General features: G+C 64.3%; 56 protein-coding genes and 1 pseudogene (1 of these 57 cut by a window edge). 33 read left to right on the top strand and 24 right to left on the bottom strand.

Annotation, left to right across the window (positions count from 1 at the left end; translation table 11 throughout):
* The 5 genes from AC1DYM_RS08695 to AC1DYM_RS08715 all read right to left on the bottom strand — a co-directional run.
* Positions 1–153: endonuclease/exonuclease/phosphatase family protein (locus tag AC1DYM_RS08695; RefSeq protein WP_477337684.1), on the bottom strand; the 153-nt coding region annotated here is incomplete at its 3' end.
* A 49-nt stretch (positions 154–202) separates the two neighbouring features.
* The gene (locus tag AC1DYM_RS08700; protein ID WP_477337580.1) at positions 203–2251 is read right to left on the bottom strand and encodes a M3 family metallopeptidase; all 2049 of its coding nucleotides are present in this window, start codon (positions 2249–2251) and stop codon (positions 203–205) included.
* Positions 2252–2299: 48 nt separating this feature from the next.
* Complete coding sequence (locus AC1DYM_RS08705) at positions 2300–2833, bottom strand: gamma carbonic anhydrase family protein (RefSeq protein WP_046968083.1); 534 nt, start codon at positions 2831–2833, stop codon at positions 2300–2302.
* Positions 2834–2873: 40 nt separating this feature from the next.
* Positions 2874–3191, bottom strand: coding sequence for a hypothetical protein (locus tag AC1DYM_RS08710; RefSeq protein WP_477337581.1), 318 nt, complete (start codon positions 3189–3191; stop codon positions 2874–2876).
* Between the two features lie 78 nt (positions 3192–3269).
* Positions 3270–3803 carry an energy transducer TonB gene (locus AC1DYM_RS08715; RefSeq protein WP_477337582.1) on the bottom strand — a complete coding sequence of 178 codons (534 nt, stop codon included), beginning with the start codon at positions 3801–3803 and terminating at the stop codon, positions 3270–3272.
* Positions 3804–4099: 296 nt separating this feature from the next.
* Here AC1DYM_RS08715 and AC1DYM_RS08720 point away from each other — a divergent pair, with 296 nt between their 5' ends.
* Positions 4100–7339 carry a protease pro-enzyme activation domain-containing protein gene (locus tag AC1DYM_RS08720; protein WP_477337583.1) on the top strand — a complete coding sequence of 1080 codons (3240 nt, stop codon included), beginning with the start codon at positions 4100–4102 and terminating at the stop codon, positions 7337–7339.
* A 176-nt stretch (positions 7340–7515) separates the two neighbouring features.
* Positions 7516–7974, top strand: a complete 459-nt coding sequence (locus tag AC1DYM_RS08725; protein WP_477337584.1) for a DUF4126 domain-containing protein — start codon at positions 7516–7518, stop codon at positions 7972–7974.
* Between the two features lie 20 nt (positions 7975–7994).
* Here AC1DYM_RS08725 and AC1DYM_RS08730 read toward each other — a convergent pair whose 3' ends face one another.
* Positions 7995–10298 carry a TonB-dependent receptor gene (locus AC1DYM_RS08730; RefSeq protein WP_477337585.1) on the bottom strand — a complete coding sequence of 768 codons (2304 nt, stop codon included), beginning with the start codon at positions 10296–10298 and terminating at the stop codon, positions 7995–7997.
* 243 nt (positions 10299–10541) lie between these two features.
* On the opposite strand from AC1DYM_RS08730, the gene AC1DYM_RS08735 reads away from it, so the two are divergent.
* Positions 10542–11156 carry a LysE family translocator gene (locus AC1DYM_RS08735; RefSeq protein WP_477337586.1) on the top strand — a complete coding sequence of 205 codons (615 nt, stop codon included), beginning with the start codon at positions 10542–10544 and terminating at the stop codon, positions 11154–11156.
* A gap of 50 nt (positions 11157–11206) precedes the next feature.
* Complete coding sequence (locus AC1DYM_RS08740; protein ID WP_477337587.1) at positions 11207–11518, top strand: hypothetical protein; 312 nt, start codon at positions 11207–11209, stop codon at positions 11516–11518.
* A 10-nt stretch (positions 11519–11528) separates the two neighbouring features.
* Here AC1DYM_RS08740 and AC1DYM_RS08745 read toward each other — a convergent pair whose 3' ends face one another.
* From AC1DYM_RS08745 to AC1DYM_RS08755, 3 genes are read right to left on the bottom strand one after another with little or no spacing between them, the layout of a single operon-like run.
* Positions 11529–11798 (bottom strand): YkgJ family cysteine cluster protein, encoded by a 270-nt coding sequence (locus tag AC1DYM_RS08745; protein WP_477337588.1) that lies wholly within the window; start codon positions 11796–11798, stop codon positions 11529–11531.
* A gap of 14 nt (positions 11799–11812) precedes the next feature.
* Positions 11813–12661 carry a shikimate dehydrogenase gene (gene aroE / locus AC1DYM_RS08750; RefSeq protein ID WP_477337589.1) on the bottom strand — a complete coding sequence of 283 codons (849 nt, stop codon included), beginning with the start codon at positions 12659–12661 and terminating at the stop codon, positions 11813–11815.
* A gap of 58 nt (positions 12662–12719) precedes the next feature.
* Positions 12720–13268 carry a lipocalin family protein gene (locus AC1DYM_RS08755; RefSeq protein WP_477337590.1) on the bottom strand — a complete coding sequence of 183 codons (549 nt, stop codon included), beginning with the start codon at positions 13266–13268 and terminating at the stop codon, positions 12720–12722.
* Between the two features lie 108 nt (positions 13269–13376).
* On the opposite strand from AC1DYM_RS08755, the gene AC1DYM_RS08760 reads away from it, so the two are divergent.
* Entirely contained in the window at positions 13377–13595 is a 219-nt protein-coding gene (locus tag AC1DYM_RS08760) for a hypothetical protein (RefSeq protein WP_477337591.1), read from the top strand.
* A 46-nt stretch (positions 13596–13641) separates the two neighbouring features.
* Here AC1DYM_RS08760 and AC1DYM_RS08765 read toward each other — a convergent pair whose 3' ends face one another.
* Positions 13642–15126: a RimK family protein gene (locus AC1DYM_RS08765; RefSeq protein WP_477337592.1), complete on the bottom strand. Its 1485-nt coding sequence runs from the start codon at positions 15124–15126 to the stop codon at positions 13642–13644.
* 243 nt (positions 15127–15369) lie between these two features.
* Between AC1DYM_RS08765 and AC1DYM_RS08770 the strand changes: the two genes are divergently transcribed.
* From AC1DYM_RS08770 to rbsB, 14 genes are all read left to right on the top strand, one after another.
* Positions 15370–15840 (top strand): GNAT family N-acetyltransferase, encoded by a 471-nt coding sequence (locus AC1DYM_RS08770; RefSeq protein ID WP_477337593.1) that lies wholly within the window; start codon positions 15370–15372, stop codon positions 15838–15840.
* A 43-nt stretch (positions 15841–15883) separates the two neighbouring features.
* A complete protein-coding gene (lptM, locus tag AC1DYM_RS08775; RefSeq protein WP_477337594.1) occupies positions 15884–16099 on the top strand; it encodes an LPS translocon maturation chaperone LptM in 216 nt (71 codons plus the stop codon).
* A 5-nt stretch (positions 16100–16104) separates the two neighbouring features.
* Entirely contained in the window at positions 16105–16935 is an 831-nt protein-coding gene (dapF, locus tag AC1DYM_RS08780) for a diaminopimelate epimerase (RefSeq protein WP_477337595.1), read from the top strand.
* Positions 16936–16984: 49 nt separating this feature from the next.
* A complete protein-coding gene (locus tag AC1DYM_RS08785) occupies positions 16985–17671 on the top strand; it encodes a DUF484 family protein (RefSeq protein WP_477337596.1) in 687 nt (228 codons plus the stop codon).
* On the top strand, positions 17668–18546 hold the full coding sequence (locus AC1DYM_RS08790; protein ID WP_477337597.1) for a tyrosine recombinase XerC: 879 nt from the start codon (positions 17668–17670) through the stop codon (positions 18544–18546). The genes AC1DYM_RS08785 and AC1DYM_RS08790 overlap by 4 nt, the downstream gene beginning before the upstream one ends.
* A 212-nt stretch (positions 18547–18758) precedes the next feature.
* Positions 18759–19292: an ATP-dependent protease subunit HslV gene (gene hslV / locus AC1DYM_RS08795; RefSeq protein WP_477337598.1), complete on the top strand. Its 534-nt coding sequence runs from the start codon at positions 18759–18761 to the stop codon at positions 19290–19292.
* A gap of 4 nt (positions 19293–19296) precedes the next feature.
* Positions 19297–20634, top strand: a complete 1338-nt coding sequence (gene hslU, locus AC1DYM_RS08800; protein ID WP_477337599.1) for an ATP-dependent protease ATPase subunit HslU — start codon at positions 19297–19299, stop codon at positions 20632–20634.
* Between the two features lie 39 nt (positions 20635–20673).
* Positions 20674–21294, top strand: a complete 621-nt coding sequence (locus AC1DYM_RS08805) for a hypothetical protein (RefSeq protein WP_046968102.1) — start codon at positions 20674–20676, stop codon at positions 21292–21294.
* A 94-nt stretch (positions 21295–21388) separates the two neighbouring features.
* Positions 21389–21742 carry a gamma-butyrobetaine hydroxylase family protein gene (locus AC1DYM_RS08810; RefSeq protein WP_477337600.1) on the top strand — a complete coding sequence of 118 codons (354 nt, stop codon included), beginning with the start codon at positions 21389–21391 and terminating at the stop codon, positions 21740–21742.
* Between the two features lie 115 nt (positions 21743–21857).
* Positions 21858–22754 carry a ribokinase gene (rbsK, locus tag AC1DYM_RS08815; RefSeq protein ID WP_477337601.1) on the top strand — a complete coding sequence of 299 codons (897 nt, stop codon included), beginning with the start codon at positions 21858–21860 and terminating at the stop codon, positions 22752–22754.
* Complete coding sequence (gene rbsD, locus AC1DYM_RS08820) at positions 22751–23149, top strand: D-ribose pyranase (protein ID WP_477337602.1); 399 nt, start codon at positions 22751–22753, stop codon at positions 23147–23149. The genes rbsK and rbsD overlap by 4 nt, the downstream gene beginning before the upstream one ends.
* A complete protein-coding gene (locus AC1DYM_RS08825) occupies positions 23149–24630 on the top strand; it encodes a sugar ABC transporter ATP-binding protein (RefSeq protein ID WP_477337603.1) in 1482 nt (493 codons plus the stop codon). The genes rbsD and AC1DYM_RS08825 overlap by 1 nt, the downstream gene beginning before the upstream one ends.
* 1 nt (position 24631) lies before the next feature.
* Positions 24632–25576 carry an ABC transporter permease gene (locus tag AC1DYM_RS08830; protein ID WP_046968106.1) on the top strand — a complete coding sequence of 315 codons (945 nt, stop codon included), beginning with the start codon at positions 24632–24634 and terminating at the stop codon, positions 25574–25576.
* Between the two features lie 24 nt (positions 25577–25600).
* Positions 25601–26536 (top strand): ribose ABC transporter substrate-binding protein RbsB, encoded by a 936-nt coding sequence (gene rbsB, locus AC1DYM_RS08835; protein ID WP_477337604.1) that lies wholly within the window; start codon positions 25601–25603, stop codon positions 26534–26536.
* 155 nt (positions 26537–26691) lie between these two features.
* On the opposite strand, the gene AC1DYM_RS08840 is transcribed toward rbsB, so the two are convergent.
* Both AC1DYM_RS08840 and AC1DYM_RS08845 read right to left on the bottom strand, forming a co-directional pair.
* A complete protein-coding gene (locus AC1DYM_RS08840) occupies positions 26692–29241 on the bottom strand; it encodes an FtsK/SpoIIIE family DNA translocase (protein WP_477337605.1) in 2550 nt (849 codons plus the stop codon).
* A 152-nt stretch (positions 29242–29393) separates the two neighbouring features.
* Positions 29394–30188: an SDR family NAD(P)-dependent oxidoreductase gene (locus tag AC1DYM_RS08845; RefSeq protein WP_477337606.1), complete on the bottom strand. Its 795-nt coding sequence runs from the start codon at positions 30186–30188 to the stop codon at positions 29394–29396.
* Positions 30189–30267: 79 nt separating this feature from the next.
* On the opposite strand from AC1DYM_RS08845, the gene AC1DYM_RS08850 reads away from it, so the two are divergent.
* Positions 30268–30708 carry a winged helix-turn-helix transcriptional regulator gene (locus AC1DYM_RS08850; protein ID WP_477337607.1) on the top strand — a complete coding sequence of 147 codons (441 nt, stop codon included), beginning with the start codon at positions 30268–30270 and terminating at the stop codon, positions 30706–30708.
* A 13-nt stretch (positions 30709–30721) separates the two neighbouring features.
* Here AC1DYM_RS08850 and rtcA read toward each other — a convergent pair whose 3' ends face one another.
* The 3 genes from rtcA to AC1DYM_RS08865 form a co-directional block, all read right to left on the bottom strand.
* Positions 30722–31735, bottom strand: a complete 1014-nt coding sequence (gene rtcA / locus AC1DYM_RS08855; RefSeq protein WP_477337608.1) for an RNA 3'-terminal phosphate cyclase — start codon at positions 31733–31735, stop codon at positions 30722–30724.
* Between the two features lie 45 nt (positions 31736–31780).
* Positions 31781–33001 carry an RtcB family protein gene (locus AC1DYM_RS08860; protein ID WP_477337609.1) on the bottom strand — a complete coding sequence of 407 codons (1221 nt, stop codon included), beginning with the start codon at positions 32999–33001 and terminating at the stop codon, positions 31781–31783.
* A gap of 385 nt (positions 33002–33386) precedes the next feature.
* Entirely contained in the window at positions 33387–34943 is a 1557-nt protein-coding gene (locus tag AC1DYM_RS08865; protein ID WP_477337610.1) for a vWA domain-containing protein, read from the bottom strand.
* Between the two features lie 173 nt (positions 34944–35116).
* On the opposite strand from AC1DYM_RS08865, the gene rtcR reads away from it, so the two are divergent.
* On the top strand, positions 35117–36706 hold the full coding sequence (gene rtcR / locus AC1DYM_RS08870; protein ID WP_477337611.1) for an RNA repair transcriptional activator RtcR: 1590 nt from the start codon (positions 35117–35119) through the stop codon (positions 36704–36706).
* A gap of 5 nt (positions 36707–36711) precedes the next feature.
* Here rtcR and AC1DYM_RS08875 read toward each other — a convergent pair whose 3' ends face one another.
* Together AC1DYM_RS08875 and AC1DYM_RS08880 are read right to left on the bottom strand one after the other, a co-directional pair.
* Entirely contained in the window at positions 36712–37893 is a 1182-nt protein-coding gene (locus tag AC1DYM_RS08875) for an MBL fold metallo-hydrolase (RefSeq protein WP_477337612.1), read from the bottom strand.
* 94 nt (positions 37894–37987) lie between these two features.
* Positions 37988–39037, bottom strand: coding sequence for an NAD(P)-dependent alcohol dehydrogenase (locus AC1DYM_RS08880; RefSeq protein WP_477337613.1), 1050 nt, complete (start codon positions 39035–39037; stop codon positions 37988–37990).
* A gap of 113 nt (positions 39038–39150) precedes the next feature.
* On the opposite strand from AC1DYM_RS08880, the gene AC1DYM_RS08885 reads away from it, so the two are divergent.
* The 4 genes from AC1DYM_RS08885 to AC1DYM_RS08900 all read left to right on the top strand — a co-directional run bounded on the left by AC1DYM_RS08885 (position 39151) and on the right by AC1DYM_RS08900 (position 42927).
* Positions 39151–40047 (top strand): LysR family transcriptional regulator, encoded by an 897-nt coding sequence (locus AC1DYM_RS08885; protein ID WP_477337614.1) that lies wholly within the window; start codon positions 39151–39153, stop codon positions 40045–40047.
* Between the two features lie 98 nt (positions 40048–40145).
* Positions 40146–41372, top strand: coding sequence for an MFS transporter (locus AC1DYM_RS08890; protein ID WP_477337615.1), 1227 nt, complete (start codon positions 40146–40148; stop codon positions 41370–41372).
* 31 nt (positions 41373–41403) lie between these two features.
* On the top strand, positions 41404–41943 hold the full coding sequence (locus AC1DYM_RS08895; protein ID WP_477337616.1) for a GNAT family N-acetyltransferase: 540 nt from the start codon (positions 41404–41406) through the stop codon (positions 41941–41943).
* Between the two features lie 72 nt (positions 41944–42015).
* On the top strand, positions 42016–42927 hold the full coding sequence (locus tag AC1DYM_RS08900; RefSeq protein ID WP_477337617.1) for a LysR family transcriptional regulator: 912 nt from the start codon (positions 42016–42018) through the stop codon (positions 42925–42927).
* An 18-nt stretch (positions 42928–42945) separates the two neighbouring features.
* Here the strand turns inward: AC1DYM_RS08900 and AC1DYM_RS08905 are convergent, their stop codons facing one another.
* The 3 genes from AC1DYM_RS08905 to AC1DYM_RS08915 all read right to left on the bottom strand — a co-directional run bounded on the left by AC1DYM_RS08905 (position 42946) and on the right by AC1DYM_RS08915 (position 45370).
* Positions 42946–43704, bottom strand: a complete 759-nt coding sequence (locus tag AC1DYM_RS08905; protein WP_477337618.1) for an SDR family oxidoreductase — start codon at positions 43702–43704, stop codon at positions 42946–42948.
* Between the two features lie 228 nt (positions 43705–43932).
* On the bottom strand, positions 43933–44580 hold the full coding sequence (locus AC1DYM_RS08910) for a glutathione S-transferase (protein WP_477337619.1): 648 nt from the start codon (positions 44578–44580) through the stop codon (positions 43933–43935).
* Between the two features lie 31 nt (positions 44581–44611).
* The gene (locus tag AC1DYM_RS08915; protein WP_477337620.1) at positions 44612–45370 is read right to left on the bottom strand and encodes an SDR family NAD(P)-dependent oxidoreductase; all 759 of its coding nucleotides are present in this window, start codon (positions 45368–45370) and stop codon (positions 44612–44614) included.
* Positions 45371–45525: 155 nt separating this feature from the next.
* Between AC1DYM_RS08915 and AC1DYM_RS08920 the strand changes: the two are divergent.
* The 4 genes and pseudogenes from AC1DYM_RS08920 to AC1DYM_RS08935 all read left to right on the top strand — a co-directional run.
* Positions 45526–45654, top strand: a pseudogene (locus AC1DYM_RS08920) (LysR family transcriptional regulator); the annotation flags it as partial.
* 96 nt (positions 45655–45750) lie between these two features.
* Complete coding sequence (locus AC1DYM_RS08925; protein ID WP_477337685.1) at positions 45751–46407, top strand: LysR substrate-binding domain-containing protein; 657 nt, start codon at positions 45751–45753, stop codon at positions 46405–46407.
* Between the two features lie 103 nt (positions 46408–46510).
* Positions 46511–46759, top strand: a complete 249-nt coding sequence (locus AC1DYM_RS08930; protein WP_477337621.1) for a FitA-like ribbon-helix-helix domain-containing protein — start codon at positions 46511–46513, stop codon at positions 46757–46759.
* On the top strand, positions 46756–47175 hold the full coding sequence (locus tag AC1DYM_RS08935; protein ID WP_477337622.1) for a PIN domain-containing protein: 420 nt from the start codon (positions 46756–46758) through the stop codon (positions 47173–47175). Before AC1DYM_RS08930 ends, AC1DYM_RS08935 begins: the two co-directional genes overlap by 4 nt.
* Positions 47176–47188: 13 nt before the next feature.
* Here the strand turns inward: AC1DYM_RS08935 and mnmE are convergent, their stop codons facing one another.
* From mnmE to rpmH, 4 genes are all read right to left on the bottom strand, one after another.
* Positions 47189–48532, bottom strand: coding sequence for a tRNA uridine-5-carboxymethylaminomethyl(34) synthesis GTPase MnmE (mnmE, locus tag AC1DYM_RS08940; protein ID WP_477337623.1), 1344 nt, complete (start codon positions 48530–48532; stop codon positions 47189–47191).
* Positions 48533–48582: 50 nt separating this feature from the next.
* Positions 48583–50277 (bottom strand): membrane protein insertase YidC, encoded by a 1695-nt coding sequence (gene yidC, locus AC1DYM_RS08945; RefSeq protein WP_477337624.1) that lies wholly within the window; start codon positions 50275–50277, stop codon positions 48583–48585.
* A gap of 70 nt (positions 50278–50347) precedes the next feature.
* Positions 50348–50728, bottom strand: a complete 381-nt coding sequence (gene rnpA / locus AC1DYM_RS08950; RefSeq protein ID WP_052767231.1) for a ribonuclease P protein component — start codon at positions 50726–50728, stop codon at positions 50348–50350.
* Between the two features lie 14 nt (positions 50729–50742).
* Entirely contained in the window at positions 50743–50877 is a 135-nt protein-coding gene (rpmH, locus tag AC1DYM_RS08955) for a 50S ribosomal protein L34 (protein WP_008211413.1), read from the bottom strand.
* 189 nt (positions 50878–51066) lie between these two features.
* Between rpmH and dnaA the strand changes: the two genes are divergently transcribed.
* The 4 genes from dnaA to gyrB form a co-directional block, all read left to right on the top strand.
* On the top strand, positions 51067–52416 hold the full coding sequence (gene dnaA, locus AC1DYM_RS08960; RefSeq protein ID WP_477337625.1) for a chromosomal replication initiator protein DnaA: 1350 nt from the start codon (positions 51067–51069) through the stop codon (positions 52414–52416).
* A gap of 211 nt (positions 52417–52627) precedes the next feature.
* Positions 52628–53728: a DNA polymerase III subunit beta gene (dnaN, locus tag AC1DYM_RS08965; protein ID WP_477337626.1), complete on the top strand. Its 1101-nt coding sequence runs from the start codon at positions 52628–52630 to the stop codon at positions 53726–53728.
* An 88-nt stretch (positions 53729–53816) separates the two neighbouring features.
* The gene (gene recF, locus AC1DYM_RS08970; protein WP_477337627.1) at positions 53817–54899 is read left to right on the top strand and encodes a DNA replication/repair protein RecF; all 1083 of its coding nucleotides are present in this window, start codon (positions 53817–53819) and stop codon (positions 54897–54899) included.
* A 67-nt stretch (positions 54900–54966) separates the two neighbouring features.
* Positions 54967–56083 carry the 5' end (the start) of a DNA topoisomerase (ATP-hydrolyzing) subunit B gene (gene gyrB / locus AC1DYM_RS08975; RefSeq protein ID WP_477337628.1) on the top strand. Its footprint extends 1325 nt past the window's final position, so only the first 1117 of its 2442 coding nucleotides appear in the window; the start codon lies at positions 54967–54969; the stop codon falls past the right edge of the window.

Below are 56083 nucleotides of genomic sequence, written 5' to 3' on the forward strand. Positions count from 1 at the left end.
GCCCATGGCCGCGATCTCGTCCACGGGGAACTTGTCGTCGGTGAGCTTGGTTTCCTGTAGCGCGATGATGTCCGGCTGCGCCTCGCCCAGCCACTGCTGGAGATGGGGCAGACGGACCTTCAGCGAATTGACGTTCCACGACGCGATCTTCATGGCGCCATTGTAAAGGAACGGCCGCGCGACGACCCGCGCGGCCCGTACCTCAGACGACCAGGCCGTAGCTCTTCAACAGGGCGTCCGGCTGCGGCTCACGGCCGCGGAAGGCCTTGAAGGACGCCAGTGCCGGGCGTGTCGCGCCCACGGCGAGAATCTCCTCGCGGAAGCGCTGCCCCGTGGTGCGGTCCAGCACGCCGGCTTGCTCGAAGGGCTCGAACGCGTCAGCCGACAGGACCTCGGCCCACAAATAGCTGTAGTAGCCCGCCGAGTAGCCACCCGCGAAAATGTGGGTGAACGCGTGCGGGAATCGCTGCCAGGCCGGCGGGTGCATGACAGCTACGTCGTGCCGCACCTGCTCGAGCACGTCGAGCGGACGCGCACCCTTGGCTGGGTCGTACTCCAGGTGCAGGCGGAAGTCGAAAAGGGCGAACTCCAGCTGGCGGACGAGGAAAAGCCCGGCGTGAAAATGCCGCGCGTCCAGCATTCGCTGGTACAGGTCGTCGGGCAACGGTTCGCCCGTCTCGTAGTGCTTGGCGAAGAGCCGAAGCGCCTCGCGATCCCAGGCGAAGTTCTCCATGAACTGGCTGGGCAATTCCACCGCGTCCCATTCCACGCCGTCGATGCCGCCGACCGACGGAATATCGACCTCGGTCAACATGTGATGCAGGCCGTGGCCGAATTCGTGGAACAGGGTGAGGACGTCGTCGTGGGTCAGGAGCGCGGGAGCGCCGTCCGTCGGCGGCGGGAAGTTGCAGGTCAGGAAAGCGATGGGCAGCTGCAGGTGTTCGCCGTCGCGGAAGCGCGACTCGCAGGTATCCATCCAGGCACCGCCACGCTTGCCCGAGCGCGCGTAGAGATCCAGGTAGGCACCGGCGAAAATCGAACCGTCCGCGTTCATGACATCGTAGTAGCGAACATCTTTGTGCCAGGTATCGACATCGTCGCGAGCAGCGAAACGGACGCCGTAAAGGCGTTCGACCACGGCGAAAAGGCCATCGATGGCGCCAGACGCGGGGAAGTACGGCTTGATCTGTTCCTCGTCCAGCGCGTAACGCTGCTGGCGAAGGCGCTCGGAGGCGAAGCCGACATCCCAGGGCTCGAGGTTGTCCAGCTTCAGTTCGTCCGAGGCGAAGCGGCGTAGTTCGTCCAGTTCCTTCTTCGCCACCGGTTTGGCCCGGGCCGCCAGGTCGCGGAGAAAAGCGAGCACGACGTCGGGCGAGGTGGCCATCTTGGTCGCCAGGGATTCCTCGGCGGCATTGGCGAAACCCAGCAGCTGGGCGGCCTCGTGGCGCAAGGCCACGATTTTCTCGATGCGCTCGGAGTTATCGAACTTGCCCTTGTCCGGACCCTGGTCCGAAGCGCGTGTCTGGTAGGCGTAATACACGGCCTCGCGCAGATCGCGATTCTCCGCGTAGGTCAGCACGGCCTGGACGCTGGGCTGCTTCAGGGTCACCAGGTAACCGTCCAGCGATTCCTCGCGGGCGTATTCGCGCAGCACGGCGCGGCCGGAAGCCGGAATCCCGGCAAGGTCGCGCTCGTCGGTGATGTGCTTGCGCCAGGCCTCGCTGGCGTCGAGTACCGCATTGGAGAACTCGGTGGTCAGCTTGGACAGTTCGACGCCGATCTCGCGAAAGCGGCTGCGGGCGGGTTCTTCCAACGCGACACCGGACAGGCGGAAGTCGCGCAGGGCATGTTCGACGGCTGCCCGGGCTGCGACCGGCAGGTCGGCGAAGTCGCTTCGATCCGCCACAGCCTGTACCGCGGCGTAGAGATCGCGGTTCTGACCGACTTCAATCCCATGATCGGTAAGCTTTTCTTCCGCCGCGCCATGCGCCTTGCGCAGGGCTTCGGAGTCGGCTACCGAATGCAGGTGGCTGACCGGCGACCAGGCCCGTGCGAGCACCTGGTCCAGACGCTCCTGGGTCAGCATGACGTGGTCGAAATCGCGCACCGCGTCGACGGCGGCGATCCGGTCGATGGCGATGCGCTGCTCGGCGATCAGGCTGTCGATCGCCGGCTCGATGTGTTCCGGGCGGATCGCCGAGAAGGCCGGCAGGCCGTTCGGGTCCAGAAGGGGATTGGTGCTGCTGTCCATCGGTGATCTCCTGTCAGGCGTCCAGCGTGGTGTTGCGGGCCAGCCAAATCAAGCCAGATAGTCGTCTTTCAGGCGCACATAGTTGGCCGCCGAGTAATACAGCTGGGCCACCTGAGCCTCGCTGAGCACCCTGACCATCTTCGCCGGGTTGCCTAGCCAGAGCTCCCGCTCGCCGACGATCTTTCCGGGCGGAACCACCGCCCCCGCGCCGACGAAGCCATTTTTCCGGATGACCGCGCCATCCAGCACCGTGGCATGCATGCCGATGAGGCAGCCGTCCTCGATGGTGCAGGCGTGGATCACCGCGCCGTGACCGATGGTCACGTCCTCGCCGATGATCGTCGGGAAGCCGCCGGGCGAGTACGGCCCGTCGTGGGTGACGTGGATGATCGCGCCATCCTGCAGGTTGCTGCGGGCGCCGATTCGGATGTGGTGGACATCGCCCCGGGCGACGGCGCCAGGCCAGATGGAAGCGTCGTCGCCCAGTTCCACGTCGCCGATGACGGTGGCCGCGGGGTCGACATAGACCCGCGCGCCGAGGCGGGGGTGGATGCCCTTGAAGGGCCGGATCGAGGTAGGCATGGCGCCATTCTAATCGGTCGCGCCATGCCCACCGTGGGCGTTACATGAACGAGCCACCCACGATACGGCCGTCGGCATCCAGCTTCGGGAAGTAGCGGCTGTTGTTCTGGCGCATTTCCCGGGTGGTCATCATGTCCGGCGTGACCAGCACGACATCCGGATAGGCGGCGTGGAACTGGGCGGGCGTGGGTTTCGTGGCGATAAAGGCGTCGAAAGCCTTCCGATCGGTCACGAACCCGGCAACCGGACGGGGCTGCGCGGCCTGGGCGGCTGGCACGGTCTGCGGCGCGGACTGGCAGGCCACGAGGGCGGCGCCGCCGAGCACGGCGGTGAAAAAGAGGACGGCGAGACGATGCATGGGAGGCTCCTTGCCTGGTGGAGCCTCGATTATGCCGTGGCCTCCGGGGCCGGATCATGAACGGGGTCGCGACTTCGCCTAGCCGTTTCGCCGACGAATCGCCTCGGCTTTCGCCTCGTCTTCCGCGGTGACGACGCGCTGCTGGGCGTCGAGCTTCGCGCCCAGGATGATCAGCGTGTAGTTCGTGGGATCGTAATCGCGCAACAACGCGATCTCACGACGCGCCTCCTCGAGTTCGCGCCGGTTGATCTGCCGCTCGATCTCCTGGGAGGCGAAGGGCAGCGTTTCACGCAAGGCATCTTGCGCCGTGGCGTTCTTCGGATCGAGCTGGCTGACGCTGAGGTAATACTCGTAGGCGTTGTTGCCCTGCGGCGCCACGAGCCGGCCTTCCCTCGTGGCATCGCGCGCCAGGCCGAGAAGGATGTCGATTTCGGGCGCGGCACCCGACGACGCACTGGCATCGCTGCTCACGGCATCCGAGGCGTCTGTGGAAGACGTGGCCTGATGGCTGCGAAACGCGACGAAGCCGCCAATGGCCGCCAGCGCGAGCACACCAACGGCAATAGCGAAAACCGTGCGTCGGGGAAACGCCGCGGTAAGTGTCTGGGACATGGGGGTGGTTCCGTGGCGCACCCGCAACCAGGCCGTCCCCCTGTTGGACGACCCCAGCGGGCTTGTCATCTTGGCGGCGGATTGTTGCATTCACGTTGCGGTCGGTCCGATCGCAAGAACTTGCCATTAACGCATTCCCGTCATTTAGACGGCCAAATGTGATTGCGATCATGGTTCGTCGCGATGCACAGGACTACGGTTGCCCGACTGATCGCCCTGATGACGTGCCGTGAGGGGGAAGGCCTGGTGCAGGGAGCTCGGTGGGGATACAGCACTCACGCAAGGGAGTAACCACAATGTCACGCAGGCTCACACCCTGGCTCGCATTCGCGGGCCTGACGGCAGGCTATGTCCTGTCGTTACCCTCCACGGCGACCGAACTGCAGCAGGCGGCACGCGCACTGCAGCCCACGTCCGCAGCGCGCGTCACCACCCAGGTCGAGAGCACGTCGACCTTCGCATTACCCGGTACCGCACCACGCAAGGCCATGGCCCAGTTCGACGCCGGAGCGATGTCGGCGAGCGACACGGTAAGCGACATCACCCTGGTGTTGAAGCGCGACGACGACCACGAGAATGCATTTCGCTCGTACCTCTCGCGCCTCAACAATCCCGCATCGCCCGATTTCCACCATTGGCTGACCGCCGCCCAGATCGGCGAGCGCTTCGGGCCATCGCTACAGGATGTCAAGACCGTGCAGCAGTGGCTGCGGTCGCAGCGCATGACGGTGTCGAGTGTTTCCGGCGACCGCATGCGCATCACCTTCTCCGGTCCTGCGAGCGCGGTGTCGAAGGCCTTCGGTACGCAACTGCACCGTTATACGGTGGACGGCGAGAGGCATTTCGCCAACAGCACCGAAACACGCATTCCTGCGTCGCTCTCGCCGGTGATCCGCAGCGTCGCCCTGCATAACTTCTTTCCGAAGCCGCAGCACACCGCGCTGATGCACAGCACGTTCGACCGCAAGCATGGCAAGTGGAGCACGGCCGATGCGGCGAAGCCGGCATTCACCGTGCCGCCCGGTACGAGCGATCCGAACACCACCTACGACATGGTGCCGGCCGACTTCAACCAGGTCTACAACGTGAAGCCCTTATGGGATCGTCGCAATGCCGTGCGCGGTGGCGGCCAGACGGTCGTCGTTCTCGAGCGCACCGACGTCCTCGCGGACGACGTGGCGCGCTTCCGCAGCGCGTTCCTGCCTGCCGACGCGAAGGGGACTTTCAGCACCCTGCATCCGCTGGATGGCGGCGTCGCCTGCGCGGACCCGGGCATGAACGGCGACGAAGGCGAAGCCGCCCTCGATGCCGAGTGGGCCGGTGCGGCCGCGCCAGATGCGAACATCGTGCTGGCGTCGTGTGCCGATAGCGGTGCCACATTTGGTCCCTTCATGGCTGCCGCGCGCCTTCTCGAAGGCGGTCCCGACGGTAGCCTTCCGCCCTCCGTGTGGAGCCTGAGCTACGGCGCGTGCGAGTCGGGCGATCCCAGCGATGCCTTTACCGCGGATGCGATCTGGTCGTCGGCGGCCGCGGAAGGCGTGACGGTGTTCGTCTCGACCGGTGACGGTGGTTCGACGCAATGCGATCAGGGTGCGTTGTTCTGGTCTACGTCGGGCGCTGCCGTGAACGGCCTCGCGTCGTCACCCTCGTCGGTGGCGGTGGGCGGTACGGACTTCAACGATCGTGGCCAGCAGTCCACGTACTGGACGTCGACCAACCTGCCTTACTACCAGTCCGCGATCAGCTATATCCCGGAAATGACCTGGAACAACAGCTGCGCCAGCAGCCACTTGTATACCTTGCTCGGCTACAAGGACGGCATCACCGCCTGCAACGACAGTGCCGGGCGGGGACAGGATTTCCTGCAGGTGGGCGGCGGTGGCGGTGGACCCAGCGGCGTTCATGGGCAGCCGGAGGAACAGATCGGCATCAGCGGCTCGACCAACCACACCTCACGCCTGTTGCCGGATGTGTCGTTGTTCTCGGCCAACGGGATCTTCGGGCACGCCCTGGTGTTCTGCATGTCCGATGCGGATAACGGTGGCACGGCCTGCGACTTCAGCAATCCCGATAACGTGTTCGCCAACTCCGCAGGTGGTACGTCGTTTGCCGCGCCAGCCATGGCCGGCGTTCAGACGCTGATCAACCAAGCCGCCGGCGGTCGCAGCGGCAATGTGTTGCCGGCCTTCTACGGCATTGCCGCACGCCAGTTCGGCACCGTCGGCTCGCCGAATACCAAGACACTCACCGCATGCAACGCCAGCAACGGCGTGACGATCGGCGCGGACTGCGTGTTCAACAACGTCACCGAAGGCGACATTGTGCAGCCCTGTGGGTCTGGCTCGCCCAATTGCGACACCGGGCACAAGCTCAACAACATCGTCGGCATCGTGGAGGGTGGCGATCCCACCACCAACGCGCTGGTTCCGGCCTGGAAGACGAACGTCGGTTACAGCATGGCGACGGGTTTGGGCACGATCAACGCGGCGAACCTCGTCGATGCCTACCTCGGTTGGGGCGCACCAGCCAGCCGCGGTTATGTCGCCTCGGCGGATTTCCTCTCGCTCAACAACCTGTTCACCAACGACGGCTACAGCGACTTCGCCTATGTCGATCCCACCCAGGGCGTCTTGCACTCGGTAGCGATGAAGGGTGCAGTGAGCCTGTATGACGAAACGCAGGCCATCGATCCGAGCCTTACGGTAACGGCCTTCGGCGACCTGGTGCCCGGGCTCGACGCGTTGTCGCTCAAGTCCGGCGAAATCGTCCTGCTCGGCGCCGATAACCAGGTGAACGTCTGGGTGTCCACCGGGACCGGTGGCTACTTCACCTTCGTGGTCAATCATGCGGTGCCCGCCACCTGGAAGCTGCTGGGCACCGGCGTCAACGATGCCAGCGGCACGCAGAAGCTGGTCTGGTTCGACACGGCGACCTCGCAGATCGTCTGGTGGTCGCTGGATCTCGATCCGGTCACGCAGAACGACATCATCGTCACCGCGGAATCCGCGCCGATCGACGGCGTCGCCGGCGCCACGCCGACGCTCGCCGATGCCAACGGCGACGGCTACACGGACCTGGTCTGGACTCGCACCGACAACACCTCGCTCGCCCTGTGGATCGCCGACCAGCAAGGTCATTTCGTGGCCCATGCGCTGCCGGACCGCCCGGCGGGTGCCACGCTCTATGGCGTCGGTGACATCGACGGCAACGGCACGACGGACCTGATCTGGACCGACACGGCCAATGCCCAGGTGAGCTGGTGGACGCTGGATGGTTTTCGCGTCATCGCGAAGAAGAGCCGTGCCATCCCGGCCGGATACAGCTTGGCCAGCATCGGCGACTACGACGGCGACGGCCTGGCCGACCTGCTCTGGCGCAACGCCAACAACCGCGTGTTCGAATGGCAGGGCACCGGCTCGGGCTTCACCTCGTTCAAGGTGGCCGATGCCTGGGGCACCGCCCTCGTGCTGGCCAAGCAGGACACCGTACCGGCCAACCGCTTCCAGGGTAGCCGCCGGGTAACTTCCGCACCGTAAGGCCTGACGACGGGCCGGCCCCTGGTCGCCGGCCCGTCGTTTTACCGAGAAGAGCCGTGAACGGCTACCTGAGCGGCTGACGTCCCCGGCGGCTGTGTCGCCGCGCTAGATTTGGGCAAGCCACAGGGGTCCGGCCACGTTTAGATGTGGCCACTGCCCAGGAAAGGAACGCCTTCATGATCTTCGTCCTTGCTCTGCTCATCGGCATCGTTGCCGGTCTCCGCGCGATGATGGCTCCGGCCGCCGTCGCCTTCGCCGCCCGTTTCGGCGGCCTCGCGCTCACGGGTACGCCGCTCGCCTTCATGGGCTACGCATGGACACCGTGGATCTTCGGCATCGCCGCGCTGGGCGAACTGATCACCGACCAGCTGCCGTCCACGCCGAGCCGCAAGATTCCCGTCCAGTTCGGTACCCGCATCGTGACGGGTGCCTTGTCGGGCGCCTGCATCGGCGCCGCCCACGATGCCCTGGTGATCGGCCTGGTCGCTGGCGCCATCGGTGCCGTCCTTGGCACCTATGGTGGCTCGGCGGCCCGTACGAAGATGGCCGCTGCCTTCCGCAGCGACCGTCCCGCCGCCATCGTCGAGGACATCGTAGCGATCGCCCTCGCGGCCCTGGTCGTCTTCTTCGCCTGATTACCGCGGTCGCGTCGCGGTCAGAACTTCGCGTTGAGGTTCACGAAGTACTGGCGCGGCGCACCGGCCATCAGGGTCTGGTTGTAGCCATCCGGATCGGAGGCGACGTAGCCGTTCGTGCCGGTCGAGGCGAAATAGCGCTTGTCGAGCAGGTTGGTCACGTTGAAGCCGATGCTCATCTCCTTGAGCACCGACAGGTTGCCGATGTCGTAGGCGAGACCGGCATCGACCACCCAGTACGACGGCACGGACGAATCGTCGGTGTAGGTGATGTAGCGGCGACCGGTGTACTTGCCTTCGACGTTCGCGCGCCAGCCGGCGATCTCGTAGCTCACCGAGCTGGAGAACATGGTCTTCGGCACGCCGACCACGTACTTGCCAGCCGTGTGGACGGTGCCCGAGTTCTGGTAGTCGTCCTGGTACTTGGAGTTGTTGTACGAGAACGAGTTGAGCCAGCTCAGGCCCTGCACCGGCTTCCAGAGGAAGGCGACGTCGGCGCCGCGACTCTTCACGTCACCCACGTTGTTGAGCGATGCGGCGCAGGTAACCACCGCCGGGCACGGCGTCGTCGCCAACAGGCGGTTCTCGAAACGCGTGTAGAACAGGCCCAGCGACGCCTCGAAGGTTTCGCCATGGGCGCGATAGCCCGTCTGCCAGGTCTGTGATTCTTCCGGCTTGAGGTGGTCCTTCGCCGCATCGAACGCCGCCTGCGACGTGCTGAACGGTGTGATGCCGAAGGCAGAGATGTTCTTCGCGTAGGAGGCGTAGATATCCTGGTTCGCGTCGAGTTTGTAATCGACGCCGGCCTGCGGCAGGAAACCCTTCTTCGCGCGCATCTGGCCCTGCGCGAAGGCCGTCGTCGGCACCAGCGAGGTCGCGTCCGTGGTGACGCGCAGCGACTTCGCACCGAAGTTGATCGTCAGCTGGTCGTCGAGGAGATGGATGGTGTCCTCGGCGTAGCCCATCCGCGTCTTGGTTTCATAATGCTGCAGGAAGGCGCGCAGGAACGGATCCTGGTCGTTGTAGACGGTGTACAGCGCCGTGTACTGACCGCTCAGCGTGAAGTAGTTGCGCTCCTGGTTGGTGTTGGAGTCCTCACCCCAGATGCCCACCTCGATATCGTTGTTGCCCACGCTGAACTTGAGCGCCGAGGTGATGCCATAGCGATCCAGGCCGTAGTCCGTGGTGCGCATCGAAATCGGAACGGTCGGCGAGGAGGCCTGGTACGGCGTAGCCCACTGACCTTCACCGCGATCCGCGTGGTAATAACCGGTCGTGTCGAGCGTCGCGCCGCCGAGGTTGAACGAGCCGGACAGGCCGGTCAGGGTGTCACGACGAATACCGCCGCCCGCGTAGTACGTCGCGTCGCCCTTGTCGTAATCGGCCGGCAGGCCGTTGAGCGAGGCCGGGTACTGTCCCTTGCCATTGAGGGCGTTGGCGATCTGCACCGCCGAGTTCCAGTCCGGCTGCAGATAGTCCCAGTTCCAGCCCAGCGCGCGCTGGCTGGTCAGGGACAGGTCCATGTAGTCGTATTCCTTGCGCTTGCTGCTGTCGACAAACAGGCTGATGCGGTTGCCGTCGCCCCACTGATACAAGGCTTTCAGGTTCGCCTGGTTCGACTTCTGGTCGCCGTAGCCCTTCCACTTGTCGGTATCCGCGTTGGCGAACGACACATACATGGAGAAGCCGTGGTAATCGCCGGAATCGACGCGTGCAAACGTGCGATGGGTCGAATCCGAGCCGATCACCTGATTCAGGCGCACACCCGGTTTCATATCCGGATCGGCCGAGTAGAACTGCACGGTGCCGCCGAGGTTGGTGTTCGAAGCCGTACCGAGCGCACCGGCGCCCTGGGCGAGTTCGACCGTCGCAAGGTTTTCGGTGGTGATGGCGCGCGTCACCTGCAGGCCGTCGGTCACGCCATAGCCCATCGTGCCGAGGGGAATGCCATCCAGTGTGAAACCCAGGCGCGACTGGTCGAAGCCATGCAGCGTGATCTGGGTCGACCACTCGTAGGCGCCCCAGGGATCGGCGGACTGGAACTGCACGCCGGGCAACTTGTCGAGCGCTTTCAAGGCGCTGGTGCCGGGCGTCTGCTGTTTGGTGATCTCCTCGACACCGATGCTCTGGATCTGCCGCGTTTCACCCGGCGCGATCACGGAAACGGCATCGAGCTGCTTCGCGTCCTTGGTGGTCGCGGCGACGCCGTCCGCTGCGGGGGCGGCCTTGTCGTCGTCGGCGGCGTGGACGAAACCGGCATGCAGCGACAGTGCAAGTGCGGTGGCGAGGGCGGTGCGACGGAGCGAAGCACGTGCGAACGTCATCGGGTCGATCCCCTGGAGGTGTAAAACCAGAGAGAGTCGCGGCTGCGCATGTATCGCCGTTTACTTGCAGATGACGGCTGGTTGACGGTGGATCAAAGCGTGATCCCGTTATCTTTGCGCTGGTTTTGTCCAAGGCGCGGGTTTCATCCAAGTTGATTTCGGACTTCTGGACGTCCGTAAGCTGTGACGCTTCCCGAAACGCGCTACAGTCGAGCGTCACTCGCCAGAGCGCACCGGGCCCTCATGATCGACTGGACCGCCGTTACCACCGTCCTCTCCGTCTACGTCGTCGGCGTGATCATCCCCGGCCCGAATTTCGTGGCCGTAGCGCACAAGGCCGCCTCGACCACCACCCGCGAGGCGCTGGCCCTGGTCGCCGGCGTCGTAGTGGTGAACCTGTTCTGGGCGAGCTGCTCCATCCTGGGGGTCGGCATTGTCTTCGCGACATTCCCGTGGATCGCACTGGCCGTAAAGATCACCGGCGCGGCGTACCTGATCTGGTTCGGCGGCCGTTTGATCGTCAAGGCGGGGAGTGCGGGTGCGAGCCTGCCCCCGGCCAGTGGCCGCAGCCTTGGGCAGGCTTTCCGCACGGGCGTCGCCACGAATATCGCCAACCCGAAGTCGATAGCCTTTTTTGCGGCCGTGTTCGCGGCAGCCGCACCCAGGCATGTCTCGATGCCCACCTTTCTCGGCATGCTCGCCACCGTGGCGATCGTGGCGTCGGCCTGGTACGGCATCGTGGCCATCGTGTTCGCCACGCCGAGCGTGGCCCTGCGATACCGGCGTGGAAAGGCCTGGATCGATCGCTTCTGTGGTGGCGTGATCGTCGCCCTGGGAATTCGCCAACTGGTTCGCTGAAAACACCGGTCATACGGCCAGCTTGAGCTCGGCAAGAGCAGGAGGTTCCGATGCGTCTCACAATCCATCTCATGGGGCCCGCCGCGGCGGTCCTGGCGCTGGCGGGATGCGTCACCGCGCCCCCGGAAGTCGCCGTCATCCCGACGGTCGCCCCGATCGCCGTGTCCTGCCAGACGGATGCGATCACCGACCAGCCCTGCATCGCCATGGCTCGCAAGCGGTGCAGCGCGCCGACCGTGGACACGATTCGACTGGTCCTCGCGAAGCAGGTTCCTGCCGATGCGCAGACCACGCCAAAAACCGTCTATGAGTACCAGGCGGCCTACGCCTGTCCGGAACAGCCCGTCGCCACGCTGCCCTGAAGCGTGGACGTCAGTGCGCTGCCGTGGCCTGTTCCAGCCTGGCGATGAAGTGCATCGCGTAATCGCGATCCGGGCCGCACATCTCTTCGTCGGGCTTTAGTCCACCGCAGACCTTCGGCCGTTCAGGCCGGCCGAAGATCGCGCAGCGGTTGTCGTCGGTCAGCTGCACACAACGCACACCGGCCGGCTTGCCGTGAGGCATGCCGGGGATCGGCGAGCTGATGGAGGGCGCGATGCAGCAGGCACCGCAGCCCATGCGGCAGGACAACGACGTGCTCATGTTCCGGGGCGGGTTCAGTATCTCTGGCGAAGCAGGTTGTAGACCGGATCCGTATCCGGCCGCTGTCCGTGCCAGCGCTCGAACGCATCCGCGGCCTGCTCGACCAGCATGCCGAGGCCGTCGCGGAAGTAGCGCGTCCCAGCGGCCGTGGCCCATCCCTTGAAGTCCGCGGCGGCGGCGCCGTAACAGAGGTCGTAGCAGGTGCTGTGATCCTGCAGGATCGACATCGGCAGGTCGAACGCGCCGCCGATGACGCCGATCGAGGTGGCGTTGACGACGAGGTCGAAGCACTTGCCTTCCAGGTCGTCCCAGTAGCGCGTATGGCACCGGGCCGGCTCGCCGATGGCGTCGGCCAGCTCGTCGGCGCGCTCGGGGCTGCGGTTGACGATGGTCAGGGTCTGGACGCCGGCGTCCATCAGCGCCCAGGCAACGGCACGTGCCGCGCCGCCGGCGCCGAGCAGGAGGGCGTCGTGACCGCGCAGGTCGAGTGAATGACGTTCGGTGATATCGCGAACGAAGCCGCTGCCGTCGGTGTTGTGCGCCTGGAGCTTGCCGCCAGCCTGGAGCTTGCCGCCAACCAGCGGCGTGAGGGTATTAGCCGCACCCGCGCGGATCGCGGCTTCCGAGCGCTCGGAGGCGACGTTCAGCGCGGCGATCTTGTGCGGCATGGTCACGTTGGCACCGAGGCCGCCTTCGGCGAAGAAACGGCGCACGGCCGGCTCGAACTGATCCGGCGCGACATCGATGGTCTCGTAGCTCAGGCGGATGCCGAGCTGGTCGGCAAAGGCCTGGTGGATCTGCGGGGACAGCGAATGCGCGATCGGGTGACCGAACACGGCAAAACGGTGCGCTTCAGCGCTCATGGACTCTCCTGGATCGACGCCGGACCGAACCCGCCCGGTAGGCCAATTCTAACGCCGCCTACTGGTAACCGGGCTTGCCGACATCGTCCGGTGATTGGGGTACGCGACGCATCTGCTCGACCGGGAAGCCCTGTTGACGGGCTACCTCGAGCAGCCGCTGGTACACGGCATCGTCCATGCGACGGTCCTTCGACATGATCCAGAGCAGCTTGCGCGAGGGCAGGCCGACCATGCTGACGCGGTAGTCGTCGGACAGGGCGAGGATCATATAGTCGGAGCGGAAGGGCCAGAGCAGCTGCACTTTCCAACGGCTGGCGTCCTTGGGGTCGGGAAGCCACGCCTTGCCATGCCACGTTTTCGCTGGCTGATCGAAGCCCTTGCGGTAGTGATAGACGTTGTCTATCTGGCCGTCAGGCCGCAACGTGTATTCATCGGCCGTGGCCACCTTCCCGCGTTCGGCGAAGTTGGGAATGTTCCCCATGACGTACCACATGCCCATGTAGCGCGGCAGGTCCACCTGGTCCACCGTCTTCAGTGGCGCATTGATGGCGCAGCCGGCGGTCGCCATGCCGGCGGCGAGGAGGAGGGCCAGCGGGATTCGGGTCATGGCCTAGCGTGGGCCGCGCCGCGTCACGACGGGGTCAACGCGTCGCGATCCCTGAGACAGGGGGTGACTAGCCTGAGCGCTACCGACCCGCCGTCCCGGAGTTACGCCATGAACGACACGCTCTCGCCCCGTCGCCTCCGCGCCCTGATCGCCCTCGGCTGGCTCGCGGTGGGAACCCTGGTCCTGCTGGTGACCCCGCTTTCGGCGCATAGCGAATCGCTGGGCTGGACGCCCGCGTTCTGGCTGATGCTGGCGCCGGCCAGTGTGCTGGTGGCCATGAAGCCGGGCCTGCCGCTTTCCCTGTTGGCTGCGCTGTTCCGGCGTTGAGGGTAAGAGCTCGCCGATGAATCGGCTCCTACAAAGAGCCTCGGCGTCAGGTGGTGATGCCTAGGCGCTTGAGCTCCAGGCGGCGGAGGAACTCCTGCATGATCCGCAGGTAGAGGTCTTCGCCGAGGTAGCCGTCTTCGACGCCGGCATCGATCGACGGGTTGTCGTTGACCTCGATCACCACCGGCTTGTCGCCGACCTGCTTGAGGTCGACGCCGTAAAGGCCGTCGCCGATGGTCTGTGTCGCCTTCAACGCCAGCTTGACGACCTCGGCGGGCGCCTCGCGCACGGGCACCGTGCGGAAACCACCGGATTTGGCCGTGCCTTTGGCGCCATGGTTGTAGATCTGCCAGTGCCCACGCGACATGTAGTACTGGCAGGCATATAGCGGCTCGTGGTTGAGCACGCCGATGCGCCAGTCGAACTCCGTGTAGAGGTATTCCTGCGCGATCAGCAGCGCGCTGTGCGAGAACAGCTCGGCAGCTGCCTTTTCCAGCGCTTCGCGTGTTTCCACCTTGACCACGCCGCGCGAGAACGAGCCGTCGGGAATCTTCAGGACGATGGGCAGGCCCAGACGATCGGGCAGGTCGCGTACGCGCCTGGGGTCGTCGCGGTAGATGATCTCGGTGATCGGCGTGGCGAGCTTGCGCGCGACCATCAGGTCGTTAAGGAAGATCTTGTTCGTGCAGCGCAGGATCGACGTCGGGTCGTCCATCACCACCATGCCTTCCTTTTCCGCGCGATGCGCGAAGCGGTAGGTATGGTTGTCGCTGGCCGTGGTTTCGCGAATGAAAAGGCCGTCGTACTCGGCGAGCCGCTGGTAGTCGTTCTTACCGATCGGGTCGACCTCGATCCCCAGGTGCTTGCCCGCTTCGATGAAATGCTTCAGTGCCTTCTTGTTCGACGGCGGCATGCTTTCGTTTGGATCGACCAGCATGGCGATGTCGTAACGGAAACGACGGCGCGCCTTGGGCTTGCGCCAGAGTTTGCGAGAAAACTTGTCCAGTGCCTGGGCAAAGGCATCTTCCTGAGCGTCATCCAGCGTGTGCAGGCCGACGGGCTTGATCGACGAGACCTGCCACACGCGATCGCGCTCGAATTCGATACGCATCAGGGGGCAGGGGAACATCTCGAAGATCTGTCTCGCAAGATCCTGCAGATCCTCGTAGGCCGTTTCGCCGAAGTAGACCAGCACGCCGAAATCGGTGGTGTCCCGGCCCCCCGCCGGCAGGAAGTTGGCCAGCTTCTGGTTGAGGTCGTCGATGTCCAGGCCGTAGAGCGAGCGGCGACGCAGGTCGTTCACCGTGCGCACCGACGGAATCACCTTGTGTCCGCGCGCTTCGGCGAGCAGGGACACGTAGTAACCGGTGCCCAGGTACTTGTAGCTGCGGCAGAGATTGATGACGTGAGTGCGCTCGTCGTCGCTCCCGACGGGCTCACGGAGGTAGTCCATGGCGCTGACGACATCGGCGGATGGGTAGTAGGAGCCCCAGTCCGAGGCTTTTTCCACGACGATGACGAGCCGGCTCATGAGACCTCGACAGACGACGAATACCGTTGTGTCGACCCCGCGTGGAGCCGTTCGTTTCGTCGGTGGCGCAGTGTGGTCCTCCGGTGCCGCGGCGCACAAGCGCCAGCGCTGAAGCCCGTTTAAACGAGTTCATGAAAAAGTCATTGATCAGCCCGGGCACGAGGTCTACAGTGCCGCGCTTGCCGATTCTCCCCGTCCGGCTCCGCAGCCGTCATCCCCCTCGCGCCGGAGTTTCCATAGCGCATGCGTCCACCCCCGGTAACCGCCGCGGTTCGCGTTCGTCGCGCCGAGGTCAGCGATCTCGACGATCTGGTCGCCCTCGAGGAATCGAGCTTCGCGCAGGACCGACTGAGCCGTGCCCAGTACCGCAAGCACCTCGACAGCGAGAGCGCCCTCGTGCTCGTCGCCAGTGCGAACCATCGCCGCTTCCTCGGCACCGCGGTCGTCTTCTTCCGCAAGGGCAGTACCGTCGCCCGCCTGTATTCGATTGCCGCCAAGCCGCAGGCCCAGGGCAAGGGCGTGGGCTCGGCGCTGATCGAAGCCTCGGAAGAGACGGCGCGCTCGCGCGGCTGCCGTGCGCTCCGGCTCGAGGTCCGCAAGGACAACGCCGTGGCCATTCGCCTGTATGAGCACCGTGGCTACCGGATCATCGGCGAGTACGCGCACTACTACGCCGACGGCGCCGATGCCCTGCGTTTCGAAAAGCCGCTCTGAGCACGGCAGGGCTATACTGGCGGCCGTTTACGGGGAATCGCCCATGCGCCGACTGATCCTGCCGTTCGCCATCGCCGCTACCGCTGCCGCCGTGCTTTCCGCGTGCGGCCAGAAGGGCGACCTGTTCATGCCTCCGCCGCCGGCACCCGGCACGACAGCCAGCCCGCAGGCGGCGCATCCGGCCGCGGCATCGACCGTCGAGGGCCCGGCCAAGGCCAGCAGCACCATCACCCCGTTCAACTCCGTCATTCACCAGTAACGACGATGCCCAATCGCTTTACCAAGATGCATGGGATCGGCAACGACTTCGTCATCGTGGACTGGCGCGAGGATGCCGGGCGCATTCCGAACGCCGCCCGCATCGCCGCCCTGGCCGATCGCCACACCGGGATCGGCTTCGACCAGCTGATCAGCATCGAGCCTGCGCGCGATCCGTCCTGCGAGTTTTACTACGGCATCTGGAACGCGGACGGTACGCCGTCGGGCCAGTGCGGTAATGGCGTTCGCTGCGTCGCTGCCTGGCTGTTCCGCGACGGCGTGATCGAGCGCGATACCGACGTTCGCCTGGAAAGCCCGTCCGGGCCAGTCACGGTGCGGGTCCTCGACGAGGGCCGCGTGGTGGTCGACATGGGCGAACCGGATTTCGATCCGGCCTCGCTGCCCTTCACCGCCCCGGGGCTGGCTGCCACCTATACGCTCGATGTGGTCGGCGAACGGATCACCTTCGGCGCCGTGTCGATGGGTAATCCGCATGCTGTCGTGTTCGACGACGACCTCGCCGATCCACGCATCGACCTGCTCGGCCCCGCGCTCACGGTGGACCCGGCGTTCCCAGAAGGCGTGAATGTCGGCTTCGCCCAACGGCTGGGGCCTGACCGGATCCGCCTGCGCGTGCATGAACGCGGCAGCGGCTGGACCCGCGCCTGCGGCACCGGCGCCTGCGCCGCGGCCGCCGTGGCCCAGTCCCTCGGCATGGCCACCCCGGTGGTGAACGTGGAACTCCCGGGCGGCATCTTGACTATCGAATGGCACGGCCCCGGCCACACGCTGTGGATGACCGGCCCGGCCGCCTTTGTTTTCGAAGGCGAAGTGTGACGTTCGCATGCGAACGGGGCACACTGACGACAAACAGGAAGCAGACCCCATGACCGACTCCGCGATCGACGGCGACATCAAGCCAGCCACCGTGGCGTCCTACCTGCGGCGACACCCGGATTTCCTCGCCGACTACCCCGAGCTCGCCAACGCGCTCACCCTGCCGAGCAGCAATGGCCCGGCGGCATCGCTCGCCGTGCATCAGTTGCGGGGCCTGCGCGAGAAGAACGCCGAGCTCGAGACGCGGCTGAAGGAACTCGCCTCGATCGCCGGGGACAACGAGAAGCTGATGCGCCGCGTCCACGGGCTGATGCTCGCCTTGCTCAGCGCGAAAGACATCGAGGAAACCGTGCGCAGCGTGGTCCGCCGCCTGACCGAGGACTTCCAGTCCGAGCGGATTCGCCTGGTCTTCTTCGGCGACCTCGCCGGCCTGCCGGACGAGCCGTGGCTGCTTCGCGAGCCGCGCGGCAGCTCGGGCCTGCCCGAATTCACCTCGTTCCTCGAGCACGCCGACCCGGTTGCCGGGCGCCTGGCGCCGGACAAGCTGCATCGCCTGTTCGGCAATGAAGCTCCCGAAGTCCGTTCGGCGGCCCTGATGCGCGTGGGTCCGGACGCCTTGCTGGCGATCGGCAGCGCCGATGCCGACCGTTTCCATCCGGGCATGGGCACCCTGTTCCTGGACATGATTTCGACCACCGTCGGCTCGGCGATCGAACGGGCACGGAACGCGGCGTGAGCCCACGCGAGGCCGTCGAGGCCTTCCTTCGGCACTTCGCTGCCGAACGCGCGCCGTCGGTTCACACACTGGCGGCGTATCGCCGCGACCTGGAGAAGCTGCTCCGCTTCATGGAAGCCGACGGACTGGCGAGCTTCGATGCGCTCAGCCCCGATCGTCTGCGCGGGATGATCGCCCGCGAACATCGCGGCGGCCTGCAGCCCAACAGCATCCAGCGCCTGCTTTCGGCCTGTCGGACGCTGTTTCGCTACCTCACGCGGGAAGGCCAGCTGGCTCACGACCCGGCGGCGGCCGTGCGCGGACCGAAGGTGCGCCGCAAGCTGCCGCAGGTGCTGGACGCCGATGAAGCGAAGGAGCTGGTCGAGACCACGCTCGGCGGAACGCTCGCCCCGCGGGACTCCGCCATGATGGAGCTGTTCTATTCAAGCGGCCTGCGCCTGTCCGAACTCACCGGCCTGCACTGGGGCGACCTCGACCTGGAAGACGGCCAGGTGCGCGTGCTCGGGAAAGGCAGCAAGACGCGCATCCTGCCGGTCGGCCGCTTCGCCATCACGGCCCTGAAGGCCCTCGCCGCCCTGGGCGGTGCCGGGCCGGAGCAGCCCGTGTTCAAGGGCCGCGGCGGGGCGCCGATCAGCGCCCGTGCCGTGCAGATGCGACTGGCCAAACTATCGAGCGGCCAGGCCAAGCGGGTGCATCCCCACATGCTCCGGCACACCTTCGCCAGCCACATGCTGGAGTCCTCCGGCGACCTGCGCTCCGTGCAGGAGCTGCTCGGCCACGCCGACATCGCGACGACACAGATCTACACCCACCTCGATTTCCAGCACCTGGCCAAGGTCTACGACGCGGCGCATCCCCGCGCCAAGCGCAAATAAGACAGGTAGGAGCCGATTCATCGGCGAATAATGAATAAACCCGCTGCGCAGCAGCGCTCCTCTCAGGTTCCTGGCCTCAGCCCTACCGAAGGAAGAGCTCGCCGATGAATCGGCTCCTACCAAGGAGGTTCCCGAAGCGGGTCGTGGCCCATCAGGCTTGCGACACCACGCCCTGGCCCCCACCTCTAGCCGACTCCCCAAAGGAACCCGCTATGGAACCGATGCACGCTACGACCATCGTCTGCGTCCGCCGCGACGGCAAGGTCGTCATCGGCAGCGACGGCCAGGTCACCCTTGGCAACACCGTCATGAAGGCCAACGCCCGCAAGGTGCGCCGCCTCGGCAAGGGCGACGTCCTGGCCGGGTTTGCGGGCGCCACCGCAGACGCGTTCACCCTGTTCGAGCTGTTCGAAGAAAAGCTGGTCAAGCACGGCGGGAACCTCACGCGTGCCGCCGTGGAAATGGCCAAGGAATGGCGTACCGATCGCCGCCTCGGCCGCCTCGAAGCCATGCTGGCCGTGGCCGATAAGGAAGCCTCCCTCCTGATTTCGGGCAATGGCGACGTCCTCGAGCCCGATCACGGCTTGATTGCGATCGGCTCGGGCGGACCTTATGCCCAGTCCGCAGCGCTCGCGCTGATGGAGAATACCGAGCTCGATGCGCGCACGATCGTAGAAAAAGCCCTCAAGATCGCAGGCGATATCTGCATCTACACCAACCACAACACGTCCATCGAGGAGCTCTGAGCCGATGTCCGAACTCACGCCCCGCGAGATCGTCAACGAACTCGACCGTTACATCATCGGCCAGCAAGACGCCAAGCGCGCCGTGGCCATTGCGCTGCGTAATCGCTGGCGCCGCATGCAGTTGGAACCAGGCATGCGCGAAGAGGTCACCCCGAAAAACATCCTCATGATCGGCCCGACCGGCGTCGGCAAAACCGAGATCGCCCGTCGTCTGGCCACCCTGGCCAATGCCCCCTTCGTGAAGGTCGAAGCGACCAAGTTCACCGAAGTGGGCTATGTGGGCAAGGATGTGGAGTCGATCATCCGGGATCTCGCCGATGTGTCGTACAAGCTGGTCCGAGACCAGGCCAAGGGACGCGTGCGCAGCCAGGCCGAGGATGCCGCCGAAGATCGCCTGCTCGATGCGCTGATTCCGCGCCGGCAGGCCACCGGCTGGGACGACACCGGCACGCAGACGCCGGCCATCGACAGCGATACCCGGCAGAAGCTGCGCAAGCAGCTGCGCGAAGGCGGCCTGGACGACCGCGAGATCGAGCTGGATTTCGCCACCAACGTCGGCGTCGAGATCATGACCCCACCGGGCATGGAGGAAATGAGCCAGCAGTTGGGCAAGATGTTCCAGAACCTCGGCGGCTCGAAGTCGCAGAAGCGCAAGATGACGATCCGTCAGGCGCGCCCGCTGCTGATCGAAGAGGAGGCCGGCAAACTGCTCAACGACGACGACCTGCGTACCCGCGCCGTCGATATCGCCGAGCAGAACGGCATCGTCTTCATCGACGAGATCGACAAGGTCGCCCAGCGCTCTGAGTGGGGCGGTGCGGGCGTGAGCCGCGAAGGCGTGCAGCGCGACCTGCTGCCGCTGGTGGAAGGCTCGACCGTGTCCACCAAGTACGGGGCGATCAAGACCGACCACATCCTGTTCATCGCGTCGGGCGCGTTTTCGCTGGCCAAGCCGTCGGACCTGATCCCCGAGTTGCAGGGTCGCCTGCCGATCCGCGTGGAACTCAACGCGCTATCGGTCGACGACTTCAAGCGCATTTTGCGCGAACCGCACAATGCCCTGACCAAGCAATATGTTGCGCTGCTCAATACCGAAGGCGTCACCCTGGAGTTCACTGATTCCGGGATCGACCGGCTGGCCGAAGTGGCGTTTCAGGTCAACGAACGTACCGAGAACATCGGCGCGCGCCGCCTGCATACGGTCATGGAGCGCCTCCTGGAACGCATCTCCTTCGAAGCAGCCGACAAATCCGGCGAAAAACATGCCATCGACGCCGAATATGTCGACAAAACGCTGTCGTCACTCGTCAAGGACGAGGATTTGAGCCGTTACATCCTCTGAACAATGAGGGGTCCCCCCTCTGGTAAACTATTGACGTATATGGGCAAGGTTATTCAACTCAAAACCAACGGCCAGCGTGCGAGCCTGCGTGAAGCGCAGGACAGCCAGCAGCTGGTACGTTTGTGGCGCGACGAACTCGAACACGGCAGCTTCTGCGGCTACGTGGGCGGAGTCGGTCGCGAATTTTTCCTGCTGTGGGTGATCGGCGACGGTGTCAGCTATGACGGCATGTACATCATGCGGCATCGCGACATCTCCGAATTCGAAGCACCCGACAAGCACAGCACCTTCCTCGAGAAGGCCCTCGCGCTGAAGGGCATCCGCCCGACGCCGCCGGCCGACTTCCCGCTCGACGACATCCAGCAAGTGGTCCAGGCGGCCGCTGCGCACGCGCCTGTCATTGGCGTGCATGTGGATAGCGAAGACGAAGCGGAGGTCTGCTACATCGGCCGCCTCGTCAGCGTGGAGGAAGAAGGCTTCAACATGCAGGAGATCACTCCCGACGCGGAATGGCTGCGTGAGCCGTCGTTTTTCTCGTGGGACGAGATCTCCACCATCAGCATGGAAGACGCCTACGCCACGTCGCTCCTCGCCGTGGCCGGCGACCCGCCGCCGCTCGAACAGGGCGACACCGGCGGCGGCTTCGGCAGCGCGCACTAAGGCGAGTCTTTTCTGTGGGAGCCGATGAATCGGCTCCTACGAGGAGCGGCATTCTCCGGAAGCATTCCCGCAGCACCACCAAGGCCACCGGCCCATGTCCCGCCCGCGTCCCCTCGATATCGTCCTGCATTCGGCCTCGCGCATCCTCGAGGTCAGTTTCGACAACGACGAACGCTTCCGGCTTCCCTGTGAATACCTCCGGGTGAACTCACCCAGTGCCGAAGTGCAGGGCCATGGCCCCGGCCAGAAGGTGCTGGTTGCCGGCAAGCGTAACGTGGGCATTACCGCGCTCGAACCCACCGGCCACTACGGCGTGTTGATCCGCTTCGACGACGGCCACGCCAGCGGCATCTTCGGCTGGGACACGCTGTACGACCTCGGTCGCGCTTACGACACGGCATGGCCTGCCTACCTCGCGGAACTCAAGGCCAAGGGCCTCTCCCGGTAATGGAAAGCACGCGCATCAAAGCATCCTGCGCGTGCAAGGCGTATATTTGCGCGCCATCCCCATCACACCGGCGAACAACGGACGTTCCGAAGTCATCACCGCGGAGCTACAAGGCATGACGCGAATCGTCGTCGTCGGAAGCATCAACATGGACCTGGTCACGCTAGCGCCGCGCTTTGCCGGCCCTGGCGAAACATTGACCGGTGACCGTTTCCTCACCATCCCCGGCGGCAAGGGCGCGAACCAGGCAGTCGCTGCCGCGCGTCTCGGTGCCTCGGTGTCGATGGTCGGTTGCGTCGGCGACGACGCTTTCGGCAAACAGCTTTACGACGGCCTCGTCGCCGAGGGCGTCGACGTGACCCACGTGACGCGGGTTGACGGTATCGGCAGCGGTACGGCCTCGATCACGGTCGCCGGTGGCGAAAACAGCATCGTCGTGGTGCCCGCTGCCAACGGTCGCGTCACACCCGCCCAGGTCGAGGCCGCCCGCGACATCATTCGGGGCGCCGACGCGGTGCTGGTCCAGTTGGAAATTCCCCTGGACGCGGTCGACGCCACGCTGCGCATCGCGCAGGACGAAGGCGTTCCCGTCATTCTCAATCCCGCCCCCGCGCAGTTGCTGCCGGTCGAGTGGCTGTCGCGCGTGCGCTTCCTCACGCCGAACCAGCACGAGCTCGCCACCGTACTCGGTGCGCAGGGCGAAACCGATTTCCGCGAACTCATGCGTCGTGCTCCCTGCCCGGTCGTCCTGACCCGTGGCGAGGACGGCGCCTGGTTCCGCGACAAGGACGACGAGCCGCGTCACCAGAGCGGTTTCAAGGTCGACGCGGTGGACAGCACCGGCGCCGGTGACACTTTCAATGCCGCGCTCGCGGTGTACCTCGCCGAGGGCCTCGACGTGGCGGTGCGCAAGGCTTGCGCGACCGCGGCGATCGCCGTCTCGCGCCTGGGCGCCCAGGGTGGCATGCCGCGTGCCGATGAGGTCACGGCGTTCCTGGAGACACATCAATGAAGCGCAGTGGTCTGCTTCATGCGGAGCTCAACCGCGTGATCGCGGCGATGGGTCATACCGACACCCTGGTCATCGGCGATGTCGGCCTGCCGGTACCTCACGGGGTTCCCTGCATCGATCTGGCGGTATTGCCGGGCACGCCGGATTTTTCCACGGTATTCGAAGCGGTCTATGCGGAACTCGCCGTCGAAAGCGTGACCGTCGCCAGCGAAATCCATGCGCGCAACCCGGCGCTGGTCACACTCGCCGCCCGACTGGGCAACGACGGCCTGGCCGTGAACGAGGTCTCGCATGAGGACCTCAAGCAGCTCAGCGCACGCGCCGTCGCCGTCGTGCGTACCGGCGAGACCTCGCCCTATGCCAACGTGATCCTGCATGCCGGCGTGACCTTCTGATGGCCACGCAACTCGTCAGCATGCACGACATCCACAAGGCCTTCGGTCCGGTGAAAGTGCTCGAAGGCGTCGACTTCGAACTGGTCGCCGGCGAAGTGCACGCCCTCATGGGTGAGAACGGCGCCGGCAAGTCCACCCTGATGAAGATCCTCACGGGGATTTACGCGCCGGACTCCGGCACGATCCAGGTGGACGGCAAGCCCGTCTCGATCACCACGCCGGCCGACGCCGAGAAGTACGGCATCGCGATCATCCACCAGGAACTCAACCTGATCCCAGCCCTCAGCATCGCGGACAACCTGTTCCTCGGTCGCGAGATCCAGCGCTTCGGCCTGCTCGACCGCAAGGCGATGACGAAGAAGGCGATGGAGTGGCTGGCCCAGGTCGGCATGGAGCGACTCGATCCGGACACGCGCGTCGAACGCCTGTCCGTCGGTACGCAGCAGATGGTCGAGATCGCCCGCGCGCTCGGCCAGAACGCACGCGTGCTGATCATGGACGAACCGACTGCCGCGTTGACCGAGCATGAGACGACCACACTGTTCAAACTGATCCGCGCACTCCGCGAGAAGGGTACGGGCATCGTCTACGTGTCGCATCGCATGGAAGAGATCTTCGCCCTATGCGATCGCATCTCGATCCTGCGCGACGGCAAGTTCGTCGGCACCCGTCCCGTGCCGGGGCTGGCCTTCGACGAAGTCGTGAAGATGATGGTCGGCCGTACGCTCGAGGCGCGCTTCCCGACCCGCACGTCCACGCCGGGCAAGGTTCGCCTGCAGGTGGAACACATTAGCGGCGGCATGGTGAAGGACGTGAGCTTCGACTTGCGTGCCGGCGAGGTGCTCGGCGTGGCTGGTCTGTTGGGCGCAGGGCGTACCGAACTCGCGCGCCTGCTGTTCGGCCTCGACAAGCCCTCCGAGGGCCGCGTGCTGCTCGATGGCGAAGTGGTCACGGCGACCAATCCGAACCAGGCGATCCATGCCGGTTTCGGTTTCCTCACCGAAGACCGCAAGGCGCAGGGCCTCGTGCTCGACCTAAGCCTGCGCGAAAACATCAGCCTGCCGCGCGTACCTGCGCATGTCGGCCTGGTCGATCGCGGTGGTGAGAAGACGCAGACCAAGGGCCTGATCGACGCGCTGAAGATCCGCACGCGCGACATGGAGCTCAACGTGAGCGCCCTGTCGGGCGGCAACCAACAGAAGGTCGTGCTGGCCAAGTGGCTGGCACTCAAGCCACGCGTGCTCATCCTCGACGAGCCGACACGCGGTGTCGACGTCGGCGGCAAGGCCGAGATCTATCACATCATCAATCAACTCGCGGAGCAGGGCGTGGCCATTCTCATGATTTCCTCGGAACTGCCGGAGGTGCTCGCCATGAGCGATCGCATCCTGGTCATGCACGAGGGGCATGCAACGGCCCTGCTCGAAGCCCACGGTGCCACCCAGGAAACCGTGATGACTGCCGCGACCGGAGGCCACTGACATGACGCTTCAACTCAACTGGAGCCAGGCCAAGGCGCTGTTCCAGCGCCTCGGCTCGGTGATCGGACTGCTGCTCCTCTTCATCGTGCTGTCGGTGCTGAGTCCGGACTTCCTGACCACGGGCAACCTGCTCACGGTGCTCCGCCAGGTGTCGATCAATGCGTTGATCGCCTTCGGCATGACCTTCGTGATTCTCTCCGGCGGCATCGATCTTTCCGTCGGTGCGATTCTCGCCTTCACCGGTGCGATCACGGCCGGCTTGATGGCCGCCGGCCACGGCATGGTCCTCTCCGTCGGCGCAGGTCTCGGTCTCGGTCTCGTGCTTGGCATGGTGAACGGCGCATTGGTGTCGTGGGGCAAGGTGGCACCGTTCATCGCTACCCTCGGCACGGTGACGCTGCTTCGCGGCCTCACGCTGTCGTATACGCAGGGCAGCCCGATCCCGGTGACCAATCCCGGCTTCGCCATGCTCGGCGGCGGCTACATCGCCAACCTGATTCCGCTGCCTGTGATCTGGATGGCAGTCGCCTTCATCCTCTGTGGTTTCCTCCTGCGCGGCACGGTGTTCGGCCGCCACGTGGTGGCGATCGGCGGCAACGAAGAAGCGGCGCGTCTCTCCGGCGTCCGCATCTCGCCGATGAAGCTCGGCATCTACGGTCTTTCCGGCCTTCTCTCCGCATTCGCGGGCGTCGTGCTTACCTCACGGCTGTATTCGGCCCAGGCGACCGCCGGTGCGGGCTACGAGCTGGACGCGATCGCCGCGGTGGTGCTCGGTGGCACCAGCCTGGCCGGCGGCCGCGGCTGGCTCTTCGGCACCCTGATCGGCGCGCTGCTGATCGGCTTCCTGAACAACGGTCTCAACCTGCTCGGCGTAAGCTCTTTCTACCAGCAGGTGGTGAAGGGCATTGTCATCCTGATCGCTGTCCTGCTCGACAGGCGGCAGTAAAAACAAAAACGAGGGAAATACACCATGCGTAAAGTCACATTCCTGGCCGCGGCAGCGGCAACGCTGCTCGCAGCCTGCTCGCAGCAGGGTCCGGGCGAATCCGCGCCGGCCGCCACCTCCACCGCTGGCGGTGCCGCCGCGTCGGGCACGCCGGTGATCGGCCTCGCCCTGTCGACGCAGAACAACCCGTTCTTCGTCGAGCTGAAAGACGGCGCCCAGAAGGCCGCCAAGGACGCCGGCGTCCAGCTGGTCGTCGTCGATGCGCAGGACGATCCGGCTCGCCAGATCTCCAGCGTCGAAGACCTGATCCAGAAGCGCGTCTCGGTGATCCTGCTCAATCCGACCGACTCTTCGGCCCTGGCCGGCGCCGTGCAGTCCGCACAGCGCGCGAACATCCCGGTGATCACGCTGGATCGCGGCGTCGACGGCGCCGAAGTCGCTTCGCACATCGCGTCCGACAACATCGCTGGTGGCAAGATGGCCGCCGATTTCCTGGCCAAGGAACTCAACGGCAAGGGCAACATCATCGAGCTGCAGGGCGTCGCCGGTACCTCGGCAGCGCGTGAGCGCGGCAAGGGCTTCGACGACCAGATCGCCACGACCGGCATGAAGGTCGTCGCGCAGCAGCCGGCGAACTTCGACCGTGCGCAGGGCCTTTCGGTGAGCGAGAACCTGCTCCAGGGCAATAGCGACGTCCAGGCGATCTTCGCCCAGAACGACGAGATGGCGCTGGGTGCGGTGCAGGCCCTGGCCGGCAAGAACAAGAAGATCCTCGTCGTCGGCTTCGACGGCACGCCGGACGGCAAGACCGCCGTGCAGAGCGGCGCCATGGCGGCCACGGTTGCCCAGCAGCCGGAAGAAATCGGCAAGCTCGGCGTCGAGACGGCGAAGAAGCTGATCGACAAGCAGCCGGTCGACAAGTCGATCGCCGTGCCGCTGAAGCTGCTGACCAAGCAGTAAGCGCCGCGTGTGAAAAGGCCGGGCCACCTCACGGTGGCCCGGCCTTTTTTTATGTCGGCGTCAGTGCTTTGGTAGGAGCCGATTCATCGGCGATGGGTGGTGCGACATCGTTAGGGATCGCCGATGAATCGGCTCCTACCAAAGCGCGCGGGTCGCTAGTCGGACGGGCCCGGCGCGATGACTTCGCGCTGCCCGTTAATCCCCATCGACGAGACCAGTCCTGCCGCTTCCATCGCCTCGACCAGACGCGCCGCACGGTTGTAACCGATGCGGAACTGGCGCTGCACGAACGAGATCGACGCCCGACGCGAACGCAGGACAAAGGCCGCCGCTTCGTCGTACAGCGGATCCAGCTCGGCGTCGATGCCGTCTTCGCCCGGTTCGCCATCGACCGCCTCGCTCGGTGGACCGGCAAGGATCTCGTCCTTGTAGTCGGGCTCGCCGAACTGCTTCAGCCACGCCACGATGCGATGCACTTCTTCGTCGGCGACAAAGGCGCCGTGGATGCGCTGCGGATAGCCCGTACCTGGTGGCAGGAACAGCATGTCACCCTGGCCGAGCAGGCTCTCCGCGCCCATCTGGTCGAGGATGGTGCGCGAGTCGATCTTGGACGACACCTGGAAGGCGACGCGGGTAGGAATGTTTGCCTTGATCAGGCCGGTGATCACGTCGACCGACGGGCGCTGCGTCGCGAGGATCAGGTGGATGCCCGCTGCACGCGCCTTCTGCGCCAGCCGCGCGATCAGTTCTTCGATCTTCTTGCCGGCGACCATCATCAGGTCGGCGAGCTCGTCGATGATCACGACGATCATCGGCAAGGTATCCAGATGCTCCGGCACTTCGGGATGTGCCGGGAAGGGATTGAACAACGGTTTGCCGGCAGCGCGCGCCTCACGCACTTTCTGGTTGAAACCGGCAAGGTTGCGTACGCGCAGATCCGACATCACGCGGTAGCGGTTTTCCATCTCGGCCACGCACCAGTTCAACGCGTTGGCAGCAAGCTTCATATCCGTGACCACGGGCGCCAGCAAGTGCGGAATGCCTTCGTAAACCGAGAGCTCCAGCATCTTCGGATCGATCATGATCATGCGGACGTCTTCAGGCGTGGCCTTGTAGAGCATCGACAGGATCATCGCGTTCACCGCGACCGATTTACCCGAGCCCGTCGTGCCGGCAACCAGCATGTGCGGCGCCTTGGCCAGGTCGGCCACCACGGGCTCGCCGGTGATGCCTTTGCCCATCGCCAGGGTCAGCAGCGAATCGGACTCGCGATATTCGGCGGAGTCGAGGATTTCGGACAACGCGATCATCTGGCGCTGTTCGTTCGGCAACTCCAGGCCCATGCAGGTCTTGCCGGGAATCGTCTCGACGACGCGGATCGTGGTCCGTCCGAGGCCACGTGCGAGATCTTTCATCAGCGCAACGATCTGGTTACCGCGGACGCCCACGGCGGGCTCCACTTCGTAACGCGTGATCACCGGGCCTGCCGACGCCCCGACGACCTGCACCGGCACCTTGAACTCGCGCAGGCGTTGTTCGATCAGCTCACCGGTATCGCGGAGATCCTGCTCTGAAATGGCGAGTGCGGCATTCGAACTCAGCGATGCGGGAGCGAGGAGATCGAGCGGCGGGATACCGACGGCGCTGACGCTACTGCCGCTGCGCAACGGTCTCACGGGCGTGAGTGCGAAGGTGCGGACCGGTTCGACGTGGGGTTCATCGTTCGCCGCCACCGCGAAGCGCGAGACGGGGGCGACCGGCGAAAGCACGGGCAGCGGCGGGGCCACCTCAACCGGCGACTCGACCTCGACCGTCCTCACCTGCTCGACCGGGAGCGTCGATGGTTCGTACGCGGGACGTTGTTCTTCGGAGCGACGTTCTTCTTCGGCGCGGCGAAGCGCCGTATAGGAATGTTCTTCCGCGCGTGCCGGACCGGAGGTTGCGGCAACCGCGCGCTCGTCCGTGCGATAGGAGGCGCCCGCCACGGCGGGCGAGGGCTCCGGCGAAGCGGCTGCCAGGGCACGTGGCGCAAGCCACGGCTCTCGGATCACCGTGTCCGGCTTGACGCGATGACGCGGCATGACCGGCGTCGCGATGGACGGTCGTACGGGATCATTCGACACCGGCTCGGCGCGCGTCGTGTCGCGTCGAACGGCAGCGGGAACGGCCTTGGCAACAGCTGCCGGTTTAACCGGCGCCGCTTTTGCACGACGACGCGCAGCAGGCACTCGATCGGCACGGCGGACGGCGGAAGCAGGGCGACGGCCGGTAGCGCGCGAGGCCGTGCGGGTCAGGAGACGACGCGTACCTTCGATGGCCAGCGCACCCATGGGCTCGAGAAGAGCGTTCAAGCGCACGATGAAGGACGACCACGACACACCCAGGTACCAGGGAAGGGCGACGACCATCGCCACGATGGCGAGCAGCGACGTCAGCGCGGCGCCGGGAAATTCACCGAACGCACTGCCGAGCCAGCGACACACCACACCGCCGACCGAAGGATCGTCGGTGTAGTGGGAGATCACGATGCCTTCGAGCGTCGTGCTCGCGAGCAATACCAGAACGAAGCCCGACCAGAAGCGAATCGCTCCAGGACCGACCGTGGGCGGACGACGCCGACGGACCAGCGCGGCGCCGATGCGCCAGAGCAGGGGGAGTAGCCAGAGCGTGGACAGCCCGAAGGCGCCAAAAACGAGTGAGGGCATGCCGAACCGCAAGAGAATCGAGCGAGCCCCGTAGTTTAGCGCGCATTCGTGCGGGTCGATGTGTAAAGGTGGGATAAGCCGCTGTTCACGCTCACAAGCGTAACCGGCCGGCGCGATGGCGTCTGCGCCGGCCGTCTTTCGACGCTGTGTGATTACACGCGGTAACGCGGCGCCACTTCCTTGCGCGACAGGTTCGGGGCCATCGCATGGCGAGCCGCCTCGTAGGCCAGGTACTGACCTTCGTCGTGCAGCGGCGGGATGGTCACCACTTCGCCACGGTCGAAGCCGAGGAGGCCCGCGTCGACCAGGTCGGCGGTTTCCATGACCATGCCCGGAAGCAGGGCGTCGACATCCTTGCCCGACTTCTCCCAGATCTCCGAACGGGTCGCGCCCGGCAACACGGCCTGGGCGTGCACGTTGCTGCCCTTCAGCTGGGCCGCCAGGCCGAGCGTGATGTTGACCACGTGGGCCTTCGAGCCGCTGTAGATGCCGTCGAAGAGGTCTGGCGCAAAGGCCAGGACCGAGGCGATGTTGATGATGCCGCCCTTGTCGCGCGCCTTGAAAACCTTGGCAGCGGCGGCGGAGAGCACCGTCGGGGCCGTGATGTTGATGGCGATGAGCTGCTCGATCGCGGCGGTGTCGTTCTCGAGAATGCTGCCTTCGAGGGAAACACCGGCGTTGTTCACCAGCAGGGTGATCGACGCATCTTCCTTGAGGCGCTTCTCGACCAGCGCGACGTCCGCCTTCTGGGTCAGGTCGGCCTTGAGGGCCTCGACCTTCCGGCCGGTCTTTTCGCCGATCGACTTGACCAGGGCTTCCAGGCGATCGAGGCGACGGGCGACCAGGATCAGGTCATAGCCGCGGGCGGCGAGGCGCTCCGCATAGACCTGACCGATGCCGGACGAGGCGCCCGTGACGATGGCCGTGCCTTTGGTTTCAGTGCTCATGGTGTCTCTCCGATGGGGTTGGTAGCAAAGTGATAGTAACTACGTTGCCATACGATAGTGACTTGGATATCATAATGCAATGGACATCGACAAACTTTCTTCAGGCACCTGTGCGATCTCCCGCGGCCTCGCCTTTGTCGGCGATACCTGGAGCGTGCTCATCCTTCGGGATGCCAGCCGTGGCATGAGCCAGTTCGACCAGTTCAGGACCAGTCTCGGCATCGCGCCGAACATCCTCTCCCGTCGATTGAAAGCCCTGACCGAGGCCGGCGTCTTGGAGAAGCGGCGCTACAGCGAGCGGCCGCCGCGCGACGAATACGTACTGACCCAGGCCGGGCGGGATTTCATCCCGATCATGGCGGCCATTGGCGAATGGGGCCGCACCTACAACGGCGGCGGCCCGGCCATGAGCCATCTTGCGAGCGACGAGACCGGTGAGCCGGTCAGGGCGGTCGTGGTGGATGAATGCACCGGCAAGCCGCTGAGTGCGACGCCGATGCATTTGGTCATGCCGGAGTGATTGGCGCGATCAGCTAACGCATGACGGCGACGGACCAACGGCCACCGCCGTCATCCTGGAACGAAAACTCTACCGGCAGGAACTTCTCGATCAGCGCGGCGTTGCTGCGCGCGTGCTCGGAAGGCAGGGTGGTGGTGAAGCTTCCTTCCCCAGCGAGCGCCATGGGCAAGAGCAGCTGATCGGCAAGATGCTCGTCGACGGCAACGTCGGCAGCCAGCCACGCTGCAGCCGCCTTGCTCGCACCTTCCGCCACATGCTCGGCAGTTACACGCTTGACGCCAAACCCGGTAAAGACCGCGGTACTGTGCTCCGCGCGAAAGCGAATGCTCAGTGCGTTGCCCGGCCCGATCGGCGACTTCACCTGACGCACGGACACTTCAGCTTCGTCGAGGCCGAGACGGCGGCGCGCCACCTCCAGCTCGCGTTGGCCAATCCCCAGCGGTATCGCCGACAGGATCGCCCGCGCATGTCGCTCGAGAACCTCACCTCGATGAGGAAGGTGAAGGGTGGTGGGCTTCGCACTGGGGCGCAGGTCGAACGTGATACGGCCACCGCCCGCGGGATAGAAGCCGTGACCGTCCATGCTGAAGTCGCCGTCGAGTCCCATGCGCTCCATCAAGGGCAAGAAGGCCTCGGCAATGAAGTCGGCGGTAGGCGCCAGCGGATTGTGCGTGCCGCCCTCGATGGTCAGGTGAGCTGCGACGCCGTGCATCCACAAGGCGGGCAGCACGGTCTGCAGGACCAAGGTGGTTGAGCCTGCGGTACCGATGGTCCAGCGGTGCTTGCCGGCATGCACACCGTCCGGCGCGAAGCGCAGCTCGGTGGAACCGGTGATGGCGCCTTCGGCCGTGGCGTTACCCACCGCACGCGCCGCTTCCACGGCGGTCAGGTGTTGACGCAACAGACCCGGACGCTCGCGCCGTGCACGAATGCCGGTCATGGCGAAGGCCTCGCCCGTACACAGGCTGAGTGCCAAAGCCGTGCGGAGCAGCTGTCCGCCGCCCGCCTGGCCATCCAATTCAATCATTTCCTTCTCCAGTCCTGGCCCCGTCCGAAGACGGGGCGACTTCCTTCAACCCTTCACACAAACAACCTGGCGCAAGGTGTGGACGATTTCGACGAGATCCTCCTGCGCCGCCATCACCGCTTCAATGGATTTGTACGCCGCCGGCGACTCGTCGATCACGTCGGCATCCTTGCGGCACTCCACATGCGCCGTCGCCTTGCGGTGTTCCTCGAGCGTGATCTGCTTCTTTGCCTGGGTGCGGCTCATCACACGCCCGGCGCCGTGGCTGCAGCTGTTGAAACTTTCCTCGTTGCCAAGGCCACGCACGATGAAGCTCTTGGCTCCCATGCTTCCCGGGATGATGCCGAGCTCGCCCTTCCTCGCACTCACCGCGCCCTTACGCGTCACCAGGACGTCCTTGCCCAGGTGCTTCTCGCGGCTCACGTAGTTGTGGTGGCAATTCACCGCCTCAGACCACGCGTCGAACGGCTTGGCGATGATCTTGCGCGCCGCCTCGATCACGTGACGCATCATGATGGCCCGGTTGGTCCGTGCAAAACGCTGCGCCCAGTCCACGGCGAAGACGTAGTCGCCGAAGTGCTCGCTCCCCTCCGGCAGGTACGCGAGGTCCTGGTCCGGCAGGTTGATCATCCAGCGGCGCATGTCCTGCTTGGCCAGTTCGATAAAATGGTTGCCAATGGCGTTGCCCACGCCACGGGAGCCGGAGTGCAGCATGAACCACACGCGCTGCTCCTCATCGAGACAGATCTCGACGAAGTGGTTGCCCGTACCGAGCGTACCGAGGTGGTGCAGGTTGTTGGTGCGCGCCAGCTTCGGATACTTCGCCGTGATCAGCGCAAAGTCCGTGACCAGCTCGTGCCAGCCATCCTCCGTGGCTTTCGGTGGCGTGGCCCAGGCGCCTTTATCGCGCTTTCCCACCGTACGACCGTGCGGCACCGCCGCCTCGATCGCATGGCGCAGGTCGCGCAGGTCGTCCGGCAGATCGGACGCGGTCAGCGTCGTCCGCGTAGCGATCATGCCGCAACCGATATCGACGCCGACGGCCGCCGGCACGATCGCACCGATGGTCGGCACCACCGAGCCGACCGTGGCGCCCTTGCCCAGGTGCACATCGGGCATCACGGCCAACCATCCATGGATGAAGGGCAGCTTCGCTATGTTGATCAGCTGCTGGCGTGCCTCGGCTTCCAGCGGCACGCCGCGGGTCCACAGCTTGATCGGTGCGGCACCCGGCTCGTTGATGACTTCGTAAGCGGTCGTACTCATTTCGTCTTCCTTGTGAATTCGTATCTTGCATCAAGCGGCAATAAAGACGGAACGGCTGCTCTACCCCTGAGCTACGGCCGGGTGGCCGGCGGGATTCGAACCCGCGACACGGTAGTTCCGTTGGCATCCGCTGGTTTGAAAAGGTGCGGCGACAAGAGTGGTGAAGCATCGATGTTGCATGTGAGGGGCTCGAACCCTCTAGCCCGAAGGCTTACCCAGTAGCTCCACCGGCATTCGCCGCAGGTTGAAATCGATGGGTCGGAAGGCGACAACCGAACATGGACACATGAGGCCGAAACCAGCACACGTGACAGGTGTAGTGCCCACCTGCATTCGCCTTCCGCCCAGCCGCGACGGGCCCATTCCCGCCGCGGGTTAACATCGTTCAGAGCGGTGTTGCTTCGATCCGCTCCATCCATTGACCCGCCGTGTCGCCACGCGCGGCGTCGGCCAGAAGCTCGAACACGGCATCGCTGAAGCCAGCGATGTGCGTGATGCCTGCCGTTCCTTCGACCGTCTGGCTGGTGGCATAAGGCTGCAGGTCGATGCAGACCAGGCGTGCCTTCGGGTTGATCGCCTTGACGGCCTGCCACTGGCGCATCGTCTCGGAAGCGCCCTGTCCGCCACGCGTGTCCACCCAGCTCTGGTTGTCGGACACGATGACCACCAGATCCACCTTCGCCTTCTGCCTCGCCAACATCGTTATCGGTGCACTCACCGCCGTGCCGCCGCCGATCATGCCGGCGAGGGTTTTAGCCTGGGTCATCACGCTATCGCGGCGGTTGAGCCGCACCTCCCGCACTTCCGTGTCGAACGGCATGACCCGGATCGCCGGGTTGGCCCGACGTAACGAGGCGACCATCAGTGCCGCGACGTCGACGCAGGTCACGACCGTGGTCGCGCCCTTGCGGTAACCCGTGACAGGTGAGGCCATCGACCCCGACACATCGACCGCGACCACGACCTTGCCGTGAAGCTTCGGCACGGAGCGGGTCGCGATTTCCATTGCATCCTGCAAGGCGTCGACGATCCGCTCCGGCATATCGGCCGACACATTCCGATAAGCAACCATCAGCTGGTACGGCAGCACTCGTGCCTGTGCAATCGCCTCCGGATCCCGCAGACGCTTCGCCACCACCCCGACGACTTCCTTATCGGAGAACACGCCATGCCTGGCGAACGTGTTGAGGTTCATTCGCATCGCCTGCCAGGTGCCGCGCATAGCGATGCTTTTCCACTGTGCCTTGCTGAGCGGCAACGAGGTCAGGTACGGGAACGGCACGTCCGGCAAGTCACCGCGCGGGTCGCTCTTGAAGACTTCGTAGGCACGCACGCTCTCCGGCAACGCGGCCGGCGCATACGAACTTCCCAGGAGCCAGCCGTATAGTGCGTCCCGCGCCGGATCCTCGGGACGCGGGTGAACCATCCGAACGACGTCCGCGAGCGATGGATTGCCGCCGACCGCCGCGCCGAGAACGCCCTCGGTGGAGGCCGAGGCTAACCACTGGCGGACGAGGCGCTTCGGGCGCGAACCCAGCGACTTGCGCCCGGTCACGCCGCTACGGACGATCTGGACGAAATTACGCAGCATGCGACCGTTGTCGATCACCCGTGCGAAGGCTTTCTCGAGCACGTCGCCGTCCCGGTTGGCGAGATGAGCGAGCAGCAAGGCCGGCATGTCTTTCATGTGCGAGTGCTGGCGGGCGTGGATCGCTACCCGGGCGACGAACTCCGCAGGCACCGACTCGCATAAAGCCAGCGTCGCTGCGAGTTGCGTCGCCGCGTCGGCGTAGTAAGTCCCGTTGAGGCAACCCGTGGCCGCATACAGCGCGAGGGCCGCACGCGGGTCCCGAAGGTAGGCGTCGCCATCGGCCTCGTTGACCGCATTGGCCGGCGGCGCCAGGGCACCGCGGGAGCTCTGGAAAAGTTGAAGGTTGGCCATCGTGGCGATCTCCTTGGGTTGAGCCTGAAGGAGCAGGAGCCGTGCCAACCTCGCCATGAAGATTTCAACTAACTGATAAATATGAAATTAGGATATTTAAGTCGATTCAGAGGCCTAACTCGTTCCGATCATTTACGATATGGACTTCTCGTGATTTATCGATTGGGATAGTGATGAAGACCAAGGTAGTGATCGGATTCGTCGGCACCCAGCTGGATGCGGGCGATGGCCCAGGCCGTTGGGAACGGTGGCGTCCTACGGTGTCGCTCGGCCTGCATGAGGACTTCCTGGTCGGTCGGATGGAACTGCTCGTCGACGAGCGGCGCAACGCGAAGACCAGCCGTCTCATCCGCGAGGATCTTGCCCAGGTCTCGCCCGAGACCGACGTACGCATTCACGACACCTATATCGCCAACCCGTGGGACTTCGAATCGGTCTACGAAACGCTGTACGCCTTCGCGCGAGGCTATGCGTTCGACCCCGACAACGAGGATTACTACGTACACATCACGACGGGCACCCACGTTGCCCAGATCTGCCTGTTCCTTCTGACCGAGAGCCGTCACCTGCCCGGCCGCCTCTTGCAGGCGTCGCCGCCAAGAAAGCAGGGCGTTGCCGCCAGCGTGGGTGAGCTGAGCGTCATCGACCTCGATCTCTCGCGCTACGACAGGCTGGCCCAACGGTTCGAAGGCGAGCAGCAAGAAGATCGCAGCCATCTGAAGAGCGGCATCGCGACACGCAACGCCGCGTTCAATCGCATGATCGAACAGATCGAGACCGTAGGTAGCCGCTCGGTCGCGCCGATCCTGCTGATGGGACCCACCGGCGCGGGCAAGAGTCAGCTGGCCCGCCGCCTGTTCGAACTGAAGCAGGGCCGCCGCGAGGTGACGGGCCGCTTCGTCGAAGTGAACTGCGCGACGTTGCGTGGCGACGGCGCGATGAGCGCCCTGTTCGGCCATGTGAAAGGCGCCTATACCGGCGCCGCTGGTGAGCGCGCCGGATTGCTGCGTAGTGCGGACAAGGGCTTGTTGTTCCTCGACGAGATTGGCGAGCTGGGCGCGGACGAGCAGGCCATGTTGTTGCGCGCCCTCGAGGACAAGCGCTTCCTTCCCGTTGGCGGCGATCGCGAGGTAAGCAGTGATTTCCAGTTGATCGCCGGTACCAACCGCGATCTGGGCAAGCGTGTCGCCGAAGGTCGCTTCCGTGACGACCTTTACGCACGCCTCAACATCTGGTCCTTCCATTTGCCGGGCCTTGCCGAGCGCATGGAGGACATCGAGCCCAATCTCGACTACGAACTGGAGCGCTATGCACGGGTCGAGAACCGCCGCGTCACCTTCAACAAAGAGGCGCGCGAGATCTACCTTGCCTTCGCCACGTCGGGCGACGCGCCCTGGTCCGGCAACTTCCGTGATCTCGGCGCATCGGTGACACGCATGGCGACGCTGGCACCGGCGGGTCGAATCAACCGGGCATGCGTCGACGAAGAGATAGGGCGACTGCGGCGCTTATGGCGGCCGGAAGGCGAGGGCGACGCGTTACGCGAACTCCTGGGCGAGGCCGTCGATGATCTCGACCTCTTCGACCGCCTCCAGCTTCGCGAAGTCGTAGCTGTCTGCCAGCGTTGCCGCAGTCTCTCGGAAGCGGGCCGACAACTGTTCGCCGCATCACGAAGCAAGCGGGCGAGCACGAACGATGCCGACCGTCTTCGCAAGTATCTGGCCCGCTACGAGCTGAGCTGGGACGTCATCGCGAGGCGCTGACGCGGTCACGGACAGGTCGGTATGTCGAACTTCTGCGCGGGATCGCCATGCGTCGAAGCGACGATCGGCTTTTCCTTCGCCGTCGCCACGTGTTGCGACGGCCACCAACGCGGGATCACGGGATGCATCGTCGGTTCCACCGCCTGCCCTGGCTCCGGCACGAGCACGTCGGCGTGGCTGCACGTCGCCGCGGCGAGGATGCGCTCCGGTGGTTCGGTCCATGCGTGGTGCGCAAGCTTGATCAACCCCCAATGCACGGGTATGAGCACCTTGCCCCGCACTTCTTCATGCACCTTCATCGCCTGCTCGGGACCGAGGTGCCAGTCCGGCCACTGCGCGTCGTACTGGCCCGACTCGATGAGGCTGACGTCGAACGGACCGTATTTCGAACCGACATCGGCAAAGGTGTCGTTGAAACCGGTGTCGCCGGAATAGAACACGCGGTGCTTGTCGCCGATCAGTGCGTAACCCGTCCACAGCGTCACGTCGCTGCGGGCGGAGAGCCGGCCCGACGCATGGCGGGACGGCGTGGAGACGATCGTGAGATCGCCCACCTTCGCATCCTGCCACCAGTCCAGTTCGGTGATGCGGTCGGCGGGCACGCCCCAGCCACGCAAATGGGAGCCGACGCCGAGCGGCACGATAAAGCGTACGCCAAGCGCATTGAAGGCCTGGATGGACGCGCGATCGAGGTGATCGTAGTGGTCGTGCGAGACGATCACCGCGTCGACGTGCGGCAGGTGATCGATGGGAACCGGCGGTTCGTACCAGCGCTTCGGGCCCAGCCAGGAGAAGGGCGACGCGCGCTCACTCCACAACGGATCGACGACGATGTTCGTGCCGTCGATTTCGAGCAGCATCGATGAATGGCCGAACCAGGTGACGCGCAGGCCGGATGCGGGAGGCGTCCTGTACAGCGCGGATGAATTCATGGTCGGCACGGGTGCATCGGGCTCTTCGCCAGGTGCCGACGCCAGCATCTGCAGGATGCCGCCTTTGACGTTGGTGTACATCGGCAGCGGGTTTTCAAACTTGCCGTTGCGCCACTCGGGCGACTTCGCATCCTTGGCGGTCTGCGCGGCGTCGGGCAGCGTGCCGATGTTCGGCCACGCGCTGATGGCGACGAAGGCGAGGAAGGCCGCGAGAAGGGCGAGCAGGATGAGGGCGTAGCGGAGGATGCGCTTCAAACCGTGTCCTTCAAGAGCATCGCCGATGAATCGGCTCCTACAAGAGCGGTGGGCTGCTTTTGTAGAAGCCGACGTGTCGGCGATGGGTGTTACATCACGCCGGCATCGTCGCCATGTCGATCACGAAGCGATAGCGCACGTCGTTCTTTGCCAGGCGCACGTAGGTCTCGTTGATCGACGCCATATCGACCACTTCGATGTCGGAGACGATGTTGTGCTCGGCGCAGAAGTCCATCATTTCCTGGGTCTCGGCCATGCCGCCGATGGCCGAACCGGCGATCGTGCGACGCGGGAGCATCAGGCTGCCACCGACCACGCCGTCGAGCGGCGTGAGCGCGCCGACCAGCACCATGGTGCCGTCGAGCTTGAGCAGGTTGGTGTACGGGTTGATGTCGTGGGACACCGGCACCGTGTTGAGCAGGAAGTCGAAGCTCGCGCCCTGTGCCGCCATCGCGTCCGCGTCGGTGGAGAGCAACACGGCATCGGCACCTAGGCGCTTGGCGTCTTCGCCCTTCGAGGCCGAGGTGGTGATCATGGTGACGTGGGCGCCGAGGGCCTTGGCGAACTTCACGCCCATGTGGCCGAGACCGCCGAGGCCGATCACGCCAACCTTCTGGCCCTTGCCGACCTTCCAGTGGCGCAGCGGCGAGTAGGTGGTGATGCCGGCGCAGAGCAGGGGAGCCGTGGCCTTGAGGTCGAGCTTCTCGGAGATCTTCACCACGAAGCGCTCTTCGGTGACGATCTCGGTGGAGTAACCGCCCTGGGTCGGCGTGGTCTTGTCCTGCTCGGTGCCGTTGTAGGTGAAGCTGGTGTGGGTCAGGCAGTACTGCTCGAGATCCTTCTTGCAGGATTCGCAGTTACGGCAGGAGTCGACCATGCAGCCCACGCCGGCGAAATCGCCGACCTTGAACTTCTTCACGGCCGAGCCGACGGAGACCACGCGGCCGACGATCTCGTGACCCGGGACCATCGGGAACACCGAGTTGCCCCAATCGCCCTTGGCCTGGTGCAGGTCGGAATGGCAGACGCCGCTGTAGAGGATCTCGATACGGACGTCGTGCTCACCCGGCTCGCGGCGCTGGAACGTGAACGGAACGAGGGGGGTCGTTGCGCTTTTGGCGGCAAATCCGCGGACTTCGATCATGGGAATCGTCCTTATCGTTGAGAGTTTGATCGGTAGTCCACAACAATACGTCGCAGGCTTTGGCGCGACCAGCGGGGATTCCGGGATGAACCGTTGAGTTATCCTGCACAATCATGCGCCCAGACAATCTTTCCCACCTCGCCGCTTTCGCCTCCGTCGCGCGCCACGCCAGCTTCCGCAAGGCGGGGGCCGAGCTGACGCTGTCGACCTCGGCCATCAGCTATGCCATCCGCGGGCTGGAGGAACGCCTCGGCGTGATGCTGTTTCACCGGACCACGCGGAGCGTCTCGCTCACCGAGGCTGGGCAGCGGCTCCTCGAACGGCTGGAGCCGGCCCTGCGCGACGTCGGCGATGCGCTGGAGGAGATGAATGACTTTCGCGCAGCGCCCTCAGGCACGCTTCGCATCAACATGCCGCGGATCACGGCCCAGCTGATCTTGCCGCCGCTGCTGCCCCGGTTCCTGGCCGCGTATCCCGACGTCCGTTTCGAAGCCGTGGATAACGACGGCCTGATCGACGTCGTCGCCTCCGGCTTCGATGCGGGCATCCGCTTCCTCGAGCAGGTCCCCGAGGACATGATCGCCGTGCCGATCGGCGGACCCCATCGAAGTGTCTGTGTCGCCACGCCGGATTACCTGGCCGCCCGAGGCACGCCCTTGCACCCCAACGACCTGTTGCACCACGAATGCATCCGGTTCCGCTTTCCCAGCGGCCGTATCTATAAATGGGAATTCGAGCAGGGCGGACGCAAGCTCGACGTGGATGTGCCGGGACGGCTTACCTTCGCGGACTTCCGACTGTCCCTGGATATGGCGCTGACCGGCGTCGGCCTGACCTTCGTCCTCGAGGACCAGGTGACCGATCTGATCCGCGAAGGCCGGCTGGTCCGGGTGCTCGAGGACTGGTGTCCTTCGTACCCGGGCTTCATGTTGTATTACCCGAAGCAGCGCCGGGTGACCTCCGCACTACGGGCCTTCATCGACCTGATCCGGGATGGCAGCGCCTACTGAGGCCGGGAAGGCCCGAGCTTGGTGCAAGCGCGTGCAAGGCGTATCCTAACCGCATGTTGCGGTGCACCAGGCGCCGACCCCCACGTCCCGAGTCCCCCATGTCCGCTTCCGCACCCGCCCTTGATCCGGGCACTCCGCCCGTCCGCGTGCCACACGTTGGCCTGGTGATCCTTGCGCTCGCCGTCGGCGGCTTCGCCATCGGTACGACCGAGTTCGCCTCGATGAGCATGCTGCCCCTGTTCGCCGAGGGCCTCGGTATCGATGCGCCGACCGCCGGCCACACGATCAGCGCCTATGCGCTTGGTGTCGTCGTCGGCGCGCCCGTGATGACGGTGCTGGGCGCGCGCGTGCCGCGTCGCCGGTTGCTGCTCATCCTCATGACGATGTTCACCGTGTTCAACGGCCTGACTGGTCTTTCGCCGAACTACCACTGGATGCTGGTATTCCGTTTCCTCGCCGGCCTGCCCCATGGCGCCTACTTCGGCGTCGCTGCGCTGGTCGCCTCGTCGCTGGTGCCGGCGAGTCGGCGCACGCGTGCGGTGGGCCAGATGTTCCTTGGACTCACCGTCGCGACGATCGTCGGCGTGCCTCTGGCCAGTTGGCTGGGCCAGGCCGTGGGTTGGCGCTGGGCGTTCGCGTTGGTCGCCGTGCTTGGCGTGCTGACGATGACGGCGGTTGCCATCTTCGCGCCGAACACGCCTTCGGATGCCAAAGCCAGTCCGCTGCGCGAACTCAGTGCGCTGAAGCGATCACAGGTCTGGTACACGCTCGCCATCGGCGCGATCGGCTTCGGCGGCATGTTCGCGGTCTACACCTATCTCGCCGACATCCTGATCAATGTCACGAAGATGCCGCTGTCCTCGGTGCCCTGGGTGATGGGCGTGTTCGGCGTCGGCATGACGATCGGCAACATGGTGGTGCCGGTGTTCGCCGATCGCGCGCTCATGCGCACCGCCGGCGTACTGCTGGTGTGGAGCATGGTGATCCTGGCCATCTTCCCGTTCACCGCGGGCAACATCTGGCTGCTCAGCCTGGATGTGTTCTGCATCGGCATCGGCGGTGCGCTGGGCACCGTCCTGCAGACGCGCCTGATGGATGTGGCAGGCGATGCGCAAGGTCTCGCCGCCTCGCTCAACCATTCGGCGTTCAACACAGCGAATGCGCTGGGGCCCTTCCTTGGTGGCCTGGCTATCGCGGGTGGTTACGGCTGGACCTCGCCGGGTTGGGTCGGCAGCTTGCTGGCCGTTGCGGGACTCGGTATTTGGGCGGCATCCGTGGCCGCCGAGAAGCGGACGATCTCCGGCGTAACCGCCGAGCCCTGCTGACCGCTGTCTTGCGCCGTTGTAGATTCGTTGCATGACGAACCTCCACACCGCACCGACCTCGTTCAAACTTTGCGTAGCGACGATCGAGCAAGCGGCCGCGCTCGCCGACGTCATGGAGCGCACGTTCCGCGACACGTTCGGGAAATCCACTACCGACGGTCACATGGCGGAGCATTGCCGAAGCAGCTACGGCGAGGCGCTACAGCGCGCCGAGATCGATGATCCGGATACAACGACGTTGCTCGTCATGGACGGCGTGGCCATCGCGGGCTTCGCGCAGGTGCGCCCCGGAAGTCGCCCGAGCTGCGTGACCAACTCCCGACCTGTCGAGATCCATCGCATCTACGTCGATGTGCCCTGGCACGGCAAAGGCGTGGCGGCCGTGCTCATGGAGGCTTCACTGCACGACGCCGCAAAGCGTGGTGCAGATGGCGTATGGCTCGGCGTCTGGGAAAATAACCCAAGAGCCATCCGTTTCTATGCCAAGTGGGGGTTTGTCGAAGTGGGCGAGCACGTCTTCCATGTGGGCAGTGATGCCCAGCGCGACGTCCTCATGAGCCGGACGCTCTAACGAGCTGATCCAACCGAATTCCGCTATCGTCCACGCGGGCGATACCTCTATCCGCAGGTACGGGATTCCGGCATGAAAGACATCTTCGCGCTCAAGCTCTACACGCGCGTCGCGCGCCTCGGCAGCTTCTCCGCCGCCGCGCGCGAGTGCGGACTGTCGCAATCGCAGGCGTCGCGGATCATCGCCGATCTCGAATCGGATCTTGGCGTGCGTCTGCTCTCGCGAACAACGCGCGCGGTAGTACCGACCGAGACCGGTTCGGAATTCCTCGCGCGCATGGAACCGATCCTTCTCGCGCTCGACGATGCGGAACACAGCGTGCGAGACGCTGGTGAGCTGCGCGGCTTGTTGCGCATGAGCATGCCGACGAGCTTCGCCATGCGGGAAATCATTCCACGCCTCGCGTCGTTCGCAGCCAGACATCCCAAGGTGGAACTGCAGCTGTTGCTGGAGGACCGTCGCCAGGATCTGGTCCGCGATGCCGTGGATGTCGCCATACGTGCCGGCTCGCAGCCTGACCCGAGTGGAACGGCGAAGACACTGGTGGTGATCGACCGCATGGTCGTCGCCTCACCCGCCTATCTGGCAGAAGCGGGCACGCCGACATCGCCCGACGAGCTGGTCGGTCATCGTATCGTCTCCGGACCCGCATCGGTCGTGCCGAGCGGCTGGCAGTTCGAGCGCGACGGTGCATGGACGACGATCGAGCTCGAATCACACTTCAGCACGAATGAAAATGAGGGTGCCGTGGCTGCCGCTGTCGCCGGGATGGGCATCACGTCGACCACGAGCTGGGCCTGCCGTCAGGAGCTGGCCGACGGTTCACTGGTACGCCTGCTGGCCGACTGGAAGACGGTGGATATCCCCGTCTACGCCTATTTCCCGCTCGGACGCGCGACACGCGCCGCAGCGCGTGCCGTCGTCGAGCATCTCGTGGCCGAGTTGGCCGTCGATGCCGGTTTGGGTGGTCGCCTGCCTTCCTGACGGGCGACCGCGTCGCGATCAGCCGCCGCCGAAGATGGCGGAGACCTGGGTGTTGAAGCCGTTGACGAAGCCGTGTTCCGCAGGGCCCGCGTTGTCGCGCATCGGGCGCGCGGCATCGACCAGGATCTCGTCGGCGTCCGTTTCCAGCACGGCCATCGTCTCGGCGATGAACTGGTCGAGCGGCATGGCGAGTTCGGCTTCCTGGCTGTTCATCAGTTCGGTACGGACCCACGGCGGGGCGATCTCGAGCACCGTGACGCCATCTTCCTTCAGCAGGAAGCGCTGCGACAGCACATACGAGTGCAGGGCGGCCTTGGTGGCGGAGTACACGGCCGTGAACGCGAGCGGGACGAAAGCCAGCACCGAGCTGTTGTAGACCACAGTCGGGTTGGGCTGGGTCTTGATGTGATCGATGAGTGCCGAGGTGAGACGCAGCGGGCCGATCAGGTTGGTCGTGATCGTCGAGACCAGCTGCTTGTCGTCGAGGCGACCCACCGCGTGATCGAGCTCCATGATGCCGGCGTTGTTGATCAGGACGTTGAGTTCAGGAAATTCCGTGATCAACTGCGTGGCCACCCGCTCGATGTCCGCCGCGTCGGAGATATCGAGTTGCACGGCGCTCATGCCGGGATTCGCAGCGACGACCGTGTCTAGATGGCCGCGGCGACGACCGCCGATGATGACCTTGTTGCCCTTGGCGTGAAGCGCTTCGGCCAGACCGCGACCGATGCCCGAACCGCCGCCCGTGATGAAGATGGTATTGCCGCTGATTTTCATGGTGTGTCCTCGGTGAGTTGGCCGCCGCCCCGCGATGGAGGCGGCGGCGCGTTTCGTTGAGGACAAGTTACCGACGGAACAGAAAGGGCAGTAGCCATTCATTTCCGCTTTGACTTATGTAAGACCCACATCAATCGGCATGAAGCGGTTTTTTGGGGCCTGCCTCATGCAGGAGCCGCCTGCTGTGGGAGCCGCCTCATGTGGGAGCCGCTTCAGCGGCGATACTCCTCAAGCAACGGCACTACTCCGGCCACTGACGCTCGCATACCAGCGTTGAGTCGCAACGTTCGCCGCCGGCACCGGCATATCGATAGCCTTCGTGGCAAAGTCGACGGTCACCAGCGCCGTAATATCAGCCACCGTATATCGCTCACCGGCAACGAAGGGCACTTCCGCCAGCCGCGCGTCGAGGTCGTTGTAGAAGTTTGCGACGCGTTGCTTGCTTCGCTCCACGAGCACAGGAATCTGATCGTAGTCATGCGGCCCCGCGACAGCACGACCTTGCAAGCCGGGAAGCACGTTCCGAATCGCTTCCATCACCGACGCGAAGCCTTCGAGTTCGACGCGGCGCTCCCACATCGTGATGAGCGCGTTCTCCGCAGCCGTCGTACCGAAGAGCGGATGATCGGGATAAGCGTCTTCCAGATAGCGCTGGATAGCCGGCACTTCACCGATGGACGTACCGTCTTCCAGGACGAGCGTCGGCACGACGCGACGCGGATTGATCGCGCGGTAGGCGTCGCCGTGCTGTTCGCCCTTGCCCAGGTCGACCGCCACCGTCGGAATGGTCAATCCTTTCTCGGCGATGAAGATGCGAACACGACGCGAGTTCGGTGAGCTATTGGACTGGTAGAGCGTGGGAGCTTTGCTGTTCATGAGATGTCTTCGAATAGGTGTTGGGAGCGAATCAGAGCTTCGAACCGCCATCGACATGCAGCGTGTCGCCGGTCACCCAGCGCGACGCATCGGAAGCGAGGAAGGTAATCACGTCGGCGATATCGTCGGCGGTAGCGAGTCGCTTCAAGGCCTGGATGCTCAGCGTGAAGTCGCGCCCCTCTTCGCTTTTCGCGAAGCTCGACATGTCGGTCGGCACGACGCCCGGTGCGACGGCATTGACGCGGATACCGCGCTCGCCGAGTGCCGCTGCGAAATGCTTCACCAGCGTGTCGATCGCGCCCTTCGTTGCCGAGTAGGCCGACAAGGTACCGACGGCGGCATCGGCGGCGAGAGACGAAAGCAGGACCACACTGCTGTCCTTGCACATCACCGGAAGCAACTGCTGCACGAGAAAGTAGGGAGCGCGCACGTTTACCGCGAAGAGGTCGTCGAAGTTCTCGACGGTGGTGTCCTCGATCGTGGCCGACACGGCGATACCGGCGTTGGCGACGAGCACGTCGAGGCGACCGCCGATGATCTCGCGCACCTTGGCGGCGAGCTGGTGGGGGCCTTGCGCAGCGCGAAGATCCGCCCCGACCTTCTCGGCCTTACCACCGGCCTGCCGGATTTCCTCGACCACGGCCTGGGCTTCCTGCTCGCCACGGCTGTAGTGGACGAGGACCTGGGCGCCGGCCTTGGCGAGGGCCAGCGCGCTGGCCTTGCCGATACCACGCGAAGCACCGGTCACCAGGGCGGTCTTGCCGGTCAGATCGAAAAGTTGGTTGGTCATGACGTATTCCTCAGAGATATGGCTTTTGGAGGGATCGAATGCGCCGGAGAGTGAGAGAATGGCGTTACTCGGCGGCTTGGTGGGCAATTTATGCCTCTATGGCGCGCCTGAAAAAGACTTTGTAAGCTTGCGGTCATACCTATGAGGCATGGGCCATGGAACTTCGGCACCTTCGCTACCTAATTGCCGTGGCCGAGACAGGCAGTCTCACGGAGGCGGCCGAAAAGCGCCTGCACACGTCGCAGCCCTCGCTTAGTCGGCAGATACGCGATCTCGAAGATCAGGTCGGCGTTGCGTTGCTCACGCGTAGCGCGCGAGGTGTCGTCCTTACCGAAGCAGGCAAGGCATTCATCGATCACGCGCGCCTGGCGTTGTTGCAGGTGGACGCGGCCGTCGAGGCGGCACGTCGCGCCGCGCAACCGACCAAACGTCGCTTCGCACTCGGGTTCCTCACCGGCCTGGAAATGAAGTGGTTACCGCGGGCGATGCAGTTGCTACATCAGGAACTCGCGACCATCGACGTCACGGTATCGAGCGACTACTCGCCCGATCTTGCCGACGCCGTCGCGCGCGGCAGGTTGGACGTGGCCTTCATGCGCGCAGAGCCCGATCACGATCTCGAGTATCGGGTGATTGGCCAGGAAGAGTTGGTGATGCTCATGCCGAGCGATCATCGACTGACGAAGCGCAAGGTCGTCGAGCCGAAGGACATGATCGGCGAGCCGTACGTCGCCATGGGCAACAAGGCGAAAGTGTTGCGCGCGGTGATCGACGATTACCTTTCGCGATTGGGTGTCGCGATCGAACCTGCGCAGGACGTCGACAACCCCGCGATGGTGATGTCGCTTGTCGCTTCGACACGCGGACTCGCGTTGATTCCGGCGTACATTCAAGACTTGATGCCTTGGTCCGTTACCAGCCGACCGCTGAAGAATCCGCCGATGCTTGACTTGGTCGTGGGGTACAGCAGAAGCAACACGTCGACGGTTCTTGAGGAATTTCTTTCTCGCTTGAATAGCGTCACGTCACGAGCGTAGGTCGATTAGGCCCGCGCTGGGACGACCCTTACTCCGCGAAGGCAGTTTCTTGCCCCTATTTCAGGCGATGACTAATATGAAGTCGTCGACAGAGGGACATACCATGCCGAACATGATGATTCGAAATATTGATCCCTGGGTTGAAGCCCAACTCCAGAAACTTGCTGTCATCCACGGCCGCTCCGTCGAGGATGAGGCTCATGAGATTCTTCGTGCTGCGCTACCTCTCGAGGTGGGCGACTCGGTGGCGATGCTAAGGTCCATTCGTCAGCGCGTAGAGGCATTTGGCGGCATCGATATCGAGCTACCGCCGCGTGAGCCAATGCGTGACCCACCGGACTTCGATATGTGATCGTTCTGGACACCAACGTCTTGTCCGAAATGCTTCGGCCGCGCCCCAATCCGATTGTCATGAGTTGGCTTGAGAGCATCGCCCACTTGATGATCGTTACGACATCCGTAACGCGTGCGGAACTCATGCACGGTATAGAAATAATGCCTTCCGGGAAACGACGCGACCTTCTTCGATATCTGGCTCACGACGTCTTCGATATCGATTTACGGGGAAGGCTGTTGGTCTTCGACGGTGATGCGGCGGACACCTACGCTGTCATCGGAGCAGCTCAACGTTCAAGAGGCCGACCCGTCGGCCAGGCAGATGCCATGATCGCCGCCATTGTGCATTCTCGTGGAGCAGTGCTGGCGACACGGAATGTGCGTGACTTCGTCGGTTCCGGCGTGCCTGTTGTTAACCCCTGGGGATACTGACGGGCGGCGCTATTCACTTGCCGATACAGAACGAACTGAAAATCGCCCCGAGAAGGTCGTCCGATGAATACGTGCCGGTGATCTCGCCCAAGGCCTGCTGCGCGTGACGTAACTCTTCCGCGGCTAATTCGCCGGCGTGCGAACCGTGCAACGCGTCGGCCGTTCGTGAAAGGTGTTCACCAACCGACTCGAGCGCAACGACATGCCTGCGCCGTGCACTGAATGCACCATCGCTGGCACCCGCGGTTGCGAGATCCTTCAACATCGCGCGAAGCGCGTCCAGGCCGTCGCCTGTCAGCGCCGATAACCAGAGCGTGTCGTGCCCATCGTGCGCGTTACGATGTGCCGGCACATGCGCGATATCGATCTTGTTGATGACGACAATGCGCGCGGATTGTGCCGGTGTACCTTCGAAGAAGGCGAGATCCGATGACGCATGTTCTGCTTCGGTGACGAGGATGGCGACATCGCAACGCTCGAGTTGCGCACGTGCCCGCCGGATGCCCTCGCGTTCGACCACGTCGACCGAATCACGAAGCCCCGCCGTATCCGCCAGCTCGAGCGTCACGCCATCGATACTGATCGATTCGCGAAGAACATCGCGCGTCGTCCCCGCGATGTTCGTCACGATGGCGCGCTCCTGCCCCGCAAGCGCGTTCATCAAGCTGGACTTGCCGGCATTCGGCCGACCGACGATCGCCACCGTGATGCCATCGTTGAGGCGAACGCCACGACGCGTTTCCACGAGCAGCGCATCCAGGTTCGTGCGCAATGACGCGAGTTGTTCACCAATCGCGGGATCGGCAAGGAAGTCGATTTCTTCTTCCGGGAAATCGATCGCCGCTTCAATGTGGACGCGTAGCGCAATCATCTGCGCAAGCAGGTCATCGACACGCGCGGAGAACACGCCTTCCATCGATCGAAGCGCTGCACGTGCGCTCGCTTCCGACGTGGCGGCAACGACGTCGGCCACCGCTTCTGCTTGTGCCAGATCGAGCTTCCCATTGAGGAACGCACGTTCGGTGAATTCGCCGGGGCGCGCGAGACGCGCACCGAGCTGAATGCAACGGCGAAGCAGCGCATCGAGAAGCACGGCGCTGCCATGCCCCTGCAACTCGAGCACATGCTCGCCGGTGTAGGAAGCGGGGCCAGGGAAGTGAATCAGGATCCCGCGATCGATGAGCTCACGGTCGCCATCGCGAAAAGCGGCGAAGTGGGCGTGACGTGGCGACGGTTCGCGACCGAGGAAGGCTTTCGCAATCGCGGGAACCATAGGCCCCGAAACGCGAACGGCGCCGACCCCGGCCGCGCCGGCGCCGGTAGCGATGGCCGCGATGGTGTCGTCGCCGTGGTTCATGGCCTGCCTTCGATAGCGAAGCGGCGCGTCTTTCGACGCGCCGCTCGGGGTTATGCGGTCTTGGCCTTGATCTCGGCCCGGTCGACGCTGCGATTGATGTACCACTGCTGGAGCAGGCTGGTCGCACCGTTGATCGTCCAGTAGAGCACGAGGCCCGAGGGGAAGAAGGCGAAGAAGACGCCGAAGATGAGTGGCATCACCTTCATCATCTTGGCCTGGGTCGGGTCCATACCCGCCGTCGGCATCATGCGCTGGGTGAGCAGGGTGACGATGAAGTACAGCACCGGCAGCACGTAGAAAGGATCTGGCGCGGACAGATCGTGGATCCAGCCAAAGAACGGCGCGTGGCGCAGTTCGATAGATTCGGACAGCACGCGGAGCAGGCCGATGAAGATCGGGAAGGTGATCAGGATGGGCAGGCAGCCTGCCATCGGATTCACCTTCTCCTTCTTGTACAGCTCCATCATCGCCTGCTGCATCTTCACGCGATCGTCGCCGTAACGCTCCTTGAGCGCGGCGACTCGCGGCTGCAGCTTGCGCATGCGCGCACCCGAGCGGAACTGCGCATCGGTGAGCTTGTACAGCGCAGCCTTGATCAGCAACACGAGCAGGATGATCGCGACACCCCAGTTACCGCTGATCGCATGCAGCTGCGACAGCAACCAGTGCAGGGGCTGGGCGATGATGGTGAACCAGCCGTAGTTGCTGGTCAGTTCCAGACCCGGCGCGATGACATCGAGCGTGCCCTGCAGCTTCGGACCGATATAGAGGCGAGCGACGCTGTCGGCGGCCTGACCCGGAGCGACCTGAATCGCGGGGCCGAAGGCGCGGACGAGGTAACGCGGCGTCGCCGAGTTCGGATCGACGATGTTGCTGGTGTAGGTCACCGCTTCGTTGGCCGGCGGAATCCAGGCGACGAAGAAGTAATGCTGCAGCATGCTTACCCAGCCACCGGTGATCTGGTGATTGAGCGGCTTCTTGGTGAAGTCGACGAAGGGCAGCGACTCGAACTTGCTCTCCGGGCTATACCAGGCGGCGCCGAAGAAGCTGTGCTGCGCCGGATCGGTATAGGCCTTGAACCAGTTGACCTTCTCGGCGGGTACGCGCTGCAGCTGGTGGTAGGCGTTGCCGTTCCAGACGGCCGTTGAACCGTTCTCGATGTGCTGGTCGAGGTCGACCACGTAGTCGGTGCGCTTCAGCGTATAGCGCTTGACGACCTTCACGCCCGACGGATCGGTCCAGGTGAGGTCGACGCTGACCGTCTTCTGACCATCGGCGAGAATGTTCTCGGTCTTCTCGGCGTGGAACAGCGCACGGTGATCCGGGGCTGCGCCGGTGCTGCTGACCAGGCCGTCCTGGGCGGCGAAGAAATGCGCGCCTTCGTCATCGAGCAAGCGAACCGGCGGCGACGTCGGGTTCTTCTTGGTTTCCGGCTCGCTGGGGTAAGCCAGCAGTTCCGAGCGGACGATGCTGCCACCACGGGTATCGATCGTGAGGCGGAGCAGGTCATTGGACAGCGTGACCAGTTCAGACTTGCCATCTGCCGGGGCACCGGAGTCGTTCGGGACGCCAGCCGGGCTCGTCGCGCCAGGCACGGCAGCGTCCGCGCCGGCTTGTCCAGCCGTGGTCTGGCCCGTGGGCGCAGGGGGAGCTGGCGGATGGACGTAGTCCTTCTCCCATTCGGTCCACAAGAGATACGCCACGAAAATGAGCGCGAAGAAGAGGAGCGTGCGCGTTTGATTCATTGCAGGGCCAGATCCGGATGACGCCTTGGACCCTTGACGGGGAAAGGCGGGGACGACGGTGAGAAGAAGGTCAACGCGCGATTGTGCCGTCGGCGCCTTCGCGCTTCAACGGCCGGACCTTGCGCAGGAGCATGTCGAGCTCGGCCAGCAAGGCTTCGCCGGTCTCTTTGACCGCGCTGTCGCGCGCCATGACCAGGATGTCGACGTGGGGTAGGGCAATGCGCGCGCGGCGAAACGCCTCACGTGCCAGGCGCTTGATCCGGTTACGGTCGACCGCGCGCTTGGAACAGCGCTTGGAGATGGCCAGGCCAAGCCTTGCCGTGTCGACGTCGTTATTTCCGAAGCGCAAAAGAAAACAGCGGCCGCCGAGGCGACCGCTGACAGTTCGCAATGCTGCGAAGTCGGCGGCGCGGCGGAGCCGCGCATCACGCGGCAGGGCTGCGGCTCGCACGACAGGCGAACCTATTACGGGATCAGGCGCTTACGACCCTTCGCGCGGCGCGCGTTCAGGATCTTGCGACCATCGGCCGTCGCCATGCGGGCGCGGAAACCGTGGGTGCGGGCGCGCTTGAGCTTGCTGGGCTGGAAAGTCCGCTTCATGACTCTTAATCCGGGTGAAGAATGAATATGGCCGGAAAGTATGGCCGACATTCCGCTGGGGTGTCAACCGCTTGGCCGCGGGACAGCGGCGGGGGCGCGGCAAGGCGAACCCCGAGGGAGGGGCGGATCGCTGGTAGACTTCGCCGTCCACCCCGCGCGCAAGCGCCCTTTCTGTGGCAAGAATACCCGATGAGTGATCTTTGGAGGCGCTGTCTCGAGCGTCTTGAAGGCGAATTGAGCGCCGAGGACGTCCAGACCTGGTTGATGCCTTTGCAGGCCAGGGAAGACGCCAGCGGGCTGCATCTTTACGCCCCGAATCCGTACTCGCTGGACACCGTCCGCGATGAGTACCTGAAACAGATCCAGACGATCGCCGAACACCTCCTGGGGCACCCGGTGCCCGTGCGACTGGAGGTGGGCTCGTCCGCCGCACGGGTTGTACCCCAGCGTCCGGTGGCGTCGTCTCCGGCGGCGGCACCTGCGCGCCCTGCCCGCGAGGCCGCGCCCGAAGCGCCCCACGTGCATAACCTCGATCCGCACTACACGTTCGATACCTTCGTCGAGGGTAAGTCGAACCAGTTGGGCAAGGCCGCGGCGATGCAGGTGGCGATGAATCCTGGCCGTGCTTACAACCCTTTGCTTCTTTATGGCGGCACGGGCTTGGGTAAGACCCATCTCATGCATGCGGCTGGCAACCTGCTCATGCAGAACAACCCGGATGCGAAGGTGCTTTACCTGCGCTCCGAGCAGTTCGTCAGCGGCATGGTCAAGGCCCTGCAGCAGAAGAGCATGGACGAGTTCAAGCGCCGCTTCCGCACGGTGGACGCGCTGCTGATCGACGATATCCAGTTCTTCGCCGGCAAGGACACGACGCAGGAAGAGTTCTTCCACACGTTCAATGCGTTGTTCGAAGCGAAGCAGCAGATCATCCTCACCTGCGACCGCTATCCGAAAGAGCTCGACAAGCTCGAGCCGCGGCTGAAGTCCCGGCTGGGCTGGGGTCTCTCGGTAGCGATCGAACCGCCGGACTTCGAGACGCGCGCGGCGATCCTTCTTTCCAAGGCAGCCGACAAGGGCATGGAAGTGTCGGAGGACGTGGCGATGCTGCTGGCCAAGCGCATCCGTTCCAACGTGCGTGACCTCGAGGGCGCGCTCAACACGCTGGCGGCTCGCGCCAACTTCTACCGTAAGCCGATCACCACGGACTTCGCGGAGGAGACCCTACGCGACCTTCTCAATACCCACGCGCAGGCCGTGACCGTACCCAACATCCAGAAGATGGTGGCCGATTACTACCAAGTGCGTCTGTCTGACCTGCTCTCCAAACGCCGTGTGCGCTCCCTGGCGCGTCCCCGCCAGATAGCCATGGCCCTGTCCAAGGAACTGACCGACCACAGCCTCCCGGAGATCGGGGAAGCCTTTGGTGGCCGTGACCATACGACCGTGCTCCACGCTTGCCGGACGATCCGCGGTTTCTGTGAGAAAGATGTGCGTATGCGTCAGGACTGGGAACAGCTCATCCGTATATTGACGGGCTGAGAACCTGTGGATAATAGGTGGATGGACGGAGGATGGTTTTGACCCCTGAAGTTATCCACAAGCCACCCACATGAAAGCGCCCAATAGGTTCAGTCGATATCAAACGGTAAGTAACTGAAATAGATTAAAAATTCAGTCTTCTCCAGATATCCACCGGCCCTACTACAACCACTATAAAATCTTAAAAACTTAAAAGCAGGAGAAGGGGCGCATGCAATTCAGCATCCAGAGGGAAGTTCTGCTCAAACCTCTGCAGCAAGTGGTAGGCGTCGTAGAACGTCGTCAGACCCTGCCCGTACTGGCCAACCTTCTGGTTCGTGCCTCCGGTAGCGAGGTCTCGTTCACCGGTACCGACCTCGAAGTCGAGATGGTCGCCACCACGGCCGCTGACGCGGTCCAGGAAGGCGAAATCACGATTCCGGCTCGCAAGCTGTTCGACATCGTTCGTGCGCTACCCGATGGCGCCAAGATCGATATCAAGCTCAACGGCGAACGTATCGCGCTCAACGCAGGCCGTAGCCGGTTCACCCTGGCCACGCTGCCCGCTACGGAATTCCCGGTCGTCGATCAAATCGAACTGGTCGAGCGTGTCTCGCTGCCGGAAGAAGTCCTTCGCGATCTGATGGACCGCACGGCCTTCGCCATGGCCAACCAGGACGTCCGCTATTACCTCAACGGCATGCTGCTGGATCTCCAGGAGCACACGCTGCGTTGCGTGGCTACCGATGGCCATCGCCTGGCACTCAAGGAAACCAAGCTCGAGAGCTCCGTTTCCGCACGTCGCCAGATCATCATTCCCCGCAAGGGTGTGAATGAGCTGAYTGGCCTGCTCGAGTCGGGGGAGGGCACGGTCGAGCTGGAGTTCGGTCGTAACCATCTGCGCGTTCGCCGCGGTGGAGTCATGTTCACCTCCAAGCTCATCGATGGTCGTTTTCCCGACTACGAAGCTGTCATTCCGCTCGGTGCGGATAAGTCGGCAACGATCGAGCGCGATGTGCTGAAGAGCGCCCTGCAGCGCGCAGCCATCCTGTCGAACGAGAAGTACCGCGGTGTGAAGCTCGAACTGACGCCGGGCCGCATCAAGATCGTCGCGCACAACCCCGAGCAGGAAGAAGCCCAGGAAGAAGTCGAAGCCGAGACCGTCGTCGACGATCTGGCTGTGGGCTTCAACGTCGGTTACCTGCTCGACGCGCTGAGCGCGCTTCGCGGCGACAAGGTGCGGATCAACCTGCGCGATGCTCAGTCCAGCTGCCTTCTCCAGGAAGAGGGCAATGACGAGGCGCGTCACGTGGTGATGCCGCTTCGCCTCTGACCGTCAGGCAAGCTAGAGTTCGGCCCACGACGCCGGGGATGTCTTCGACACCCCGGCGTCGTTCGTTTTGGACGGGAACCTGTTTGGCATGAAGTTCGACTCGCTGAGAATCGCCGGTTTGCGTTGCCTCGACGGAGTGACGCTGTCGCCATCCGCTGGGATCAATGTCTTCGTCGGTCCCAACGGTGCCGGGAAGACCAGCGTGCTGGAGGCGGCTTACCTGCTTTCGCATGGCCGCTCGTTTCGAGCGGGTTCTCGGGATGTGCTCCTCAAACGCGGCGCTGCCACGCTCTCGGTATTTGCCGAGGTCCATTCGGACGATGGCCGTATCCGGCGGCTCGGCCTTGGCCGTGAGAGCGGCCGTTGGATCGCCCGGGTTGACGGCGATGCCGCTGCCTCGTTGGGTGCGCTAGTCCAGGAATGCGCCGTGGTGTGTTTCGAACCGGGCTCGCACGACCTGATCGCCGGGGCGTCGGATGAGAGGCGTCGTTTCCTCGATTGGGGTCTGTTCCACGTGGAACATTCCTTCGTCGGGCAGTGGCGGCGTTACCAACGGGCGCTGAAGCAACGGAACGTACTCCTTCGAAACGGCGCGCCGGTAGAAGCCAGTCTCATCGAGCCCTGGGAATCTGAGTTGGCAGGTGCGGGGGAGGCCATCACCACGATGCGCCGCGACTACATCGTACGGCTCCTCCCGCACATCCAGGGATTCATGGGGAACGTCCTGCCTGAGCTTGGCGAGTTCACGCTCCGCTACAAGCCGGGCTGGGACGAGGCCGCCGATCTCCTGACGACCCTGGCCGAACGACGACAGCGCGATCTGGGACGGGGTCACACCACGGTCGGGCCCCACCGGGCCGACTTCACCGTGAGCTTCGAGCATGCCCCCCTTCGGGAGCACCTGTCCCGCGGACAGGAAAAGCTCTGCGCCCTGGCATGCCTCCTTGGCCAGGCCTCGCTCCATGCGCAAATCCGCGGAGAATGGCCTGTCGTCTGCCTCGACGACCTTGCATCCGAGCTCGATCGCACCCATCAAGAGTGGGTCGTCGCGCAGCTTCTCGGCCGTGACGTCCAGGTCTTTGTGACGGGAACCGAGATCCCGTCCGCCCTCATCGAGCAGCCGGTCACTGTGTTCCACGTGGAACAGGGTGTCGTCTCGGCTTTGCTATAATCGATCGACTGTCCCGAGCCCTTGCGCATCGCCCGGGACCGAAACCTGCGCCACCACCAGGCATCGCATGAACGAACCTCTCGATCCGACCAACTCGAACGCCTACGATTCCGGCAGTATCAAGGTCCTCAAGGGCCTGGACGCCGTTCGTAAGCGCCCAGGCATGTACATCGGCGACACCGACGATGGCACCGGTCTGCACCACATGGTCTTCGAAGTCGTCGATAACGCCATCGACGAAGCCCTGGCCGGTTACTGCGACTACGTCACGGTCATCATTCACCAGGACGGTTCGGTCAGCGTGGCCGACAACGGCCGCGGCATTCCGGTGGAAACGCACCCGGAAGAGGGCAGGTCGACGGCGGAAGTCGTCATGACCGTGCTCCACGCCGGCGGCAAGTTCGATGCGAACTCGTACAAGGTGTCTGGCGGCCTCCATGGCGTGGGCGTCTCCGTGGTCAACGCGCTCAGCGAGAAGCTGTGGCTGACCATCTGGCGCGACGGCAAGGAAAATCGCCAGGAATATGCCCATGGTGACCCGATCGCCCCGATCGCGGTGTTTGGCGACACTAACCGTCGCGGCACGATGGTCCGGTTCCTGCCCAGCCCGCAGACGTTCACCAACAACATCGAGTTCCACTACGACATCCTGGCGAAGCGTCTGCGCGAGCTGGCCTTCCTCAACTCGGGCGTCACGATCGAGCTGGTGGACGAGCGCAACGAGCGCAAGGACATCTTCGCCTACGAAGGTGGCATCAAGTCCTTCGTGCAGCACCTGTCCCAGTTGAAGAATCCGCTGCACCCGAACGTGATCAGCTTCAGCTCCGAGAGCGAAGGGATCGTGGTCGAAGTGGCCATGCAGTGGACGGACGCGTACCAGGAAACGATGTTCTGCTTCACCAACAACATCCCGCAGCGCGACGGTGGCACCCATCTCACCGGCTTCCGTGCAGCCCTGACGCGTACGCTGCAGAACTACATCGAGAAAGAAGGCCTGGCCAAGAACGCCAAGGTCGCCCTGTCCGGCGATGACATGCGCGAAGGCATGATTGCCGTTCTATCGGTGAAGGTGCCCGATCCGAAGTTCTCGTCGCAGACCAAGGACAAGCTGGTCTCCAGCGAAGTGAAGACCGCGGTCGAGCAGGTCATCAACGACAAGCTGGCCACCTTCCTGCTGGAGCATC

Source organism: Luteibacter sp. P1_D3, assembly GCF_056406135.1.

Excerpts from the sequence above, each read along its gene's own strand:
- AC1DYM_RS08700 (WP_477337580.1), bottom strand. The coding sequence starts at position 2,251 with ATGGACAGCAGCACCAATCCCCTTCTGGACCCGAACGGCCTGCCGGCC.
- AC1DYM_RS08705 (WP_046968083.1), bottom strand. The coding sequence starts at position 2,833 with ATGCCTACCTCGATCCGGCCCTTCAAGGGCATCCACCCCCGCCTCGGC.
- AC1DYM_RS08710 (WP_477337581.1), bottom strand. The coding sequence starts at position 3,191 with ATGCATCGTCTCGCCGTCCTCTTTTTCACCGCCGTGCTCGGCGGCGCC.
- AC1DYM_RS08715 (WP_477337582.1), bottom strand. The coding sequence starts at position 3,803 with ATGTCCCAGACACTTACCGCGGCGTTTCCCCGACGCACGGTTTTCGCT.
- AC1DYM_RS08720 (WP_477337583.1), top strand. The coding sequence starts at position 4,100 with ATGTCACGCAGGCTCACACCCTGGCTCGCATTCGCGGGCCTGACGGCA.
- AC1DYM_RS08725 (WP_477337584.1), top strand. The coding sequence starts at position 7,516 with ATGATCTTCGTCCTTGCTCTGCTCATCGGCATCGTTGCCGGTCTCCGC.
- AC1DYM_RS08730 (WP_477337585.1), bottom strand. The coding sequence starts at position 10,298 with ATGACGTTCGCACGTGCTTCGCTCCGTCGCACCGCCCTCGCCACCGCA.
- AC1DYM_RS08735 (WP_477337586.1), top strand. The coding sequence starts at position 10,542 with ATGATCGACTGGACCGCCGTTACCACCGTCCTCTCCGTCTACGTCGTC.
- AC1DYM_RS08740 (WP_477337587.1), top strand. The coding sequence starts at position 11,207 with ATGCGTCTCACAATCCATCTCATGGGGCCCGCCGCGGCGGTCCTGGCG.
- AC1DYM_RS08745 (WP_477337588.1), bottom strand. The coding sequence starts at position 11,798 with ATGAGCACGTCGTTGTCCTGCCGCATGGGCTGCGGTGCCTGCTGCATC.
- aroE (WP_477337589.1), bottom strand. The coding sequence starts at position 12,661 with ATGAGCGCTGAAGCGCACCGTTTTGCCGTGTTCGGTCACCCGATCGCG.
- AC1DYM_RS08755 (WP_477337590.1), bottom strand. The coding sequence starts at position 13,268 with ATGACCCGAATCCCGCTGGCCCTCCTCCTCGCCGCCGGCATGGCGACC.
- AC1DYM_RS08760 (WP_477337591.1), top strand. The coding sequence starts at position 13,377 with ATGAACGACACGCTCTCGCCCCGTCGCCTCCGCGCCCTGATCGCCCTC.
- AC1DYM_RS08765 (WP_477337592.1), bottom strand. The coding sequence starts at position 15,126 with ATGAGCCGGCTCGTCATCGTCGTGGAAAAAGCCTCGGACTGGGGCTCC.
- AC1DYM_RS08770 (WP_477337593.1), top strand. The coding sequence starts at position 15,370 with ATGCGTCCACCCCCGGTAACCGCCGCGGTTCGCGTTCGTCGCGCCGAG.
- lptM (WP_477337594.1), top strand. The coding sequence starts at position 15,884 with ATGCGCCGACTGATCCTGCCGTTCGCCATCGCCGCTACCGCTGCCGCC.
- dapF (WP_477337595.1), top strand. The coding sequence starts at position 16,105 with ATGCCCAATCGCTTTACCAAGATGCATGGGATCGGCAACGACTTCGTC.
- AC1DYM_RS08785 (WP_477337596.1), top strand. The coding sequence starts at position 16,985 with ATGACCGACTCCGCGATCGACGGCGACATCAAGCCAGCCACCGTGGCG.
- hslV (WP_477337598.1), top strand. The coding sequence starts at position 18,759 with ATGGAACCGATGCACGCTACGACCATCGTCTGCGTCCGCCGCGACGGC.
- hslU (WP_477337599.1), top strand. The coding sequence starts at position 19,297 with ATGTCCGAACTCACGCCCCGCGAGATCGTCAACGAACTCGACCGTTAC.
- AC1DYM_RS08805 (WP_046968102.1), top strand. The coding sequence starts at position 20,674 with ATGGGCAAGGTTATTCAACTCAAAACCAACGGCCAGCGTGCGAGCCTG.
- AC1DYM_RS08810 (WP_477337600.1), top strand. The coding sequence starts at position 21,389 with ATGTCCCGCCCGCGTCCCCTCGATATCGTCCTGCATTCGGCCTCGCGC.
- rbsK (WP_477337601.1), top strand. The coding sequence starts at position 21,858 with ATGACGCGAATCGTCGTCGTCGGAAGCATCAACATGGACCTGGTCACG.
- rbsD (WP_477337602.1), top strand. The coding sequence starts at position 22,751 with ATGAAGCGCAGTGGTCTGCTTCATGCGGAGCTCAACCGCGTGATCGCG.
- AC1DYM_RS08825 (WP_477337603.1), top strand. The coding sequence starts at position 23,149 with ATGGCCACGCAACTCGTCAGCATGCACGACATCCACAAGGCCTTCGGT.
- AC1DYM_RS08830 (WP_046968106.1), top strand. The coding sequence starts at position 24,632 with ATGACGCTTCAACTCAACTGGAGCCAGGCCAAGGCGCTGTTCCAGCGC.
- rbsB (WP_477337604.1), top strand. The coding sequence starts at position 25,601 with ATGCGTAAAGTCACATTCCTGGCCGCGGCAGCGGCAACGCTGCTCGCA.
- AC1DYM_RS08840 (WP_477337605.1), bottom strand. The coding sequence starts at position 29,241 with ATGCCCTCACTCGTTTTTGGCGCCTTCGGGCTGTCCACGCTCTGGCTA.
- AC1DYM_RS08845 (WP_477337606.1), bottom strand. The coding sequence starts at position 30,188 with ATGAGCACTGAAACCAAAGGCACGGCCATCGTCACGGGCGCCTCGTCC.
- AC1DYM_RS08850 (WP_477337607.1), top strand. The coding sequence starts at position 30,268 with ATGGACATCGACAAACTTTCTTCAGGCACCTGTGCGATCTCCCGCGGC.
- rtcA (WP_477337608.1), bottom strand. The coding sequence starts at position 31,735 with ATGATTGAATTGGATGGCCAGGCGGGCGGCGGACAGCTGCTCCGCACG.
- AC1DYM_RS08860 (WP_477337609.1), bottom strand. The coding sequence starts at position 33,001 with ATGAGTACGACCGCTTACGAAGTCATCAACGAGCCGGGTGCCGCACCG.
- AC1DYM_RS08865 (WP_477337610.1), bottom strand. The coding sequence starts at position 34,943 with ATGGCCAACCTTCAACTTTTCCAGAGCTCCCGCGGTGCCCTGGCGCCG.
- rtcR (WP_477337611.1), top strand. The coding sequence starts at position 35,117 with ATGAAGACCAAGGTAGTGATCGGATTCGTCGGCACCCAGCTGGATGCG.
- AC1DYM_RS08880 (WP_477337613.1), bottom strand. The coding sequence starts at position 39,037 with ATGATCGAAGTCCGCGGATTTGCCGCCAAAAGCGCAACGACCCCCCTC.
- AC1DYM_RS08885 (WP_477337614.1), top strand. The coding sequence starts at position 39,151 with ATGCGCCCAGACAATCTTTCCCACCTCGCCGCTTTCGCCTCCGTCGCG.
- AC1DYM_RS08890 (WP_477337615.1), top strand. The coding sequence starts at position 40,146 with ATGTCCGCTTCCGCACCCGCCCTTGATCCGGGCACTCCGCCCGTCCGC.
- AC1DYM_RS08895 (WP_477337616.1), top strand. The coding sequence starts at position 41,404 with ATGACGAACCTCCACACCGCACCGACCTCGTTCAAACTTTGCGTAGCG.
- AC1DYM_RS08900 (WP_477337617.1), top strand. The coding sequence starts at position 42,016 with ATGAAAGACATCTTCGCGCTCAAGCTCTACACGCGCGTCGCGCGCCTC.
- AC1DYM_RS08905 (WP_477337618.1), bottom strand. The coding sequence starts at position 43,704 with ATGAAAATCAGCGGCAATACCATCTTCATCACGGGCGGCGGTTCGGGC.
- AC1DYM_RS08910 (WP_477337619.1), bottom strand. The coding sequence starts at position 44,580 with ATGAACAGCAAAGCTCCCACGCTCTACCAGTCCAATAGCTCACCGAAC.
- AC1DYM_RS08915 (WP_477337620.1), bottom strand. The coding sequence starts at position 45,370 with ATGACCAACCAACTTTTCGATCTGACCGGCAAGACCGCCCTGGTGACC.
- AC1DYM_RS08930 (WP_477337621.1), top strand. The coding sequence starts at position 46,511 with ATGCCGAACATGATGATTCGAAATATTGATCCCTGGGTTGAAGCCCAA.
- mnmE (WP_477337623.1), bottom strand. The coding sequence starts at position 48,532 with ATGAACCACGGCGACGACACCATCGCGGCCATCGCTACCGGCGCCGGC.
- yidC (WP_477337624.1), bottom strand. The coding sequence starts at position 50,277 with ATGAATCAAACGCGCACGCTCCTCTTCTTCGCGCTCATTTTCGTGGCG.
- rpmH (WP_008211413.1), bottom strand. The coding sequence starts at position 50,877 with ATGAAGCGGACTTTCCAGCCCAGCAAGCTCAAGCGCGCCCGCACCCAC.
- dnaA (WP_477337625.1), top strand. The coding sequence starts at position 51,067 with ATGAGTGATCTTTGGAGGCGCTGTCTCGAGCGTCTTGAAGGCGAATTG.
- recF (WP_477337627.1), top strand. The coding sequence starts at position 53,817 with ATGAAGTTCGACTCGCTGAGAATCGCCGGTTTGCGTTGCCTCGACGGA.